Source organism: Haloferula sp. BvORR071, from assembly GCF_000739615.1.
In the GTDB taxonomy this organism is placed as follows: domain Bacteria; phylum Verrucomicrobiota; class Verrucomicrobiia; order Verrucomicrobiales; family Akkermansiaceae; genus Haloferula.
This window is the reverse complement of record NZ_BATP01000027.1, coordinates 1-57,671: the sequence shown is the minus strand read 5'-3', so window position 1 is coordinate 57,671 and position 57,671 is coordinate 1. Positions and strand designations below refer to the sequence as shown.

Below are 57,671 nucleotides of genomic sequence, written 5' to 3'. Positions count from 1 at the left end.
AGGCGAGCAGCCAGGTGAAGGGCTTGAGGGTCGAGCCGGGTGAGCGCGGGGCGAGTGCTCCGTTGATCTGGCCGCCGTTCGGATCGCGCCAATTGCCGGAGGAGACCAGGGCCAGGATCTCGCGATTGCGGTTGTCGAGGACGACGACCGCTGCGTGCTTGAGATTGGAAGTTGTCAGCTTCGCGAGTTCTTCGTGGACGATGGTCTCCACATCCGCCTGCAGGTCGCGGTCGATCGTGCAGCGGGGTACTTCGCCATTACCCCAGGTCGCCAAAGCATTTGGCAACCAGGGCGCGACTGGATTCTCCGGCAGCGGGCGGAGCTGGAGTGGTTCCTGAACCGCTGCGGAGATGGTCTTCGGATCTTGGCTCTCCAGCTTGGCGAGACGTCCCAGCACGACATCCCGGCGGGAGATCGCACGCTGTGGATACTTGATCGGGTTCAGGAAGCTGGGGCGTTGCGGCAGGCCGGCAAGCAAGGCGCTTTCCGCCAGCGAGAGATCGGACAAGGGCTTCTGGAAATAGAAGCGCGCTGCCTCCGCCGGGCCGCTACGATGGTTGCCGTAGGGGAGACGGTTCAGGTAGGCGACCAGGATCTGGTCTTTGCTCCACTTCATCTCCAGATGCCGTGCCAGCAGCGCTTCCCGGATTTTCGTGCGGAGCCCGCGCTCGGCAGGAGGCGAGGACAGCTTGATGAGTTGCTGAGTGATGGTCGATGCGCCGGAGACGGCGCGGCGATGCAACAGGGCATCCTTCCCCGCGCGTGCCGTGGCGAGCAGGTCCACGCCGCCATGCGAGCGAAAGCGCCGGTCCTCCGCCGCCAAGGTGCAAGCGATCAGGTCAGGCGGAATCTCCTCCAGTGCGACCGGCGAGCTGCGGGTAAAATCGGGCAGCACCAGCCGGTGAAGCGGCTGCCCGTTCCGGTCTAACAGAACGGGCGAGGCCATTGGGTTCTCCGACAGCGAAGCGGGCAGGGGAATGCAGAGCGGCAACAGGAACCAGCAAAACAAGCCCGCCGCCAGCGCCATCCCCGGGAGGAGAAGGCGCTTGCGGAGGAACCAGCGGCGGGGTTTGCGGGACACGGGCGAAGCGATAAGGAGCAGCGACCTTGCTGTCGCTGGCACCGGTAGGCGGGCAGCTCTTGGGGACCGTTCCGGGGACAGTAAGGTCCTCGCTCCTTGTAGTTAGAACGCGCGGGAGGCCGAGAGTGCGGTGTTGTCCGGATCATACATCGACTCCACCTTCGCCGGCGGCGCTACCGCCTTGCCCTGCATGGTGCAGCGCGCGAGGTAGACAATCTTCTGGCGGCCGCCGCTCCAGCTGCGGTCGTAGAAGAACAGTGCGCGGTCGGAGCGGAGTTCGCTGTGCGAGATCGCCCAGTTGTTCTCCGAGGTGCGGCCGGCATTGCCATTCGCGGCTTGGCTGGCGAAGTCGTTGTTCACTGCCTCGAAGATCGCGGGCAGGCGATCCTCAATCACGAGATAGCGCGCGTCGCGCTGTGGCATCAGGACTTCCAGTGTCACCCGCACCAAGTCGCCGAGCTTCGCCTCGCCGAGCGGTTCGCTGGTGCCATCGGGCTTCACGCGCTCATAGAAGCGGGTGATCTCCATGCCGTTCTTGGCAACCGGGATTTGCGGGGTCAGCTCAGGCTTGGAAGAGAGCTTGATCCGGACATGCGCCGTTTGATCGGAGCTGGCCGCGAGCTTCAGTCCGCCGCTGAGCGGGAAGTCCATCGCCACCGCGGGCTCTCCCGACTTCAGCGTGATCGTCTTCGGTCCCTCGGCGGTTGCGAGCGTCACCGTGGCGGCCTGCTTCTCATCGTGGTTCTGCGCGTAGCTCGCCAAGCCCAGCAGCGACCAGGCATTCGCCCAAGTGGTGTTCCAGTTGCCGTAGGGATTGCGGTCGCGGATCAATTGCTCCAGCGCGGCGGTCGCTTGCGTCGACTCGGGATCGATGGTCGACCAGGCCAGCAGTTCGAAGGCTTGGTCAGCATCCCACGGCATCCACGAATCGTCCTGGATGCGCAGCTTGGTCTTGTCGCGCAGGATTGCGCCCGGATCAGCCATGCCCGCTGTCTTCGTGGCGATCGCGAGCAGGCAGCGCGCGCGCGGCGTGAGATCCGCCATGCGGCCCTTCAGCGTATTGATATAGGCATCCGGTTTGCGGCCCGCGAGCGAGAGCACCCAGGTGGCGCGGCATGCCGTCTCCAGCTCGGAGGCCGACTGCAGTGTGCCCGCTCCGCGGAGTGCGGTCTCAAGGTGGGTGCACAGCGAATTGATCGACGATGCCGGCACATCCGCTCCGGCCTTGTCCGCCATGACCAAACCGAGGCCGGCGTAGGCGGAGGCCCAGGGCACTACATCGCGGCCACCCGGCCAGTAGCTGAAGCCGCCGTCCTGCATCTGCATCGTCAGCAGGCGGTTCACGCCGCCTTGCAGCGCGGCCTTCACCTTTGCGGGTGGATATTTCGAGAAGGCCGGCACCGCATCGCGCAGTTGATTCACGGCGAACCACGGCATCATCGAGGAGGTCGTCTGCTCCACGCAGCCGTAAGGATAGTGCAGCAGGTAATCCACCGAGCCCGCAGCCTCGCCCAAGAGCGAACGCGAGAACTCCAGTTCCACCTGGCCGCGGCCATTGAGCAGCTTGGGATCGAAGTCCTTGAGCAGATCCATGTCCGCCTTCGCGAGCTTCACCGACTTCGCCTGGCGCAGCAGCGGCACCGGGTAGGTCACTTGGAAGCGTGCGTCCACCTGATCGCGAAGCTTGCTTGCCAGCACGGTCGTCAGCTCCGTGCCTTCCAGCGAAACCGGTTCCGCCTTCCAGGTGAAGACAGCCTCACCGGTATTCGTGAAGCTCACCGGGAAGATCACGGGTGCCGATCCGCCCGGGGCAAGCGTGATCGTCTTCTCCGTCTCCGCGCCGGCCAGCTTGGCGATCGGCTCTGAAGCCGCCGGGCTCGGGCTGAAAGTGATCTTCCAAGTGCCCTTGAAGTCGGAGCCATTCTGCACGAGTGCCCGGATGTCGAGCTGGTCGCCCTCGTTCGCGAAGCGCGGGGCCTGGGGTTCGATCATCAGCGGCTTGTTCACCACCACATCCGCCGTCGCATTGCCGAAGCGGCTCTCGCCGTGGTGCACCACCGCGATCACCCGATAGCGGGTTAGCGAGTCCGGCATCGTGAAGCTGGCCGTGAACTTGCCGTTCGCGTCCGTGGTCAAAGCGGGTTGCCAGCCAGCGCAGGGATTGAAGTCCTTGCGCGCCTTCTGGGCGAGGGCGGACAGGTCGCCATCACCGCCGCCGACGAAGAAGCCCTTGTTGAAGAAGCTCTGCTCTTCGGGCGACTCCGCCAAGAAACGATCGAGCGTGGTGCCGCAGTTCACGCGCAGCTCGCGCGGATCGTAGAACCAGCCCATCGGGTCCGGGGTGTCGTAACCCATCACCGCGAGGGTGCCTTCATCCTCAGCGTAGAGCGTGACCTCGGCATTCGCCGCGGGCTTGCCATCAGCCACGGTTACCGTGCCGCCGATCTCCACCTTCTGGCCGGGCAACACACTGTCCTTCGGCACATCGAGCTTCACCGCCAGTTTGTCGCGCTGGTCCTCGACCATCAGTTCGCAATAGCCGAGCCGCAGCTGTGGCTCCTTGAACTGCCGGGAGCTATCCTGCGCCCCCTTGATCACCAGCACGGAGACGAAGGCATTCGGCGCATCGTCATCGCCTACCGGGATTTCCAGCACCGGCTTGTCGGCCTTCAGCTCGGTCATGAAGGTGCGCAGCACCTTCTCGCGCTCGACAGTGACCAGTGCGGTGCCTTCGATCGGAGACATCACCAGCACGCGTGCCGTATCACCGGGTTTGTAGAGCTTCTTCTCGGACACCAGCTTGATCCGCATCCCGTCCTCATAAGCCCAGGGATACTCATCGCCACCATAGACGTGGATGGAGGCCACGGTGGCGAAGGCCCGGCCCTGCGCATCCTTGCCGCGCAATTCGATCTGGTGCAGGCCGGCCTGCTGCGGTGCGAACAGGAACTCGGTGCCCTTGCCGCCGGAGAGGTTGAGCGTGGTGGTCGAGAGTTCTTCACGCCGCGCTTCATTCCGCACCGCGCTGCCACCGTTGCCATCGGAGAGACGGACTTGGTCATTCACCTCGCGCGAGAGCTTGGCCTCGACACTCAGTTCACCGGCGAAGCTCTCGCCTTCCGGTGTCACCGCCACGATGCCCAGTGGTACGCGGTCGCCCGCGCGCACCAACTTGTCGATCCGCGCGACACCGATATACACCGAAGCGGGGTGCACCGTGGTCTCCGCGGTCTTGCTCAGGGTCTGGCGATTCGCATCGGTGACTTCGGTCTGGATACTCACCTCGCGGGTCATCGGGAACTCGCCGTCGGGAAGCTTCGCGGTGATAGTCGCTGTGCCGTCCTCCGCGAGCTCGGCCTTGCCGGACTCATTGTTCGAGCGGCGCGAACCGTAGTCATCGTCCCAGCGGTAGCCGAAGTAGTGGTACCAATAACCGAAGTCCTGGGTGCGATGGTCGCCGAAGAGGAAGTCGCGGAATTTCTCCGGATAGAAGTTGGTGTCGGAAACGTGGGTGAAGGTCTCCACGCCACCCTTTGCCACCGGCTGGCCTTGGTAGTAAGCGGCCTTGAGCTGCAGCGTGACCTCCTTCGCGCCCGGCGCCACTTGATCGAGCTTCTGGGTCAGTTCAAAGGCATTGCGGCGGAACTCCTCGACCCGCAGCGGCAGCTCGAAGCTAGCGGTGGTCTCGATCTTCTCGCGCTCGGACCAGTTTTCGAGGCCTTCAAGCTTGGCCAGCTCATCCGGGTATTCGAGTCGGATCCGGTGAGGGCCGGTCTTCTCCGGCGGCAGCTCGATATCCGCATCGAAGCCACCGGTGGCGGCCACCGTCAGCGGGCGGCGCACAATTTCCTTGTTGGTCGGATCCAGCACCACCAGCTCGGCTTTGGCCTGCGGCTGGGCGGTGATCGCATTGCCATTCTGGCGGCGCACGATGCCCTTCAAGTGCACCGTTTCACCGGGGCGGTAGAGCGAACGATCCGTGAAGAGGAGAACCTTGCGGAATTCCACCGGGGTCTGCTCCCAAGAGTAGCGGACCGGGAAACGCCACAGGCCCACGGTCGGTAGTGAAGTATCGTAAGCGATCGAGTAACGGTCATTGCCCAGCACCGCTTGCAAGTGGCGCGCTGCGGCTTCGCGCGGCAGGCTGGCCATGCCATCGGCACCGGTCTTCGCCTGCTGGAGCTGCTTGGCGTCTTCGCCATAGGTCGTGAGATTCACGTCGGGCAGTGGCTTGCCGCTAAGGCAGGAGAAGGCAAAGACCCGTGCTTCGCCATCGATCACCTTCCAGGCCAGCCCGATGTCGGTGAGCTGGATCAGCGCTTGCACCACCGGCGACTTCGCCTTGGCGCTTTCGCCATCCTCCTCTTCGTGGGTCGCCCGGGCTTGTTCTTCACCATCCGCGGCCTCTTCTTCGTCGCCTTGATCCGGCGGTCCGGCACCTTCCTTCGGGGTGCCGGCAATTTCCAGGAAGAGCGCGGCGGGAGCCTTGGCGGCCGGGGTCACGGCCTCCGGGTCTTCGGGGAAGCCCAAGGTCCAAGGCTGCTTGTCGCCATTGAGCACCTTGTCCCAGTCGAGCACCAGCGGCTGGGTCGTATCCAGAGCGTTCTCAAAAGGGATTTCAAAGTCGGCCACGGTTTCCCCGGCGATCATCTCATAAGGCAGGAGCTGGGTAGGCGAGATGCTCTCACCATTCGGGCCGGTGCCGGTGTAGTGGCGGTAGCCTTGCTGGGCACGGATCAATTGCTGGGCGTCCAGCTTCTTCACCCGCACGTGGACCTTCTGTAGGTTCACCGTCTGCACGCGGTACTTGCGCGTGCCGGCTGCGAGCTGGCTTTCGTCCTGGCTCGCCAGCGCGAGCTCCGCGGACAGCGCCTTGAAGGCAAGGTGCTTCGACACCGGCTCGCCAAGCGCCCGGCCGTCCTGCGAGGCCATTCCCCCGGCGATCTCGACATTCCATTCGGTGTCTTCCGAAAAATCGCCGAGCAGATGGACCTGGTCGTTCTGGACCTCGATCCGGAAGTTCTTTGGCTGCGGATCCACCGAGATCAGCCCGGCGGGAAGATCCACCGGCATCTTCATGTTGAAGTCCGCCACGATCCGCCGCGGTTCATCCGCCGTCACCACTGCCTGCAGGCTCTCTACCTTGAGAGGATCGATGTTCCCGATCTGCCGCACCGAGTCGGCGGGGAACTTCACCTTGCCCTCCTCATCCGGCAGGCCCGCCCGCATCGCCAGGCGCCAGTTCACGCCGACCGGTAGCGGCTGCGAGGGCGTGACCACCAGCCCATTCGGTAGCGCCAGATCCGGCTTCAGCTCACGCTGCGGTGGCTGGGCTTGGCCGCGGTTGGCAAAACGCTCGCTCCACGAGTAGCCGAGGAAGCCCGGCTGCTTCAGCCGCCCGAAGGTAGCGCGCTCGATCTTCGCCGCGACCCGTTTGCCGCCGTCCGCCTCGTAGAACATGAAGGGCGCGGCCTTCTCCGGCGCGACATCGGCGTTGAAGCGCAGGAAATACGCTGCGGTGCGCGGGCTCCAGTTGTCCTCGTAGCGCTCTAACAGGGAAGCGTAGTCGACCTGGAAGGGGTCGCTCGTGAAGCGGCCGAGATCATCGTTCGGGATCGCCGTGCCATCCACGTGGTTGTGCTTGCCCTTGAGCTTGAAGCTGTAGCTTGTCCCCAGCAGCGGCGGCGTCGCGGGCCGGAACTCGAGGACGTTCGCCTCCTTCCAGAACAAGCTGCCGTTCCAAGCCGGCTGGATCTCGAGCCAAGGGTTCTTGGCTTCCTTGCCAACCCGGTCCGGCTCGCAGGCGGCCCGATCGAGGACGAGTTCAATCGTGCTCTCGGGCGTCAGGGACGCCGTGGACACGTGGAGACGAGGTGCGGCGGTGGCACCAGTGGTAACGCAGAGGCCCGCCAACAAGACGGCAATGGGGCGCATGGTCGTGAGGATGATGTTACGCGGTGGCAGGCAAAAACCGACACCGCGGGTCATCTCATCTCATGCCCTCACACATTTCAACTTTCTCCGTGTGAAAATGGCGTGCGATGGAACGAAAGGTGCAAAGCGCCCGCTCCCCTATTCCTTCGGCTCTTCCAGCGAGAGCGTCAGCTTTTCCTCTCCCTGCTGCCAGAGGACGACCTTCTTGCCCGCCTCGACCTTGACCTTGGTGCTCAGCCGGAACTCGCGGAACTCGATCTGGCCCGGGCCGGTGTTGATCGGCACCTGGCTGCCCAGCGACAAGGCGATTTGCCACGGGCTGCCGGGAGTCAGCGTGGCTTGGAGATTGACCGTGGCCGGACCATTCGAGCCGCCGAGAAGCGGCAGGCTGCTATTGAGCGAAGGTCCTCCAGCCAAGAGCGCGAAATCCACCGGCATGGCTCCGAAAAGCGAGCCTTGCACCCGGACCGTCACGTTTTTCTCGAATTCTCCGGCCGCGCTTTCGGGATTCATCCCCTGCAATTGCGGTTGAGGAACCACAACCCGGCGCGGCTGGGGCTGCCTCACAGGCGGCGGGCTCGGCGCAGTGGGAACAGCCTGAGGCGGTGGCACGACTGAAGGCTGATCCTGAGCCAGGGCGGCAGGGGCAAGGACGAGAACGGCGGAATAGAGGAATGCGACGGGAAGTTTCATGGCAGGGGAAATGACGGGGTTCCGGAGCAGACGATTCAAAGATAAGAAAGCGTCGCGGGGGGATTTTGTCTGAAGTTAGGGAATTCCGGGTTCCAGCTCAGGGAATCTTTTCCAGCAAGATCTCACTCTCCTTCTTGGCCCCCAGCGCTCCCTCCGCCCGGCCACCGTTGATCACGATCCCGAGCCAGCCTTCCGGCGTGACGTAGATGCAGCCCTTGCCTTCCGGAGCCTCGCTCCAGTAGCGCGTCACGAGTAAATCCAGCGTCTTCTCCCCGCAGCGGGCGCGGGCCTTGTCGCCCGGCTTCAGGCCCAGCGCCTGCAGATCGGCGGCTACGAAGTTCGTGGAGAGGTTGCCGAAGCCTTCGGACACGGCGGTCACCTTTGCCACCAGGCTCTCGCCCTCCTTCCGGGCCGTGCTCTCGCGGGTGGGCGGCAGGACGGTGCCGTCGCGCTCCCTGACCATCTCCTTGCCTTCGATCCAGTCATTGAGGGCCAGCACCCCGGCCAGCCGTTCGCGCTCGGAAACGTTGCAATGACCCGGCCGCTTGATTTCCCAAAGGGCGGTTTTGTCCGGTCCCGCCTGCTGGCGATAGCGGCGCGGATAATCGAGCTCGGTCTCGTTGGTCAGGTAAAGGATCGGGATCCGCGGCTTGTAGTTCAGCGTCTTGTAGAAGGCGTTTTGCTCGCGGCCGCTATCGCCAAGGTAGGCACCGATCAACACCGCCCCGTCCACCCCATTCATCGCCCCCTCGGCGCTCAGCGTGCCGATCAGGCCACCCATTGAGCTGCCGATCAGGAGGCAACGCTCGACCTTCCCCTGCTCCTTCACCACCTGCTCGCGCAGCGCCTTCAGGTCGGCGATGGCGTCCTCAATGATCCAGCCGTTGCGGCGGTAGCTGGTCTGGGCGATGCCCCATCCTTGATCGATCAGCTCCTTGCGGAAGCCGCGCGTCTCGTCGAAGTCCGCTTCGAGCTTGTCACCCTCGGGGTAGTATCCGTGCGCGATCAGGATCAGCTTGCCCTGCCACTTCTCCGGTGTGGCGATCATGAACTTCGCCCCGCCGATCTCCCCACGGCTCACGGCGGCATGGAGGGGGAGCAGGAGGAGCGAAAAGAGAATCCCAGCCAGTAGCCTCATGCTGCCAAGCTAGGCGGCCGCCCTTGGCCGGGGAAAGCGAAACTGCTGCCCGCCCCGGACTTGGATATGAATCGTTGCGCTACTTGGCCAAGACCGCCTTGGGGATCTTCTTCTTCTGCTCGCGCAGCGCGCGGGCGATTTTCGGCGCCGCGGTGATCGAGAGCTCGATGCGGTCGCTGGGATCGCGGGACCAGCGCAAGTGCAGGTCGCTGCGCTTGCCGGAGACTTCGATCGGGAAGACGGCCTGCCGTACCTCGTGGGGGCGGTGGATCTCGATCCGTCCGAGCAGGGAGAGCATCTGCTTGTCGTCGAAGCCGTTCTCGGTGATTTCGCGGATGCTCTCGAAGACGAAGGGCAGGTACTCCACCTGGGTGTGGATGCGCACGGTCTGCCGCGGCGCGTAGGCGCTCTCCAGCTCGCCGAGCATTTCCTCGGAGCTGGCTTGGCCGAGCTTCTCGTAGTCTTCCACGATCCGCCTGCGCACGAGGTAGAAGAGCAGCAGCACCAGCCCCCATGCCGCGAGTGCGGCTAGGGCGACGTAAACTGCGAGTGCGATCGGGGAGCCCGTCATGAAACCGCGCAAGTATAGCGCAGTTCCCGGGAAGGGAAAGGATACAGTCTCGGAATGCTCAGTGATCCTTCTCCGAGGCCGGATGCAGCAGGAAAGTCATGAGATCTTTCACCTCCTGCTCGCTCAGCGCGCCGAGCAGACCGGGGGCATCAGTGAGCCGGGCAGCACCGTGGTGGCCTTGATGTCCGACTTATTCACAAGCGAGACATTCCCGCCGGGCATCGCGAGTTTAAGGGTGCTGGCGGTCTCCCCGATTCGCACCCCGGCCACGGCGCTGCCGTCCTTCAGCTCAATCTGGTAGGCGACGGCATCGGGATTGATCGTGGCGGAGGGATCCTGGATGTCGCGCAGGACGACGGCGTAGTCGCGGTGAACAGTATTGCTCAGATCGGGGCCTACGGCGTGGCCTTCGCCATTGAACTGGTGGCAGGTGAAGCAGGCGGCCTTGCCGAGGAAGAGCTGGCGACCGCGCTCGCGGTCGCCGCCAGCGATTTCGGGGACGACTGTCTGCTTGATCTGGATCTCCTCCGGGGCCTTTGCGAAGGGCATCAGGAAACGGCCGGTGCCGAGCGCGCGTGGCCGCGGATCGATGGCGGTGTGGAAGTTCACTTCCAGCTTCGTCGCGGGAGTCGGCAAGCTGATGCTGAGATCCTGCCGAGGATCACCCGAAATGGTCCTCGTGAAGCTGGTCTCGGTAGTGCCATTGCCACGGACCTCGAGGCCGGGACCTGCGAGCTCAAGCGGGACATCGCTTTTCAAGGTGATGGTGATCACCTCCGGTGCGGGCGTGTAGTCGAGCTTCGAGCCCGGTTGGGTGGCGGGCTGGAGCATGTGGGAAAGATCGAGGCGGGTGCGGAGCTTCAACATCCCTTGTTCCGCGAGATGGCTGAGCCCCTCGGCCTGCGAGGCGCTGCCGCGGCTGAGTTCGCGGACCACGCCGAAGTCCGGGTGGGGCAAGCGTCCGCCCCATGCGCTGCCCTTGGCTCCCTCCCAGGCGGCATCCAAGCCGTTCAGGGTGTAGGCGAGATCGATGGCGTCCACTTGTTTGAGGCCCGGCTCGCGGCGCGGGGTATCAAGCGTGAGCGCATAGCCGAAGGCCTTGCTGCGTGGCGCGGTGGTGATGACGAGGCTGCGGAGATCCGGGGCCAGCTTGGCCGAGACGATCGGCACATTGTAGCGTGCCTGGCCCATCTGCGCGCGGACCACGGCATAGCCGGGGCGGATGGCCTCAAAGCGATCCGCGGCCGACACACAGGGTCCGCACTCCATGTGCAGGCGGGCGGTGAGATCGCGGGCGGTCTCCGGCGGCAGCGGCCTATCGAATTCGACCACCGTGGTCCTTTCATCGCTGGCCCAGGTTAGCACCGGCTGCGCGGCGGCGGGATCGACGTAGCGGATCTTGAAGAGCTTGCCTTCGCTCGCAGGCCCCTTGCCCCAATCAGGCGGACCGGAGTGGCAGCAGATGACCAGGTCACCCTGCGGCGAGATTGCGCAATCGGTGATCAGCAGGCCCACGGCGGCGAAGAGCTGGGTATTTGCCACATAGCCCGCGGCGGTAGGTGCCAAGGAAGTGCGCCACAGCTTGCCGCGGGACTCGCCGGTGACGATCGCATCGTGCGCCCAGAACTCCGGGCCGAAGCGCGGGCGGTCCTTGGCCGGACCATTGAAGCGGAAGCCGCAGGTGCTCTGGTGCTGCGGCGCGAAATTCCAGACGCTGGGTTCATCGACGACATCCGGCAGCAGCTTGGGATGGCGCGGCGGGAAGCCATAGTGGCGGCCGGTCTGGAGGTGGAGCAATTCGTCGAAGGGATTGCCATTCGGCAGCCAGGTTGCGCCCTCTTGATCCGTGCCGAAGAGCTCGCCGCGCTGATCCCACTGCAGGGACATGATGTAGCGCAGGCCGCTGGCCAGTTGCTCGACCTTGCCATCCTTGCTAATGTGGAGGAGGCAGCCGCGGCGCTTGGCGGGAGAATATAGGGGCGCACCGGTCTTCACGGCATCGGGTGCCCAGACATCGCCCTCGGCCTTTTGCCAGTAGCCGTTGCCGGGATTGGCGCTGCCCATGGTGATATACCAGCTATCGTCAGGGCCGGTGGTGATGGCCATGGCGCTATCGACACGGCGGTGCATCAGCAGCGGGTCGTTTTGCAGAGTGGGATCGTCCCAGCCCTTTGCCACGGTCTCGCGCTTGTCGGGGATGCCGTCGCCGTTGGTGTCGCGGAAGCGCACGATCTCATCGGCGAGCAGGGCGTGGGGCATGCCGTCCTTCACGACCATGCCCACCGGATAGTTGTCAGAGCTGTCGGGTGCGAAAGTATCGAGCTTGTCTTCGAGCCCATCGCCATTGGTGTCGCGCAGGAGATGGAAGCGGCCATCGTAGCCACCGGCGAAGAGACGGCCATCCGGGGCATACTCGATGTTGTTGAGATTGGTGACCTTGATCGGCAACTCATCGACGCGGAAGCCGGGGACCAGCATCTGGACCTCGGGTGCATTCTTGTCCGGCACCAGGGTGGACTCGTGCGGTGCGGCGGGGTCCAGGAAGGCGGCGTGCTTCGCTGAGAGCCATGCTTCGATGCGGGTGAGCTCCGGGTCCTCAAGCTTGCGGTCGAAGACGAGAATCTCGGCGATCGCGCCGTGGAAGAAGTGGCGCATCTCCGGCTCTACGAAACGGGCGCCGACGGCGAGGCGGTCTGCGAGGAAGGCGACATCGCCACGATCGCGGCGGCCCTGGTCCTTGCCATCGGCGCGAACCCGGGTGCCGCCCGGCGCTGAGGTGACGGAGAAGAGATGCCCGTGTTCGATGGAGAGCGGGGCAACGAGGAGATTGGTCTCCTTGAACTGGCCTGCGCCTTCGACATTCAGGTAGTGCATCGTTCCCTGCGGCGAGGCCTCGCGGCCGAGGTCGATGCAGAAGCCGCTGGTGTAATCGTTTTCATCCCGGCGGGCGGTGCTAAGGAAGGCGGGGAAATCGCCCGCGGCGCGGTCGGGGGCTGCTACGATGAAGATCGTAGCATTCTTCGCCTGGATGCCGGGCGTAAGCAGCGCGGCGAGATAGTCATCACCGTCGAAGAACACCGCGCCGTGCCGCCATTCGGGCCGCGCAGAGGAAGACCACTGCGCCAGATGCCGCGAGTGCCCGGAGGAATCGTGCCACAACTCCATGTGCTGGCCCTCGGCGAGACGGTTCATGTAGTGGGCCTCGCGGGCTTCGTTTTCACGGGAGGCGTCGAACCAAAGTTCGAGGCCGTCCTTGATGGGGAGCGAGGAATCTGCCCAGCGGGCGGTTTCAGCATGTGCCGAAGACGCGAGGAAGAGGAAGAGGAGGAATGCCGGGTTCTTCATCGTGGTGCTTGTTCAGCGCGTGGGGATCTCGAGTGGGCCCGCTCCTTCAACGAGGATCTTGCCGGTGGGATCGAGAATGCGACGCTTCCCGGATTCCTGCACGAAGCTCAGCTCACGGCCACCGGCAGGCACGTTGCGGAGCGTGAAGTCCTCCTTGGTGAAGGGATCGAAGGTGACCTTGTCGCTCTTGTCGGAAACGCGGATGCCAGCCCAGTAGCTGAAGGTGGAATCCAGCCACGCGCTGTGGAAGTAGTCGACGACCTGGCGGCGGAAGTTCGATCCATCGGTCGGCCGGAGGTGCTCCATGGCGCAGGGCACCGAGCGGTCGCCATAGACAAAGTGGCTGTCCGACCAGCGGCGGTGGAACTCGAGCCAGCCCTCGCGGAAGCGCTCGCCGCCGGGTGAGGAAGCGACCGAGCCGAGGGCCTCGCACATCGCGCTGTTGTTGTAATTCCACATTGGGCCATTCCAGCAGCAGGGGTAGATGTGCGGCTCGCCAACGCTGGATGCGGTGGGGCCGGCGATCGCATTGCCGCTCCAGTACATCGGGTTGTTCTTTGCCACCGTGGTGATCGGGTAGTCTGACCAGAACCAGGCGGGATCGAAAAACTTGTCGAAGGCCCCAAAGTACTGCGGGTCCCGTACCATGCCGAAGAGGAAGGGCAGGAAGCCGTCATAGCAGGCGGCCTTGTCGGCCAGGGCATAGGTGTCCGGATCCGCGGCGTAGAAGAAGCCGTCCTTCCAATGCTTGTCTTCGATGGTCTTCAGCATGCGGTCCGCCTGATTGCGGGAATCGGTGAAGCTCTTGGTATTGCCCAGCTCCTCCATGAAGTTCGCCGCACCATAGAGATTGGCGATGGTGAAGGCCGCCTTGTCGAGGCGCACCGACTTGGCATAGGGGAAGCCCTCTTTGGCACCCTGCACATCGTGACGCCAGTCCCAGGCATCGGGCTTGGTGAACTGATAGAAATTCGGCTGGTACTCCGCGCCGGTAGGCCAGCTGCCTTCCTGCACCGGCAGCTGTGGCTGGCCGTGGACCGGCACATCCTTCCACGCATAGTCCGTCGCAGGCTGGGCCACCGCGGCGCGGATCTCCGGGTCCGGGTGGATCTTGTAGAAGTTCCACAGCGCGGCCGGAGTGAACTGGAGATAGTCGCGGTACTGGTGGTGGACATTCTCCGCCCAGTTCAGGATCTGGTTCTTGCCGGGCGTGATGTCGCGCAGCCAGCGGGTCTCCTGGATCTGCACCGGGATCGGCAGGCCGATCACCGCGCAGAACCAATCACCGATCGGGCTCTCGTAGATCGAAGGCCGCTTGTAGGGATGCCCGGCGATGAAGCGCTTGGGATCATGGATCGCCCGCTTCACCAGGAACCAGCGGTAGTAGTAGAGCTTGAGGATGTCCGGATCGCTGGTCTGGAAGGCCGGCACGTTCTTGGTGAACCACTCGTTGTAAGCCGCCTCACTGCGCTGGAAGGGATCGGCCTCGGCAAGCACCGCCGCCACGCGCTCGCGTGAGTCATTGGTCTCCACGTGATCGATCGCGAAGGCATAACGAATCTTGAGGATCTTCTGTGGCGGGATGACCACGGATTTGCCGAAGGCGAGGTTGCCCTTGGTGCCCAGCCATCCGCTGCCATTGACGTCCCAGCCACGGCCACCCTGCTTGGCGATGCCGCCGACGTTGGTGGTGGCGCTGAAGGTCACGTGACCTTCCTCCCCATCCTTCGTGAGCTGCGGATGGAAGAGCTCCAGACCGAAGGTCCCCGCCTCGCGCTGGTCATTGAGGATCTCCAATTCGCCGACGAAGACATCCTCCGGCGTGATGCACTTGGTCTCCTTCAGCGAGAGAAAGCCGGCCAACGGCGAACTGCCAGGCGTCGAATTCGGCAGCGAGCGGTAGCGCGTCTGGGACCAGGCCGGCGTCCACTGGTGGCGGGTGACTACGAGCTGTTCCGAGCAGTTCAGCGAAATGATGTCCTGCAGCGGGGTCTGGTGACCGGCGCAGAAGACTCCCTGCATCCCGGGATGCGGGCGGCCCCAGTTTTCCTCCGGCACCTGCGGCAGCCCGGACTCCACCAGGTCAGGCTTGCCGACCCGGTCATCGCCCATCTCCTTGAGGGTGGTCCACATGTCCTGCCCGATCAGGTCGGTGCGGGCGGAATTCGAGAGATAGCGGTTAATGTTGCCGACCGGGTGGCCGTTTTGCGCAGCACAAGGCAGCGCCAGCGCCACGAAGGCGGAGGAGAGCAGGAGCTTCATGGGTTCACGCAGGTATTCCACAAATCAAACGCGATTGGCTTGTAAAATTTCGACATTGGCCCGGGAAAAGCGAGAGTTTCCCTCTGCGTGACAGACCGCCCCGGAAAGTGCGAGCTACGCCTCCCCTAGAAAAACAGCCGCCACCGCGCGAAGCGATGACGGCTGACCTAGCCCCGAGTCCCTTGACCTCGACCTCGAACCCGAGCTAGTAAGTTTTTCGCCTCAGCGAGCCGGGAGGCGGTCTGAACCACCGGCACGCCGCCGAGGAATTGGCTCAGTTGGGTGTCACCTTGAGACGGACGAACTGTTTGCGTTGTCCGGTGGGCACCGTGTATTCGACGGTATTGCCCACGACTGTGGAGGAAACGTCGGTCCAGGTGACGAGGTCAGGCGAGGTCTGGACGGTATAGGTCCCGCTGAACGCCGGATCTTTTGGCCAAGTGACCTTGCCGTTCACGATGCCGGGATTGGCAGTGAACGTGGAACCGGTCGCCCCCATGAAGTACTCGACCCCGTTTTGGACGCCGTCCTTGTCGAAGTCCAGATGCGAAGCTTGGCCACCTGCGTTGGTCGCGGCCCAAGTCGCGTAGCTCACGCTACCGAAGACGGTCAGCTCAAGGTTATTGCCATTCACTGCAACCGCTCCCGAAATACCGTTGTAGTTGATCGTGGCGGGAGTGCCCACAATGCCGCCGTTCGCAGTGGCGAGGACATAGACCCCGGCCGCGGGGGTGGCGGCTGCGCTCAGGTTCAGGACACTGCCGGTCTGGGTCAGCGAACCGGTGATGGTCCGGGTCATCTGGGCGCCGGGAGTGGCGGCCACGGCAAGCGAATGGATGCCGCCGGTAGCAATGGTGACGTTGCCGCCGAGATTGCCATTGCCGGCAAGGGTCGCGTCCGCGGCCACCGTCACGTCTCCGGATGCCGCGGAATTGTTGCCGCTCATGACGAGCGTTCCCGCACTCACGGTGGTCGGACCGGAGTAGGTGTTCGTGCCGTTGATCGTCCAGGTGCCGGGTCCGTTCTTGATGATGCCGGTGACCGAGGTGACGCTGAGGTCGGAAACCACGCCGCTGACCGTGTTCGCGCCGGTGGAGAGCCCTTGCAGGACGAAATTGCGCGAGCCCTGCCCGGGGGCGATGCTCATGTTGCCCGCCAGCGTCAGCGAGCCGCTATCGGACTGGATGATTGAATTCCCGCCACCGGTCGTCAGGCTGATGGCACCTCCGATCGTATTGTCTCCGCCGAGGTTGCCGATCGCGTAGGGTACCGTGGCAGCCACACCGTCGTTGCTGATGACAAAGCTGACGGTGCTTGGCAATGTTATGCCGCCCTGCAACTGGATGCCGGAGTTGCGATTGATGGAGCTCACCACGCTGGTTCCGAGCGCGGTGCTGCTCCGAAGGTCGAGAACGGCAGGGGTGGCGGCCGAGCCGTTGACGCTCACCGCACCACCACCCAAGTTCGTCCCGCTGAGGCTGAGCGTGCCACCGGTGACCGTGGTCTGGCCCGAGTAGTTGCTGGTGCCCGAGAGCGTCTGTGTGCTCGCGCCGGACTTGTTGATGCCGAGCGCACCGGCGGCTCCGTGGGAAAGGGAGCCGGAAAAGTTGAAGCTGCCGGTCGCGGCATTGGAATAGACCGCGCGTTCCGTGGCGGCACCATTGGTGATGCTACCGCTGCCGCTGATGCCCGCTGCGACAAAATCGCCGGAGGTGCCAGTGGTGCCGTTCATCTGCAGGGTGCCCGCCGCGACGTTCAGGACGCCGTTGACGACGCTGCCCGCGGTGTTGGCGCCATTGCTGTTCGCCACCAGCGTACCGGTGCCCTGCTTGATGAAGCCTTGGCTGGCGGCCGTCTTCAGTTCGCCCACGGTGAGACTGTTCGCCGACACCGTAACGGTGCGATCTCCGCTGCCGCCGCCCGTCACAGCGCCCGTGCCCATGTCGAGCGCGTTGCTACCGGTGAAGGTGAAGTCGCCGTTCCAAGTCTGGGCGTTGTTGCTCGCGAGAGCGACCGGCCCGCCGCTGGTGTTGTCGAGCGTTCCGCCGTTGATGAGCACCGCGCCCGTGCCAAGGGCGCTGGCGGAGTTCACGCGGATCGTGCCGGCGTTGAGCGTCGTGCCGCCGCTGTAGGTGTTGTTGGTGTTGAGCGTCACGCTGCCCGTGCCGTTCTTGGTGAGCGTTCCGCCGCTGATGCCGAAGCTGCCGCTGCTCGAAAAGGTATAGTTGACCGTCGAGTTGTTAAACGTCGTCGTGGTGGTGAAGACGTCGCCATCATTGATTTGAACCGTCTGATTGGCTCCCGGCGTGTCGTCGAACACCACTTGGTCCGCATCCAGGAAGTCGGTCGCTGTGTTGTCCGAGGTCTGCTTCCAATTTTTCGAACCGCCCACCGCGCTCAGGGTCCATTGGTTGCTCTGGAGCCCTGTCCAGTAGATCGAGGTGCCGTTGACTTGGAGTGCGATATTGTTGCCGTTGAGGACGAGGGCTCCGAGTGACTGGCGAGCGCCCAAGGCAGGGCCGCTGGCGATGTTGAAGTCGAAGTCACTGATATCGGCCGCGGGGAAGGAGGTGAAGCTGATGAGGTTGTTCGCCCCGTTGCTCCAGACTTCCGTCCGGGTGATATCGATGAAGATCGCGCCGTTGGTGCCCGAGGTGGTCAAGGTCCCGGCCGCGATGCCAGGCCCCGTGCTGCTGCTGGCCAGTTTCACCGTCGCAGGGCCGGCGAAGCTGAGGTTGCCTGTCGTCAGCGTCGCCGTGCCTCCATTGCCATGGGCCAGAATGGCCGTGCCTGAGGCTCCCACATTCACCGCGCCGACCGTGCCCGTTGCATCCAGCGTGCCTTGGGTCAGGGTGATCGGGGGTGTTGATGCGACGCTGCTCGTGAACAAAAGCTTTGCGTCGCTGCCGTTGATCGTGATGCCGCTGCTGCTGTTGATCGTGCCGGTGCCGTTCACTCGCAGGAGGCCGCCATTGACGGTCATTGGGCCGGAGAACGTGCTGGTGCCGGTGAGAACCATAGTGCCCGCGCCAGCCTTCGTGAGACCGCCGTTGGAAATCACGCCGGAGATGGTCACATCGGGATTCATGGTAGTGTCGAACACTGTGATGGTGCGCGTGCCACCGCCCAAGCTCATCGTTCCCGAAAAGTTGAGCTGATTGTTGACGCCCGTGGCGCCGAGGGTGAAGTCGCTGCCGACCGTCACCGCGTTGGCGAGCGTGCGTGAGGCGAGGCGTGGCACGATCAGGCTGCCGTTGAACGTCAACGGACCGGTTCCCAAGGCCGCATTGTTAGCGACATGCAGCGCACCCGAATTGACCGTCAAGCCCCCGGTAAAGGTGTTGGTGCCATCGAGTCGTAATCCTCCCGTACCCGACTTGATGATGCTGTTCGCGGTTGTGCCGTTGGAGATGACTCCCGCGACCGTCAGCAGCGCCCCTCCGTTGGTGGTGATCGTCCGGCTCGTGCCCGCCGCGGTGCCGAGAGAGACCGCCCCAGCGCCGAGGCTGAGGTCATTCAAGTTCGTGCCAGCTCCGGTGCCATAGGCGAAATCGCCATTCCAGGTTTGGGCTGTGTTGGTCAGCGTCAGCGCGGCACCGCTCGTGTTGTCGAGCGTGCCGGCATTGATCGTGAAGGCCGCATTGCCGAGGGAATTGACGGTGCCGAGGTTCATCGTGCCCGCGCCGTCCTTGATCACGTTGATAGTGCCCGAGGCATTCCTGATCAGGCTGGTGTTCACATTCCAATTACCCGTGCCGGTCAGGGTTAACGCATGGGCCCCATTACCGCCGGCACCGAATTGGACATCGGAGCTGAAGGTGACCGGGTTCGACGAGTTGTTCGTCCACATATGGCTTAGAACGGCGGTGGAACCCAAGGTCAGGACGTCGGTTCCCGCAGTGCTGCCAAAGGTCAGAGCGCCCGCGCCGCTGGCGACGGTGAGATCCCGAAGACGCAAGCCCGTCGTGCCACTGAATTCATTGATCGTCAGCGAGCCCGTTTGAGTGCCGAGGATGTTAAGGAAAACGCCATCGCCTGCGGAGAGGTTTGCTCCGGTTCCTGCGGCGGTGTAGCTCAGCGAGAGATTCCCGGCGACGGTGCCATCCCATTGCGCGGTATCCCCGGGAGCGGTGCCGGTCGGGACGGTGTCGCCACTCCAGTTGGTGGCGATGTCCATGTTGGTGGCAGGAACGCCGCCGCCATCCCAGGTGCGCGTGGTCTGTGAACAGGCGATGTCGGCAAATCCGCCGAGGGCGAGGAGGGAAGGGATGCTTGTGCTGAGGAATCGGGAATGGTGCTTTGGGTTCATGGTATTCTGGCGTGGGGGGCGGGCTTGGGTTGTGTGGGGCAAGCCGCCTCGGTCACGGGTTTGGAGTTCGATGGGGCCAGGCGGCCTAGAGCGCACTGGAGCACTCCGGAATTGCCTATCCCTCCTGAAGGCGCTTTCACCCCGTCCGAACCCGACAGGAATTTTCCGGAATCCGGAGAATTCGTGCCAGTGAGCCTATTTTCCCATCATGGCCTCCGCCTCACGGATCAGGATCCGCACCACCGACCACGCGAACCAATTGCCGATCGAGGGGAAGCCGGACTCGCCGATCTGGGACTCCACCCGATGGAGTTCCGATTTCGCCAGATCCATCTGGCTGCGGGCTTCCTCGGCCTCGCCGAGCTTGAAGCGCGCCATCGCAAGCACGCAGCGGGCGGCGGATACCCGGCTGCCGACCTTGTCCTCGACGGCGAGAGAATTCTCCGCCTCGTGGATCGCCTCCTGAAACTCGCCCTTCCGGTAATGGAAGAGCGATAGCGAAAATGCATTCCACCCCGGATATCTCGACCGGGCATTCTTGGCGGGGGGATCCCCCCGGCACACCTGTGCGGTGCTTTCCAGTCGCTCCAGGGTCCGCGAGTCCGCCGGCAGCAGCAGGCATAGTTTCAAGAGCCGTTCGGCGTGGACGCCGTTTGCCACAGGCGTGTAGCGGTCGATCATTTCAGCGCGCAGACTTTCGTAGGCCTTCAGGTCTCCGGCTTCCAAATAAGTCGGCGCGGTCATCAGCAGATCGTTGGTCCCCAGCATCGTGGCGCGGTTGCCCAAGCGGTTGGCCTCGTTCATCAAGCGGAAACAATCCGCCGCCTGCCGCCAGCGGCCGAAGGTCGCATTCCAGCGCCCGAGTGAACGGAACACTTCCGCCGCTTCCGGCGAAACCTCGATCGACTGCAGCGGATTCTCCCGCAACAGGCGGTCCGCTTCCGCGGTGTTGCCCTCGCCCAGCAGCAGTACCGCCCGCGAGACATTCGCCCGGGCTTGGGCCTGACGCTTGAGGCGGGCTTGCTCGGCGAGCGCGTCGTTCTTGCGGAGATAGAGCAAGGTCGTCGTGCCAAGGCCAGCCAGCAGCGACAGCAGCACCGCCACGCCGAGCAGGCACGCCGCGCGGTTGCGCTGGAAGAACTTCCAGATGAAATAGCCGCGGCTCGGCTTGTGCGCGGTTACCGGCTCGTTCTTCAAGTAGCGCCGGAGGTCCGTGGCCAGGCCGGACGCCGTCTGGTAGCGGCGGTTCCGCTCCTTCTCCATCGCCTTGAAGACGATCCAGTCGAGATCGCCGCGCAGCGTGTGGGCCCATTTTTCCCGCGAGCCCGGCAGGGCGTTTCCTTTTTCTTCCTCCGCCGGAGTCCGGGCCGCCTCCGAGGGCAGCGGCGGATTCACCTCGATCAAGATGCGGCGCATTTCCGTCACGCCCTTCTCTAACAGCTTCTCCGTGTCGAAGGGCGGCCGCCCCGCGAGCAGCTCGTAGAGCAAGGCCCCGAGGCTGTAGATGTCCGCGCGGGTGTCGATGTCCATCGCGCCCATGTCGACCTGCTCGGGACTCATGTAGGCCGGGGTGCCGATGAATTGCCCGACTTGGGTGATCCCGCCCTGTCCGCGCGACGGACCTTGGAGCGCCTTCGCGATGCCGAAGTCGATGACCTTCGGCACGGGGATTCCGTCCACGTTCTCGACCAGGACGTTCGACGGCTTGATGTCGCGATGGACGACGCCCTTCTGGTGCGCGTGCTGGATCGCGTGACAAACGAGCAGGAAAAGCTCGAGCCGCGCGTGGATGTCGAGCTGCCGGGTCTCGCAAAAGGTCGTGATGCGGGCGCCGCGCACGAGTTCCATTACGAAGTAAGGCCGGCCGCGGAAGGTCCGGCCACCATCCAGTACCCGTGCGATGTTCGGGTGCTCCATGATTTCCAGCGTCTGCCGCTCGGCCTCGAAGCGTGACACCACCGAACCCGTGTCCATGCCGCTGCGGATGATCTTGAGTGCCACCGTGCGCACCATGCCCTCCTGACGTGCCTCGAAGATCTCGCCGACACCGCCCTCGCCGATTTTCCGCAGCAGCGTGTAGCGGTCGATGGTGGCGCCTTCCCTTTCGCCGCTCGAGGCCTGAGCATCATCGGCGGGCAATTCGCTCTCGGGCAGTTCGTCGATCAGCTCCTGCGCCAGTTCTGCGGCATCCAGCCGGCTTTCGATAAAGAAGGCGGAGGAGGTCCCCGCCATCTCGACAAGTTCTTCCATGTCTCTCCGGCCTTCGGGATCGCCGTGAAAGGTCCGGTCGAGAAACTCCCGCCGCTGCAGTGGGTCCGTGATCTGCAGGGCGGTTTCGAAAATCGCATTCTCGATGGCAAGCGGGTCCGTTCCGTGCTCGGCGAGATCATCGATTGCTTCCTTCATGAACCAAAAATTCGCCGATATAGCTTCAATCGTTTCCCATGGTGCGACAATCGCGGTGAAAACCCGACAAAAATCAGCGCTGGCCCCGGATTTCCCGAAATAGCCAAGTCCTCGCGTAGGCCCAGTAGCGCTCCACCGTCCGTTCCGTGATGCCCATCTCCCCGGCCACTTCCTGGTTCGTCAGCCCGCCGAAGAATTTCAATAGCACCACCTGCGCCCGCGGCGGATTGACCTTCTTCAATTTCTCCAAGGCCGCGTTGACCTGCAGTGTCGGCTCGTCCTCGTCCAGCCCCTCATTTTCAGCCTCGGACATTGGCACTCGTTCCAGGTCGCCGGCATGTTTGACGCGCTTCCGGCGCCGCGCCCGGTCGATCAGGATCCGGCGCATCGTCTCCGCGGCGGCGGTGAAAAAATGGGCGGTGTTTTTCCAGTTCGGATCACCGCTGGAGCGCATCCGCAGCCAGGCCTCGTGAGCGAGCGCGGTCGGCTGGAGGGTATTCCCCGGCCGTTCGAAGGCCATCCGCTCCCCGGCCATCGCGCGCAGGATCGGATAAAGGCGACGTACGTCGTCCTCCGAATAATGGGAGAATTCCTCGTCTCCGGCCACCGGGGAAAAATAGCGATGACCGTACCAGCAGCAAGCCTATGTGCCGGTGCCCGGGAATGATCCGCTGCAAGTAGACCTTGTTTTGGCTGGGGGAGGGAATTGAGCGGGGAGCTAGGATTGGAGAGCAGAGCGCCCGGCCTTCTCCGTGACAGCGGCGGCCGCCGGTTGTTTCCGGGTGTGTTTAAACCTATGGTGTGGGAGCGACATTCCGTTCTTGCCCCCAAGGCGGCGGACACACGTGCCCCCGGCTTGGCCTTCGAAACCCACGATGAACCCTCTGTCCCGACTCGCCGGCCTGGCCGGAGCGCTTTACCTGCTCGCCACGCCCGCCGCCCACGGCGAGGCGATGCTGCAGTATTTCAACACCAGCTGGGCCGAGATCACTCGCAAGATGCCCGAGTTGGCGGAGGCAGGCTATGACTCGCTCTGGCTGCCGCCGCCCACCAAGGGTTCCGGCGGCCTCTCGGTGGGCTACGATTGCTGGGACCGCTTTGACCTCGGCTCGAAGGACCAGCGCGGGACGGTTCGGACGCGCTACGGGACGGAGGCGGAACTCCTCGAAATGGTGCGGGTCGCGCACCGCTTCGGGATCCGCATCTACTTCGACAATATCATGAACCACAATGCGTTCGAGACGCCGAAGTACAACGACTCGGTGCCGGAGAACGTCTACACCGGATTCCTGCCGGCGGACTTCCACCTCCGCAAGACCGCCGATGGCTTCTACCGGAAGTGGGATAACACCCGGGACTGGAACAGCGAGTGGCAGGTGCAGAACCTCGGGCTCTCCGATCTCATCGACATTGCCACCGAGCCGGGCTCGACCAATCGCAACCACGGCACCAACGAAGGCGACACCGCCACTAAGCCGAACTTCGTCCGCCATCCGGACAATCCGGAATTCTACTGCTACGTCCCGACCGCTCCCGGGCAGAAGCACTCCGCGGGGCAAGGCAACTATGTTGGCTTCGGTCCCGGCAACGGCATCACCGCGGCGTTGATTGCGGCAAACAGCTCATTCTACAGCGAGCGGGTGGAAGAATTCCTCAACCGCTCAGCGCGCTGGGAGCTCGATCGCACCAAGGCCGACGGCTTCCGCCTGGATGCGGTAAAGCACACGCCCGCGGATTTCTTCGGCGCCACCTTCGGAGCCGACAAGGACTCGTCGAACTACGGCTACACCGGCCAGATCCAGCAGCAGTTCAATCTGAGCCGCGGCTTCTCCGACTGGGGCAATCACCGCGACAGCGTCTTCGACACCGAGCAAGGCCGTGACGACGCGATGCTCTTCGGCGAGCACCTCGGCCAGCCGCCGGGCTACGGATCCTACATCGATGCCGGCATGCGTCTCATCGACAACGACCTGCGGAACAACCTGAACAACGTGTTGGGCAATCCCTCGTCGGGCCTCCAGGGCTACGATCAGCCGGGCTATGGCGGTTTTTCCGCTGGCGTGTCGGTGATGCACGCGCAGAGCCACGACAATGACTACGCGTCGCGCCGCGAACTCCAGCATGCCCTCTACCTCACCCGCGCCGGCATGGGACTCATCTACACCGATGGCAACTACCACGCCGACGTGCTGGGTGCCAGCGGCGGTGCCTTCCCGCGGCATGCGAATACCGCCTTTCTCGGCCAGTGGGGCGATGCGCGGATTCCCAACCTGCTGAAGATCCACAACGACTTCGCGCGTGGCTGGCAGCGCGGCCGCTACAGCGATGCGGACCTCGTGAGCTACGAGCGGATCGATGACCGGGAATTCAGCGAGAACGACCAGGCGCTCAAGGAGCGCAAGGGTGCGACCATGCTGATCGCGGTGAACGACAACTACGCCTCCGGCAAGGCGATCCTCGGTGGAACCTCCTTCCCCTCACAGGGTGGCGGCGGCTCGGAAAACAACGCCGACACCAACGATGAGTATCTCTTCCAGTATGCGCGCGGCTACGGCAGTCAGACCGGCTTCTACACTTATGCCTCCTCGCTGAATTCCGTGGTTGTGGCGCCCGGCAGCTACTTCGTCTTCGCGCCGCGCACGCCGGAAGAATCCGACGTTTGGAAAAACGCGGGTGGCTCGCCGATCACGATCTATCAGGGCACGGAGAAGGCCGGGACTTTCGAGGTCGAGCGCAAGGACGGCACGGACGGTGATCCGGGCTTCAATCCCTACGGCCTGCCCGATGCGGTGACGAACGACTACACCTATCGTATGCCGGTGCCGCGGGTGACCAGCGCCAGCGATTTGCGCTTCGTGGTCCGGGCGGATGGCTCGGCACAAAACATCCTGCTCAAGCTGGACGGTGGGATCGACCTGAATGGCACCCGGCCGGCGGGCAATACCGATCCTCTCTACCGCGATCTCCCGCCCGCGCTCAGCACGGACGTCTTCATGGGCTACGAGCAGCCCACCTTCGCGCACCGGCAGTTCGCGGAGAAGTTCGCTGCCAAGAACTCGGCGCGCAACCAGATCGGCTCATCCGGGGCGGAGACCTATCAACGCGTGATCGGCGGCACCGGCTTCACCATCGCGAACGGGCCGGACAACGCGAATGACTTCAGCACCCAGGGCGGTGAGGTGGCCTCCTTCCTCTACCATGATCCGGCGGCGGATGCGGCGGGCACGCCCGCGGGTGGCTGGCCCGGCGGCGTGCCACCGAAGCAGTACACCGAGAACGCTTCCACGATCACCGTGTGGGCGAAGCCGAATGGCGTCGGCACCGGCTTCAACATGTATTTCTACTACACCACCGATGGCAGCAATCCGGAGGGCGCGGGCGGCACTGGCACCGGGGCCACCCAAGTGGTGGAGATGCATTACTCCCACAACCAGGGCACCGATGACTGGTGGTCCTCGGCCAGCATTCCGAAGCCCGCGGCGGGCGTAACGCTGAAATACAAGCTCGGCATCTACAAGGAAGGCGCAGCCAGCGTCTATCCATCCGGGCCGGATACGGTGGCGAAAAAGAAGAAGATGATGACCATCTTCAATATCACCGGCTTCAACGCCGGCACGGTCAGCTACGCGCCGCACAATGACTACGGCACTCCGGAGACCGGTCTCGCGGAGGGCTTCCACGTGCTGCGCGCGCGGCCCTTCCTGAAGCGCGGCGGCAAGGCCTCGCTCTACAATACCTTCACGCAGACCTTCTACTACGATGCTGCGACCCCGACCGGGCAGATCATGTTCCCCTCTGCGGATGGCGCGACGGTCGGCGGCAGCGAATATGGATCCGTGGTGCGCGCGGACGCCTTCACCACCGAGGTCTGGTACAAGATTGATGACGGCGATGCCAGCAACGACGACTCCGCCACCGGCGCGAACAGCGGCAACGGTGCATGGGTGAAGGCAAGCGAAGTCACACCCAATGCCAGCATCACTCCGGCAAATCCGGCGCATGCCCGTGAGTTCCGCTTTAACTACGTGAACATCCCGGCGACCGGCAATGCCACCATCCAGGTGCGGCTCAAGGAGCTGACCTCTTCCTCGGACAGCAGCCTCGGTGATGTCGCCGGGCACTTCACCACGCTGACCCGCACGGTGAGCACCTCGGGTCCGGACCGGAAGATGTTCGTCGCCTTCCCGCAGAGCGACGGTGCTTCGATTGGCAGCACCTACGTCCTGAAGACCTACTTCTCGAAGTCGCTGGCCGATGGCTTGAACGACGCGCAGCTCAAGGCCCGCTTCACCGTCCGCTACGGTGTGGATGATACTTGGCCGGCGGGGGTGCAGACCCTCGATGCCGCGGCGCTCTCAATCAATTACAACGCGACAGCCGACTACCACGCCTTGGCCTTCTCACTGCCGAATCTCTACGACGGCAGGCCCGGCTTCTTGTATCGCGTCGAGATCTTCCAGAACCGGCCCGATCCGCTGGTCGACCTAACGGCCACTCGTCGCTTGGCGGCACTCGCAGGCTCCGGCCCGAGGGTGAGCATCCTGCGCCCGCTGGAGGTGGATGCCACCGGCCGACCGGTCGAGATCATCCTGCCGGATGAACCGGGAGCACCGCCCATGGACTACACCGTGCGGGTGGAAACCGATACGACCACCACCGCCGTGGATCTCGCCTTCGTGATCGGCAGCGGTGCACTGACGCCGGTGGACTTCGATCCGGCAACGGCGGGCGTCCAGCCGGAGGTTCAGGGCTCGAGCGCCTTCTGGGACTTCACTTGGCGCATCGCCGCCCCCGGCTCCTACCGCCTGATCGCCACCGGCACCTCGCCGCAGGCGGTGAAGACGGAAACGCGTAATGCCACCGTGCTCAGCCGTCAGGCCGTGCTGGCGGGCGAGGCTTCGCAAGAGCCGGTAATCAGCACGATCAGCGGCGGCTATCGCCTGAATTTCCCGACCCTGCCCGACCGGATCTATCAGCTCCAGGTGTCGACCAATCTGGTGGGCTGGAGCAATTCGGGCACGCCGCTGAATACGGCGGATGCCGATGGCCCGGGCACCTTTCAAGTGGATGACACCAGCGGCGGCCCCATGCGTTTCTACCGGGTGCTGATCCAAGCCGCACCATGAGGCTTGAGTCCCCGGAAGCGGTGACGGAAGGGTGATTCCGTGTCATCTGAAACCCCTGCTTGTCAGATAGCGTATGCTGGGCGCAATGCGCACTGCCGCCCTTCAAACCCTAGCCCTTGCCCTGCCTCTCGTTTCCTCCGCCGCGGAGATCGAAAGCACCTTCTTCGCCCCGACCCTCAAGGACCCGATCGAGCTGGCGCCCGCTCCGGATGGCGACATCTACATCGTCGAGCGCGAGGGCCGGGTGTTGCGCCTGCGCCCCGCGACCGGCGGCCTGTTCGAGATCGGCCATCTGGAAGTCACTGCCCTGCGCAGCAATGACCGCGACAGCAATTGGGCCCGTGAGGACGGCATCCTTGGTTTGACCCTTGATCCCGGTTTCGCCAAGAACCAGCGGCTCTACATCTACTACAGCCACCCCAAGGAGCTGCTGAATCGCCTCTCGCGCTTTGAACTCAAGGACGGCAAGCTCGACCTCACTTCGGAGAAGGTCCTCTTCGACGTGAAGACCGACCGCCGCGACCGCGTCTGCCATCACGGCGGCTCGCTGGCCTTCGGCCCGGATGGCCTGCTCTACCTGAGCACCGGTGACAACACCAACCCCTTCGAGAGCGATGGCTTCGCGCCGCAGGACGACCGCGATGGCCACGACAACGCGAACTCGATGCGCAGTGCGGGCAATACCAACGACCTCCGCGGCAAGGTCCTCCGCATCCGCCCGACGGAGAGTGGCGGCTACGAGATTCCCCCGGGCAACCTCTTCCCGCCCGGCACCGCCAAGACCCGCCCGGAGATCTACACGATGGGCCTGCGCAACCCCTACCGCCTCTCGATCGACCAGAAGGCCAATATCCTCTACTGGGGCGAGGTCGGCCCTGATGCCAGCAACAATGGCCCGAAGGGTCCGCGTGGCCACGACGAGGTGAACCAGGCCAAGAAGGCCGGCAACTTCGGCTGGCCCTTCGTCATCGCCAACAACAAACCCTACGCGATCACCGACTTCGCCACTGGCAAGGTCGGGCCGATGACCGATCCCGCCGCGCCCAAGAACCCGAGCAAGCTCAACACCGGCCTGGTGGACCTTCCCCCGGCAAATCCGGCCTTCATCTGGTATCCCTACGCGAAGAGCGAGGAGTTCCCCGCCGTCGGCGAGGGCGGCCGCAATGCCATGGCTGGTCCGGTCTTCTACTATGATTCTAGTAGAAAATACAACCTGCTCGGCAAGGGCGACGACCACACCCTGCTGACCTACGACTGGATCCGCAACAAGATGTGGAAGGCCAAGCTCGGCCCCAATGAGGAGCTCGTCTCGCTGACCACGCTGATGGACGGCTTCACGCATCCGATGGACCTTGAGATGGCCGCCGATGGCACCTTGTGGATGCTCGAATACGGCACCGAGTGGTACTTCAACAACGACGGCCGGGTCCGCCGCCTGCGCCCTGCCGATGGCAACAAGCCGCCGGAGATCACGGCCAAGCGTGAAGGCGAGACCTTCACCGCCACTGCCAAGGATCCGGATGGCGACACCCCGCAGGTGGACTGGTGGCTGACCGAAGGTGTCAACGAGCGCAAGATCGGCACCGGCCCGGCTCTCGCGGTTTCCACCGCCGGTGGCTCAGAGCTCCGTGCCGTGGCCACCGATGCCAAAGGCGCCACCGCCATCGCCCGCATCCCGCTTGTCGAAGAAGCCGCCGCCCCCGCCCTCGAACTCGAGGTCGCCACGGGCGATGCCAAGCAAGGCTTCGGCGAGGAGCTGGCCTTCAAGGTCACCGGCCAAGCCGATCCCGCGAAAACAGTCGTCCGCGCCCGCTACATCCCGCCGACCGGCCACGATGCCGGCGGCCCGCAATTCCCCGGGGACATCGAAAAGCTGGTGGTGGCCAAGGCCTGCTTCGCCTGCCACCAGATCGAGAAGACCTCGGTGGGACCGGCCTATTTGGACGTTGCTATGAAATATCGCAGCGATTCCGGCGCGCTCTCCCGCTTGCAGGCGAAGGTCAAGACCGGCGGCGCAGGCGTTTGGGGCGAGATCCCCATGCCCCCGCAGGTGGCAGCGAGCGATGCCGAGGCGGAACAGATCATCAAGGCGATCCTCAATCTCTCCACCGGCATCGCCGAAACTCGCGGCACAGCCCAAGGCAATCTCAAGCTGGCCGCCCAACCGGCCGGCGTGGATGGCGGCGGCGCCTGGGAGATCACCGCAGAGTCCCCGGGTTACCGCGCCGCGCGGAAAAGAATCCCCGCGAAGTAAGGGCCACGGCTGGTCACCTCAAAAAAGGCGGGCGCTCCACTCACGGGTGGAAGCGCTCGACAGCCATTCGGATCCCCGCGGCCTTGTGCAGGGTCTCCTCATACTCCTTCACCGGTTCGGAATCCGCCACGATCCCTGCGCCCACATGGTAGCTCAGGGCATCTCCCTCACGCACCAGGGTCCGGATCGCGATGCTGAACTGGCTCTCCCCGTGGTAGCCGAAATACCCGATCGCCCCGCAATAGATCCCGCGCGGCGTGCTCTCCAGCTCGCGGATGATTTCCATCGCCCGCTTCTTCGGCGCGCCGGTGATGCTGCCACCGGGGAAGCACGCGGCCACCGCATCCACATGGCCGATCTCTTCGCGCAGGCTGCCCGTCACCGTGGAGACTAGGTGATGCACCTGTCCCAGCGTCTCGAGCTGCAGCATCTCGGCCACATGCACACTCCCAAATTCGCAGACCTGCCCCAGATCATTCCGCAGCAGGTCCGTGATCATCACCAGCTCCGCGATCTCCTTGGGACTGGTTTGAAGCTCGTAGGCCGAGCGCCGGTCTTCGTCCGGATCTGCATGCCGCGGTCGCGTCCCCTTGATCGGTCGCGTCTCGATCCCGCGCCCCGACATCCGGAAAAAGGTCTCCGGGGATGAGGACAGGATCTCCCGTCCCGCCAGGTCGAGGTAGGCCGCCAGCGGGGCAGGGGAGCATTCCCGCAGGGTCTCGTAGAGCTCGAAAAGATCCCCGCCCTTTACCTCTGCGCGAAAGCCTTGCGTGAGGTTGACCTGATAAATGTCGCCCGCCGCGATCCACTCGTGGATCCGCTCGACGCCTTCCAAAAATCTCTCCCGCTCCATCAGCGCCTGGAAGGGGCCGATCACCGGCCGCTCCACCCCGGGTCTCCGGCGGATCTCCCCGGAAAGCTCGCCCTTCTCGTGCCAAGCCCCGCTCCGGTGGTCGTAGACCAGCATCTCCGGGTAGTCCCCGAAGACGAATTCTCCCTTGTAACCCACCCAGCCGCACAGCCCGCCCTGCGGGAAACCCCGGTCGGGTGCCGGGGTCGCCGCCCCCTGCTTTACCGCCGCTGCCAGCCTGGCGCGGTCCGCCGCCGAGAAAATCGATCCCCCGTAAATCTCCCGGGGGCGCGCCGCGATGATCGAAACCGGCGCCCCGTAGCTGGCAGGCAGGTTTCCCGCGGTGTCGAAAAACACCAGCCCGGGCAGGTGCCGCAGCGCCGCAGCGACCTCCACCGGCGACATGCCTTCCAGCCGTCGCCCGGTCTCATCGCGGATTCCGCCCTCGCGCTGCACGGCGGGAAAGAACGACGCGGCGGCTCCGGATTCCAAGTCCGAAGTTCCGCGTAGGAGCCATCGTCCCTTCTTGCCTCCCCGCGTACGAATCCCTAGTTTGCCGTCCATGTCCGGCAAGTCGTGTCATTCTGACCTCGTTTTCCGCCTCTCCTGCTGGGGGCTGGGAGTGATTGCTTTCGGCCAGTTGCTGGTCGGTGGCGTGGCCTTGGCAGTCCGGACGGAGAAGGCCCGCGAGGTCCGCGTGGAGGAGAGAATCGTCACCAAAGTGGTGACCATCGCTGCCGCCACCCCGCCCGTGGTCGCGGCCGCGCCGCCGGCACCGCGCCCTCTTCTTCCGCCCATCGCCGCCGCTCCGGAGCCCGTCTCCCTGCCCCGCGCTAACCCGCTGGCCGCTCCTCGCATTGCCGATCCCGAAGTCGAGCGGCTGGTGGTGGAAGCCCGCAAGGCCCGTCTCGCCTCTGACAATGCCTCCGCCATCATCAAGTTGGAGTCCGCTAAGGAAAAGGCACCGGAAGATCCCAACGTTCTCTACGAACTGGGTCTCCTTTATGAAGACATGGCGGCCTACGACGTCCGCCTCGCCGAGCAGGCCTCGGACGCCTATCAGGCGGTCTTCAACCTCGGCACCACCGGTGCCGGCTCCCTTTACGAATTGGCTGCCAAGAAGCTCGAAATGGGCGTCGATCTGCCCGATGCCAAGCGTGATGAACTGAGACTGGGTCGCGCCCGGATTTTCCGCGACGACAAGTTCGTGAATGGCGAGCGCACCGTGGTAACCGTCCCGGTCCAAGCCGAGCCCGGCACCCAGGTGGGCAACGATCTCGATGTGCAGGTAGAGTTCTTCGACTCCACCGTGGTCAACGGCAAGAAGCAGATCGTCCCCTGCAGCCCCGACTGCAAGACCATCCCGGAGTGGGTGAGCGGCGAGTTCAACTTCGACGGCGGCGAGGAATCGCTCCGCGTCACCTACATTCTGCCCTCGGAGGACCTCCAGCAGCAGCAGCTCTTTGGCAAGCGCACCTACTACGGCCAGGTCGTGAAACTCTTCTATAAGGGCGAGCTCATCGATACGCAGGCATGGCCGCGTCACCTCTCCGCCCAAGGACCGGTGGCCGCAGGCAAGCCGCAGGAAGAGGTGTATCCCGAGTTCCTCCAGACCGAGGACATCGTCGATCCTTCGCAGATCCTTTTGGGACCCAAGTCCGAGCCCCCTCCGATTTCTCCTTCGGAGGCGAAGCGGCTCCCGGCTGGAGTTCCTCCCCTGCCACGCTGACTCCATGGATGATCCCCGCTCCCGCGCCGACACCATGCTCGGCGATTATCGACTTGATACCCTGATTGGCGAAAGCCCGGTGACCCTCACGTGGCAGGCAGAGCAGGCCTCCATCCATCGTCCCGTCCTTCTTTTCGAACTGAAGCCGACGGCCTTCGACCGCCGGGACAAGTTCCTGGCTGACATGCAGGTGAAGGCTGCGGTCGATCATCCGCTCGTCGGCTCGGTCTATGAGGCCGTTTCGAACGCCCAGCACTGCTACGCCACCCTCGAGCGCCTGCCGGGGAACTCGCTGGAGGCCCGCATGAATGCCCGGCAATCGCTGAAGCCGGCGCAGGTCGCGCAAATCCTTCGCCGCGTTTCAGAGGCCTCCATGACCTTGGAAGCCGCAGGCATCTCGACCGCGCCCCTCGGGCCGGATGATGTTTTTCTCGATGACCACGGTGTGGTCCGCATCGCCAATCTCGCCCGCGCGGGCGAGCGTCCGCCCGGCCGTTCGGCCGATGACATCCTGACCTTGGGCCGGACCCTGCCGCCCTTGGTGGCCGATGGCCGCCCCGGGGCCTCGCGGATGGTCACCCTGCTGGCATGGATGCGTGGCGAAAATCTGGGCCGCACCATGACTTGGATGGAGGTCCATTCCTACGCCGAGCAGATCGAGCAGCAACTGGCGGAGCCTCACGCGCCCCATGTCGCGGCCCCGCCTACCGCCCGCGCGGTGTCGGCGAAATCACCCCTGCCGCTCATCCTCGGAATCGTCGCGCTGGGCTTCTTGGCTTGCCTCGGCCTGCTGGCGATGAAGGGGAAGGGCAATGGCAAGCCTCCCTCGGGCCAGCTCCCACCGCCGGTGATCGTGCTGGCTGGCAGCCATCCCCTGCCGGATGGCGGGACCGCCCGTCTCAGTGCCTTCTCGCTCTCCGGCCATGAGGTTACCATCGGCGAGTATGCCGAGTTCCTCGCGGCCCTGAATGCGGCCCCCGCCGAGCGCCGCAATGGCTACAATCACGCGGAGCAGCCAGCGGAGAAAACCCACCACGAACCGGAGGGCTGGACTGCGATGCACTCCGCAGCCAAGGCCGGCGGCCAGTGGGAAGGCCGCGCCATGTCCCGCGACTGCCCGGTGGTGAATGTCGATTGGTGGGACGCCTACGCTTACTGCAAGTGGAAGAATTCCCGCCTGCCCACGCAGGAAGAATGGTTCGCCGCCATGCGCGTCGACCTCGCCGATCCCGGCTCGCTCCGCCCGGCAGGCTGGGGACCGGTCCAAGAGGCGCCGCCTACCGACCGCACGCCCTCCGGCTTGGTCGGCATGGCCGGTTCGGTCACGGAGTGGACTGCCAGCTTGGCCAAGAACCCGGCCAATCCCTTGGGGGAACAAGGCTGGGTCCTTATCGGTGGCTCCTTCATGAAGCCGTCCACCGGTGCCTTGGCCCGCCAGTGGGTCGACAAGCGGGACATCCGCCACCCCGACCTCGGCTTCCGGGTGATCGAGCAGTAATGGGCGCTCCGCCAGTACAAGGGAAGGCCGCCAAGGTCCCACCCCTGGCGGCCCGAATCATTTCCCTTTAAGCGTCCACACCCATGGACAAGGAAGCTGATTTTGTGCTGTTCACCCTTACATGAAAACTCACGCAACGCGCGGTCTTCATGGTCATAGACCTTCCGGGTTGGAGGATGTTCAAAGTTTCCGAAAATTATTTTCACGGATTTCCCCCGCCCCTTTGAAGCCGCCTCATGGGACCAGGCTTTTCGGCGGTCTTTGGGCGCGGGCGGCTCAGTGACCGAAATAATCCGGGGCCGTACCGGTGATTATCGTCCCGTCCACTTGGCGGATCCGGTAGTTCGCCATTTTCCTGGTCCCATGTCCGCCGGTGATGGCGACGTGGAAAGTCACCACCTGCCCGGAGGGGAGTCTGATCCCGGCGAAGCCTTCGTCATTCCAATCCAGTCGGCCAGAGACCGTGACCACATCCCCGCCCGAGCCGCTAGGGACCGTGGCGTGGAGGTTGCCACTGGGCTTGATCAAAATTGTCAGGGGGCGGCGTCCTGCGAGAAGCCCCTCATCCCGGTAGTTGCCGGGAGCTCCGCGGAGCAGGATAACCCCGGTGGCGACTTGGGATTGTTTGTCGATCACATGATAGGTGCCGATGGAGCTGGTCTTGCCGTTGTCCATGATGAAGCAGCTGACCAGATTGCTATCCGAGCTGGGGCTGAGATGACCGTGGGTGGGCTCCGGCACATCGAGAATACGCAGTCCATGGTGTTCGGGATCCCGGTCATTGCGGAGCGGTCGGACGATGACGACTCCCGAATAGGGGACTTTCCCAAAGTCGGCGTTCACCACCGGCGGGGCGTTCAGCAGCGCGGGATCACCCAAGGCGACTTGGAAGTGGAAGCCGCCTTTCTTGGTGGTCTTGGAGATCGTGTAGTTGGCCGCATTCGCCGGGCTTATCCATTCCTCCTGATAACCAGCTTGGTTTTTCGGGACATAGACCTCTTTGCCATAGGTCGCGCCGTAGAGGGATCCGGCCATCTCCACCACGTTGAACATGGGTGCATCGCCGAAGCCACAGATGGTGCGAAAGCTGCCATCCGGCTTTAGCTCGACCAGAGTGCGGCCGTCCTGCACCGCGATGCTGTCGGAGCGCTGGCTACTGGTGGAATAGTAGATGCTGCCGTCGGTGGTGGCGTGGATGAACTTGTGCATCTTCGGCGGCAAGGCGGGATTGTCCGGCCAGCCGAAGGTGGCAAGCTGTATCATGGCTCCCGAGTCTTCCAAGCGGTAGAGTCGGCTGCTCACCGTGGTTGAGCTGCCGTCGGCCACCGAGACCAGCAGGCCGGAGTCCGATGGCAGCGCGCTCACCAGGTTGGGATTCGCGCTGAAATCCGCGCTGCTGACTTCCTTGAGGATCGCGCCATCGCTGAGGCGGATCTGCAGGAGATGGATGCGATTGGACCCGCTGCCAGTGAGATTGGAGGAGACCGAGTAGATGCGATCGCTGGATAGCGGGTCGGCGAAGTTGAGCAAGGCGGTGCCCGGATGCGCGATGTCGGCGACCTTCGTGATCACTCCGTCGCGGCCGATCCGGATTAGCGCACCAGCCAGATGGTAGCTGTAGAAGGCGCGGTCCGGGCCTTCGAAAAGGCCGCTCAGCGAGTCCACGAAGGTGCTGCCGGCGATGGGCAGGTCGGGAAGGAGTTGGGAGGGATCGAGGTCGATCGCCGCGTAGTCTCGGTCCGGCCTGATTTGGAAGATCACCCCGTGGCCAAAAAGACCGCCGTGTTTGGCGAAGCCGTAAGTGCAGCCATCCCTGCCGAGGAGCGGAATTTGGTCGGGGATGCTGCCGCCGCGGGTAAAGTTCGGAACATTTCCCGAAGCCGGGAACTGGTGAGTCAGCTCGAATTTGCCTTTGTCAGAGGCGACCCGGTAGGTGGCACCTGAGCGGTTCGGGTCGGTGGCGGAGATTCCGTAGAGGTAACCGTCCGCTCCCGTGACGATGCTGCAGGGGCTGACATCGGCCGGGAAGGTCCCGAAAGCGCGGACAAACTCCGCCGCCTGCAAGGGCAGCGGGAGCGAGGACAGGGCAAGCAGAGGGAGCAAGCGGGGCAGCAGCACGCTGAATTTTTATGAAAATTCAGGAGGCGCCACAAGTTCGGGCGGCTGAAATACCTAAGCGGCTGATGTACAAGGGAAGGCCGCCAAGGTCCCACCCCTGGCGGCCCGAATCATTTCCCTTTAGGCGTCCACACCCATGGACAAGGAAGCTGATTTTGTGCTGTTCACCCTTACATGAAAACTGCGGCAAGCGCGGTCTTCATGATCATAGACCCTTCATGGGTCCGGATGTTCAATGTTTTCAAAAAATTCTTCAGGAAGGTTTTCGGCCTACACTTCGGACATCCTTTTCCGGAGCCGGCGGCTCCAGCGAAGGATCAGCCAGAGGCCTGCGGCGACTGCCGCGAAATAGGCGAGAAGACCGAGGTCCGCCTTCCGCCGCTCGCGGAGCCAAGGGCGCTCGGGCTCATGGTCGGGGACTGGCAGGGCGCGGCCTGCCGCGGACCACATCGCCTGGATATCAGGCTCGAGAAACCACCCGGAGGTGAACTTCCCATCGGGCCCCCTGAAGATCATGTAGCGGCCCGGGTCACTGATTTTGGTTCCGGCGCGTGCACCAAGGAGGCGGACCGGTTCTCTCATCGGCTTGCGGGTCACCGCGACCACCAGCAGTTTTCCGCGGGTGGGTTCCGCCACTTCCAGCGGCGGAAAGATCAGCTCATAGCGGACGGAGGGCAGGGACTGGGGGGCGAGTTGATCGACGGAGAAGCTTCCGCCGTGCGCTGCCATGAGCTCCTGCCAGTCTCGCGGCGTCCGCTGCTCGCTGCCTTCGAAGCGTGTGAAAGCGCTGGCGACCAGCTCCATGGCGTCGGTCTCCGGGGTATCGGGAGGCAGCTCCCTGCTTCCCGAGCACGCGGCGAACAACAGGAGGGCGAGCGCAGTCAGGATTCGGGGAAGGCTCACGGGGCGTCCGGCTTGAGGAGAACTAGCATCCCCTTGGGATCCCACAAGGCCCGCCCGCCGGTACAAGGGAAGGCCGCCAAGGTCCCACCCCTGGCGGCCCGAATCATTTCCCTTAAGCGTCCACACCCATGGACAAGGAAGCTGATTTTGTGCTGTTCACCCTTACATGAGGACCACGCAGTGCGCGGTCTTCATGATCATAGACCCTTCAGGATTGTGGACGTTCAAAAGTTCTGTGATTTTTTTAAGAAAAACGTTCAGGCCCCCGGCAAGCGGACGCTCTGGGCGTGCCGGATCCGGTCATCTGGGTCCAGTCGGGCCTTGAGCGCCTGTAGCCGCGCGTAGCCGTTTCCGAAATAGGCATCGCCCCAATTCGACAGCCGGGAATCGGGATAATTGCGGTAATGGTTGCGGATGCCTGCATCTGCCAGCGCTTGGCGCACCGTCGCATGACCGGCGGCAAGTTTCGCGGGCATGGTGCCCTTCTCCCAGTAAGCCTGCAGCTCGCCCAAGAAACCGAAGGCGCGGTGCGGATAGGCGGACTCAGATTCACGGGCAATCGCGCCGCCCAGCGTATTCACTTGGAAGATCAGGCCGGGTGTCCCGCGGACCGTGGCACAAATGCCAGCCACAGCTGGCTTCAGCTCGTCCCAACCCCGGTAGAAGCCGGCCGAGACATTGTCGAAGGGTAGCGGCCCGGGCTCCCCCTCATAGCGCTTGAGCGAGTCCGCGAGTGGCTTGGTGAGGGAGCCTTTCGACGCGAAGCCCGCTTGGTGCAGTGCCTTGGTCGCGGCAACGAAGGATGACCCTTCCGCTGATTTCGTGGAGGTGAGAAGTACCGTGGCCTGGTTCCAATTCAGGATCACGGCGGAGAAGCAGGGCTCCGGCAGCGCGGAAGCGATCTCGAACCAGCGTTCGAGGTGCTTCGCCAGGCCTCCGGCATCCAGACCCTTGGCGGTGAACTTTCTGGTCGAAAGCGTGGGCGGTGCGGGCCGCGTCTCGAAGGTGAAGGAGGTCACCACACCGAAGTTGCCATTGCCTCCACCGCGACATGCCCAGAGCAGCTCCGGCTCGTCGCGTGAATCGTGGATCTCGCCATTGCCATCGACCATGCGCACCTGCAGCAGGTGATCGCAGGTCAGGCCGAATTCGCGGGCGAACAGCCCGTAGCCGCCTCCGAGGGTCAGGCCAGCCAAGCCGACTCCACCGCAGGATCCCGCCGGGAGCAGGCGGCCTTTCTTGAGGAGCCAAGAGTAACAATCGCGAAGCTTCAGGCCCGGCCCCGCCGTGAACCGGAAACTCCCCGCTTCTAACAAGCGGTTTGCCATCCCCGATAGCTCCACCACCAGCCCGCCATCGTTCAAGCTATCGCCGATGAAGCCGTGCCCGCCGCTCTTTACCGCCACCGGCATGCCCGCCTCCTTGGCGTGCTTCACGGCTGCCACTACATCGGCCTCCGTCCGGCAGCAGGCGATCAACGCGGGCTTCAGCTGGATCGTCGAATTGAAGGGCCGCCGCGCCGCCTCGTAGCCGGCATCCGCGGGCTGAAGGTAGCGGAGTTCCGTCTGCTTTTCCTGGGACCATGCCGGCAGTGCCGTGAGTGAGAGACCGATGAAATTCCGGCGCGTGAAGAGTGACACGGCGGCATGCTCCCATGCTTCTTGGCAAAGACAATCACCCGCGCGTGGCAAGCGTCAGGGGGCGATATAAACTGCCCGGAAGTAGCGGTTCGTGCCGATTCTGGGGACGGTGATCTCGTGGTTGTTTTCGTCTGCCGAGACCGGCACCGGAGTGCTGGTCCACGGGCCATTCGGATCCTCCGCAGCCTGCAGGGTGAAGCTGCCCACGGTCACCACGCGGTTCAGGCTGAGAGTCGCCTCAGTGGGGGACAAATCCTTCACCGAGAGAACCAGGCGCGAGTTGCGCCAGGTGGGATCGAAGCCAAGCAGCATCTCCTCTCGGTTGCCTACCCCGTCCTGATCCGGATCAGCGGCCGGTAGTGCGTCGTTGCCGGTCAGGCCGAAACCTGCGACCCAGGCAGGAAATGGATCCGCCGGGGCGAAGGTGACTGTCAGCAGCGAGTTGGCACCCGTGCCCGGTTGCACGCTCATCGAGAGGCCGGTTCCGGCGGGACCGACGAAGGTGACGGTGGGCGGGCTCGCCATGCTGCCCTGATAGGCCACGAGCGGATAGGCCACCCCGGTTGCTGGGACCGAGTTACTTCTCACCACGATGCCACCGGCGCTGCGGCTGTAGTTCCCGGTCACCGTCAGGGGCGCTACCGAGGTGGATCCGAGATCCAGCAGCAGGTTCCCGCCACTTTGATTCAGGGAAGCCACGCTGAGTGGCGTGGCGGCGAGGTCCAGATCTCCTGCTTGGAGGACGAGCTGCACGGCGGGTGCGATCGCGCCGCCCAAGCGCAGCGCTGCGGCACCGCCCTTGGTGAATTTGAGCGGGCTTCCTAGTGCGCCACTGAAGACCCCGGCAGTGGTCTGCTGGACGGTAAGCGCGGAGGATGAGCCTGTGCCGTAGATGCTGCCCTTGCTGCCGGACAGGTTGCCGATGATCGATTCCGCGTTGCCCAGCTTTACTTCGGGGCTGCCTCCGGCGAGCGCCAGAGAGGCGCTTGGCTGGTTCCAGCGCTGGTTGAGATCCAAGCGCGATTGCAAGCCATCCATCACGACGCCCGAGAGCGAGTCCAGGCCGCCGCTGGCGTCATTGACCAAGCGGGCGCGGGTCCCGAGCCTTACACTGCCACTGCCCAAGGCACGGCTCGCTCCGGCACGGAGGACCACGAAATCATCTCCATCCGCCGTGTGGGTCACGGTCCAATCCCCGGTGAAGGCATTGTTTACGGAGTTCACGGAAAGCTGCCGCAAGTCTCCCGAGACCGAGCCGCTGTTGGTATCGGAGATCAGATCCAGGCGGCCGCTGCCGGAGAACGCGCCGGTGAGAATCGCCGCGTTCGCATAGCTGCCGCCGTTGATCCGGAAGGTGCCGATGCCCTTGTTAGTGATCGACGCGGGAATGGTATGGGTCGAGCTGCCGACCGAGGCCCGCACTTGGATCGCGCCGCCGCTCTCAAGCGTAACCGGGGGAAGGCTGTAGGAGACATTCTGGTTGGTGGTCGCGTGCAAGCGGGCAAGGTCGAGGATCCCGCCATTCTCGATCCGCAGAGTGCGCCCGATCAAAGCCTGGCTGTTGGAGGCGTTGTTGTTCGAGCTGACCACGTGTCTCACCGCGTAGTCCTCGCCGCTGTTCTGCGTGCCGGTGACGGGGGCTGCCACGCCGGTTGTCCACGTGGTGGCCAGGTTCCAGGCACCAGCCATAATCGAGGTTGGATGGTCGTCGATGGTCAGGGTCGCGCTTGCCGGTGCGCCGGTCGTGAAGTCGGCGGTGCCAGTTAGGCCGAGCACCACGGTCTTGGTCGCCTGGGGGGCGGCCGCGATGGGTGTGAGCGTGACCGTCTTGGTGAGGGTGCCGTCCGGGAAGCTGACATTCGCCGGGAGAGCCTGATAGTCGGTTCCGGAAACGGCGGTGCCGGAGATCGTGAAGGGCACCGTCACGTCGCCGAGGGGATGGCTGCGCGTGATCACGAAATCCGCGGCGATGGGCCCGGAGCGCGAGGGGACCCCGAGGCTGCTCACGCTGACGACGGGAAGCGGTGGTGGCAGCACGGTGAAAGCCACAGGTGCCGAGCTGATCGAATAGCCCCAGTCGCCGAAGCTTGCCCGCGCGGTCACTGAGTGCAGGCCTGCATGGATCGCCGGGATTGTAAGCGAGTAGGGCGGAGCGATCGCCGTTCCGAAGAGTTCGCTGCCTTCGGAGAAGTCCACGCCTTCGATTTGATATCCGGCCGCGTTGTTGAGCTGTGCGCTCAGGCCGAGATCGAGTGCTGGCACGGAAGCTCCCGCCAGTGGGGCGCTTACCGAGATCTCCGGCGGATGTTCTGCTTGCTGATAGAGCGACTCGATCTGTTCTGCCGTCAGCGTCGCGGCGTAGGTCCGCACGTCATCCATCCAGCCTTTGTAGTGGCGGCTGGTGTTGAGCGAGTCCCGGCCCAGGTAGAAGGTGGAGTTGAAGGCTTCCGAGGTGATCGGGGTGCTATGGGTGGCGCTCTGGAGGCCAGCCGGCGTCCGCAGGAAGAGGCTCACGCCGGTGGGCGATACGGCCATCGATACCAGACACCATTTCCCATCGGGGACAGTAAGAGCGGGCGAAGGCGTGAAAGTGCTGCCGCTGTCATTCCATTGGTAGCGGAGCTCGTTGGCATCCCCGAAGCCGAAACCCGCCACGGAGGAGCCACCGCGGGTGAAGACTACCGGGGCCCACGGGTTTTGGGTTCCGTCGCGCTTGATCCATGCCGTGAAGCTCAGGGTGGCGGTGTTGTAATTCGGCGCAGAGATCGAAGTGCGATCATTCGAGCCGTCATAGTAAACGCCGCGGCCGGTCACCGCATTTGATCCTGGCTCGCCAACGACGGCTCCATTCTGGTGAGTCCCATTCAGGGAGCGGATGGCATTCACTGCCGTGGTTCCGGATGTCTCGTCCAGCTTCCACTGGTCCACCGGCAAGAGGGCATCCGCCACCGGGCGGACGACGGCGTAGCCGGTGGCCGTCTTGCCGCCCGCGTCCGCGATCTGATAGCTGAAGTAGTCGGTCTCGCCCGTGATGTCGGCCGGGCCGGGAGTGTAGAGGATCTGGTCCCGACCGGCCGGGCCGGTTCCGACCGAGCGCGTGAGCTTGCCGCCCAAGGCAGAGGTCGTGGGGAAGCTCGCCAGGCTGATCGCGTCGCCATTCGAGTCCGAGTCGTTCGCCAGCACATCGATCGGCACTGAGCCACCGTTCAGGAATACCGCCCGGTCCATGTTGGCCCGCGGGGGCAGGGGGAAAGTGTAGGCTCCCAAGCTGTCCAGGACCGAGGTCTTGGTGTTGCGGTGGGCGATGATCTTGGAAAGCTCCGCACTGGAGAAGCGTGAGAGCGAATTGTCCGACATGATGGTCGGGCCCTCCGGCTTGCCGCCGCCCTCGTAGTGATTCGATCCCCAGTTGTGTCCGGCCTCGTGGCGCCAGATTACGGTGAAGTCGCCATTGGCATCCGTTCCATCGGCAGAGTAGCGGCTGGAGGTGCCGATCGTGCCGACGTAGGCCAAGCCTCCGCCAGCGCCGGGGCGCGCGACTAGTGCCAGGTCGTGCGTCGTGCCGATGGGGGCACCGGCGTTCCAGATCGTCCGGATGTGGGGCAGCAGCAATCCCGTGTCCCCGCCGTCCGGTTCGTAGGGATCGGCAGTCGCGTCGGTCCGCACCAGCACTTGGCCGATGCGGTGGAGAAGGGCCGCATCCCGCAAGTAGATCATGTCCGTGGCCATCAGGCAGAACTCGGCCATCTCCACGGTGGCATCGATATTCGAGCCGCAGGCCACGTATTCCCGGTAGGTGGCATCCACGCCGACTTCGGCGGCACGGACGACGGCACCGGCACCGCCGGGATCGACCATGGCGGTCGGCCAAGCGGGGATCCAATCGGTGGATCCACGGATCGTGGCGGTGCCACCGGTGCTGCTCCACTCCACCCCGCTCTCAAAGCTGATGCGGCACAGGAAGCTGCCATCGGCGCGGATCAGCCCGGCGGCGATCGCCCCCGGCTTACCTTGGACGGTGCCCAAGTAGGTCCGGGCCTCCAAGGGCGTGCGGGCGGTGAAAGCGCCGGTGGAGTCTTGGACCAGCACCGAAAAATTGGTGCTGCGGATGGGGTGGTAGGCGAAATCGACGGTGACGGACTCGGTCCCGGTGGAGATGGTCCGCGTGAGGGCCGCCGGGGCTTCCGCGTGGCAGGGGGCCAGGCTCAGGAGGTAGAGACCCGCGATGTGGAGGCAGCGGGATTGGAGCAGCTTCGCCATCATTTACTCGACCCTTTAGTCGATCAAAAATGGTCTGATAAGACAAAAATTAGCCGTTAATATGAGCTAAAGTGTATCGAAGGCTCCTCCGCAAACCCGAGCAGGGTACAAGGGAAGGCCGCCAAGGTCCCACCCCTGGCGGCCCGAATCATTTCCCTTTAAGCGTCCACACCCATGGACAAGGAAGCTGACTTTGTGCTGTTCACCCTTACATGAAGTCCGACGCAGTGCGCGGTCTTCACGGTCATAGACCCTTCGTGAATCCGGATGTTCAAAAATTCTAAAAAGAATTTCAATCGGGCAGGGTTGCGAAGCCCGCGAAGGCTCCGCCGGTAGAGATACTCAGCACGTAGCTGAACATCGGCGGGGCGTCTTCCGGGGTGACGAGCGAGATTCGCAAGGTGAGGACCTGATTCGTTCCGCCCGGGATGCTGACAGTCGCCGAGTCTGACCAATCCAAGGCTCCGCTGAAGGTGAGTGGCCGGCCTTCTCCGGCAATGGTCGCGGTGAAGGTCCCGCGGGGGGTCACCTTGAGCTTGAGATCGTCGCCCGAGATAGCCCCGGCAGCTTGATAGGTGCCCGCGGCGTTGCCTTGGAACCAGATGGTGCCCTTGGACTGCCGCTCCGATTCGTCTTCCACCACATACGGGATGATCGCGCTGCGGCGCCCGCCCTCAGCCGGAGTATAGAGCACCCGGTCCTTCAGCTTCGGATCGGCAGGGATCGAGGCGCTCCCTTGGCTCGCTTGTCCCACCGAAACCAAGCGGAGCTTTTCGCGGGCGGGATCGCGGTCGTTCTTGAGCGGGGAGATCAGCAGTTCCTTGTTGCCCTTCGAGTTCACGACATCCATCTGGGCGAGGGGGAAGTAGTCGCCCTTGCGGCTGTCGTCGCCCGCTACTTGGAAGAACATCCCGCCGCCCTTCACCTCTTGGACCAACTTTGAGTCGCCGCCGCGCTTCATCCAGTTCTCGTAATAGAGGAACCCGAATCCGCTTGGCGCGAATAACGAGGTGCCGAGCGTCGCGCCATAGATCATGTCAGGTGCCACCTGGCAGAATCCGAACATCGAATAGTCCCCGAAGCCGCAGACCATCCGGTGCGTTCCATTCGGCTTGTATTCGATCAGGCTGTCCCCTCCGGAGACAATTCCCTTGGTCGAATAGCCGGCGAGGTAGTGGATGGTGCCATCATCCCCCGCGTGCACGAAGCTCTGTATGAAGGGAGGGTGGCTCGGTGCGGGCGACCAGCGGAAGTCATCGACGAAATCCACCGAGCCGTCGGCATTCATCCAGTGTAGGCGGCTGCCGCCGGTTGTTCCTTGCGCCCATTCAGCATCCAGCAGGAGTCCGCGGCTGGAGTAGGCAAGGGCTTTTACGCCGGTCGTGGGACTTGGGAAAGTCGGGCAGGTAACGTCGGAGAGGACTGCGCCGTCGGTGATGCGCACGCGGCGCATTCTCATGTTGTTCGGACCTAGGCCCGGCTTGTAGGCCACGATGGCGTGGGTGGGCTCGGCGGGATCGGTGAAGACCCGGGTGAGGGGGCCGACGTTTGCAACCACCGACATGCTGCCGTCCAGACCCAAGCGCACGCAGTGGCCGGCCGCTGAGAAGGTGTAAAACGCGTTGTCCGGGCCCTCGATCAATTGATGGGCCCCATACGCAAAGTTGGTCGCCTCCAGCGGCGGGGTGATCAAGCCGTCGGGCTGCAGGTCCATGACCACGGAGAACTCACCATCCGGCCGCACGCGATAGAGCACGCCGCGGGCGAAGCGGCCGCCCGATCGGGTCAGGCCGTAGAAGCAGCCGTCCTTGCCCATCGTGAAGACGTGGGTGGGCGTGGAGCCGCCGTCATTGCTGCCGGGAAAGGTGCGAAGCTGTCCGAAGCGGTGCAGGACCTTCAGCTTGCCGTCCGGCTCCATGCGGAAGACCTCGCCGTTGCCTCCGGGGAATGTCTCCATGTTCACGCCATACAAGTAGCCGTCGGGCCCCGCGATCATGCCGGCGGGATTGCTCTTCCGTGGATAATGCGGAAAGCCCCGCACGGTTTCCGCCGCAGCAGGAAGACAGGATGCTAGGGCGAGACACGAAAGGACGATCCGGTAGGGCGGGTTCACTCACTTCTCCCTATCTGTCATCTTATCTCCGGCAAGCGCGAAGCGGGTCGGCCGACCAATCTCCCTAACAAGATGAAATGGCGGTGAAAAAGCACCGGGGAAACCAAGAAAGAGGCCGCCCCCGGTGCAGGAGCGGCCTCTCTTGAAGGCGATTGCTAGGAAAGGTTCAGCCCTCCAGGATCTGATCCAGCACGTAGGGCAGGATGCCGCCGGCGAGGTAGTAGTCCACTTCAGCCGGGGTATCGAGGCGCACCTTCAGCGGGAACTCCATGCGGGAGTGATCCGGCAGGTGGGCGATGAGCAGGGCGTCTTGCATCGGCTTCAGTTCGCCGCCGATGCCGGTGATATCGAAGCGGGCTTCGGCGAGGGACTTCACGCGGTCGTAGTCGGCGGCGTGGATGAAGTTCAGGGGCAGCACGCCCATGCCGATCAGGTTGGAGCGGTGGATGCGCTCGAAGGACTTGGTGACCACGGCGGAGACGCCAAGCAGGCGGGTGCCCTTGGCGGCCCAGTCGCGGGAGGATCCCATGCCGTAGTCTTCACCGCCGATGATGATCAGTTTGGTGCCATCCGCCTGATAGGCCATGGAGGCATCGTAGATGAAGGTCGGCTTGGCACCGTCCACGGGATCGATCTTCTGGTCCGGCTCGGAGACCATGGCCGGGCCGAAGTACTGGGTGTAGCCACCTTCCACGCCGGGGCACATCAGGTTCTTGATGCGGACATTGGCGAAGGTGCCGCGGGTCATGACGCGGTCATTGCCGCGGCGCGCGCCGTAGGAGTTGAACTCGGCCTTCTCCACGCCGTGATCGAGCAGATACTTGCCCGCGGGCGAGGTCGCCTTGATCGAGCCGGCCGGGGAGATGTGGTCGGTGGTGACGGAGTCGCCGAAGATGCCGAGCGGGCGGGCATTGAGGATATCGCCTGTCACCGTTGCGCCGCCATCGAAGAAGGGTGGGCTCTGGATGTAGGTGGACTTCTCGTCCCAGCCGTAGGTCGCGCCGGCCGTGCCGGAGATCTCCGCCCACTTCGGGTTCGCGGAGGCGAGGTCCCCGTAGAGCTTCTGATAGACCGCGGGCTTCAGCGCGGCGGCGAGCTGCTCCTTCACCTCGGTGTGGGTCGGCCAGAGGTCTTTCAGGAAGACCGGATTGCCGTCCTTGTCATTGCCCAGCGGCTCGGTGGTCAGGTCGAGATCGACGCGGCCTGCCAGCGCATACGCCACGACCAGCGGCGGGCTCATCAGGAAGTTCGCCTTGATTGAGCCATGCACGCGGGCCTCGAAGTTGCGGTTGCCGGAGAGCACGGAGGCGCAGACCAGGCTGCCTTCCGAAATGGCACCTTCAATCGAAGGGTGCAGCGGGCCGGAGTTGCCGATGCAGGTGGTGCAGCCGTAGCCGACGGTCTGGAAGCCGAGTTGATCGAGTTCCTTCTGCAAGCCGGTGGCCTCGAAGTAGTCGGTAACGACGCGCGAGCCGGGAGCCAGCGAGGTCTTCACGTAAGGTGCCACGGTCAGGCCAAGCGCGTTCGCCTTCTTCGCCACCAGGCCCGCGGCGATCATCACGCTCGGGTTGCTGGTGTTGGTGCAAGAGGTGATCGCGGCGATCAGGATCGAGCCGTGGGCCAGCTCCATGTCCTGCGGGCCGCCGGCGAAGAGATCCTCGTTGACCTGATCGGGAGTCGGGCGGTTCGAGACCATCTCAACTTCGTTGCGCTCGCCGCCTTCGAAGGGCTGGTGATTGCTATCGGTGGAGAGCAGCGAGTCCACGGACACGCCGGCCTTCTCGCGCATGGTCAGGCGTACGCGCTTCTCGCGATCGCTGGCAGGCAGGCCGAAGCCGCCGTTCGCGACCGGAGCGGTGAAGAGCGTGTCGAAGGTCTCGCGCAGCGCGGTCACATCGATGCGGTCCTGCGGGCGCTTCGGACCGGCGACGGCGGGAACGATGCTGGCGAGGTCGAGCTCGAGCAGGTCGGTGTATTCGCACTCGCCCTTGTCCGGGATGCCGAAGAGGCCTTGGGCCTTGTAGTAGTTCTCGACCGTGGTGCAGAGCTCCTCGGTGCGGCCGGTGCCACGCAGGTAGTTGATCGTTTCCTCATCCACCGGGAAGAAGCCCATGGTCGCACCGTACTCGGGAGCCATGTTGGCGATGGTGGCGCGGTCCGGCAGGGAGAGCGCCTTGGCACCCGGGCCGTGGAATTCCACGAACTTGCCGACCACGCCGTGCTTCCGCAGCAGCTGGGTGATGCGCAGGGTCAGGTCGGTGGCGGTCACGCCTTCCTTCAGCTCACCGTGGAGGTAAACGCCCACCACTTCCGGGACTAGGAAGGTCACCGGCTGGCCGAGCATGCCGGCTTCCGCCTCGATGCCGCCCACGCCCCAGCCGACGACGCCGAGGCCGTTGATCATGGTCGTGTGGGAGTCGGTGCCGACGAGGGTGTCCGGGTAATAGACGCCGTCCTTGGACAGCACGCCCTTTGCCAGGAACTCCAGGTTCACCTGGTGGACGATGCCGATGCCGGGAGGCACGACGGAAAAGGTTTCGAAGGCCTGCTGGCCCCACTTCAGGAACTCGTAGCGCTCGCGGTTGCGGATGAACTCGATCGCCATGTTGCGGTCGAGGGCGAGTTGGGAGCCGGCGAAGTCGACCTGCACCGAGTGGTCGACGACGAGGTCGACGGGCACCAACGGCTCGATCTTGGCCGGCTGGGCACCGCGCTTCACCGCGGCGTCACGCATCGCCGCCACGTCCACGAGCAGCGGCACCCCGGTGAAGTCCTGCAGGACGATCCGGGCGACGGTGAAGGGGATCTCGTATTCGCCCGGGGTCTTCGCGTTGTAGTTGGCCAGGTTGGCCACGTCCTTCTCCGTTACCTTCCGGCCATCCACACAGCGCAGCACCGATTCCAGCACGATCCGGATGGACACCGGCAGCTTGGAGAGATTCGGGAAGCCTTGTTCGGCGAGTGCGGGCAGGGAGTAGAATTTGCCGTCGGCGCCGGAGCCGGTCTTGAACGTGCGGAGCGTGTCCATAGGAAATTATTCATACAACAGCGCCCGGAAAGTTCCAGAGGCATCCCAAAGTACGCAATGCGGCTCTTGAGCCTCAAGGACCCAAGAGCCGGCAAAGTGAGGACGGGCTGATGGCCCGCGGTCCGCTGCGTCAGGAGGCGGCCACCAGCTCCTTCACCGGTGGGGCGAAGGCGGTGAGGTCGATGCCTTCGACCGCGGCCTTGTATTCGTTCAAGCTCGGGGTGCGGCCGAGGACAGCGGAAAGGACGACGACGGGGGTGGATGAGAGGAGGGACTCGCCCTTCTTCCGGTCGGAGTCTTCCACCACGCGGCCTTGGAAGAGGCGCGTGGAGGTGGCCATGACCGTGTCACCTTTCTCGGCCTTCTCCTGGTTGCCCATGCAGAGGTTGCAGCCGGGGCGCTCGAGATACATCATGTTCTGATACTCGGTGCGGGCGGCGGTCTTCGGTGCGTTGTCGTCGAACTCGAAGCCGGAATACTTCTCAAGGATGGCCCAGTCGCCTTCGGCCTTGAGCTCATCGATGATGTTGTAAGTCGGCGCGGCGACTACGAGCGGCGCGTTGAACTCGACCTTGCCCTGAGTCTCCTCAAGGTTCTTGAGCATCTTGGCGACGATCTTGAGGTCGCCCTTGTGAACCATGCAGGAGCCGACGAAGCCGAGGTCCACGGACTTACTGCCTTCGTAGTAGGAGAGTCCGCGGATGACGTCGTGCGTGTAGCGCTTGGAGACATCGTCGTTGTTGACGTCGGGGTCCGCGATCATCGGCTCGTCGATGATGTCGAGGTCCACGACCATCTCGGCGTGATACTTGGCAGTGGCATCGGGAGCGAGCGGCGGTTTTTCCCCGGAGCGGATTTCAGCAATGCGCTTGTCGGCCTTGTCGATCAGGCCCTGCAGGACTTGGCTCTCATTGTCCATGCCCTTCCCGATCATGATCTGGATGCGGTCCTTCGCAATTTCCAGGGATTCGATGAGGGTCTCAGGCTGTGAAATGCAGATGGACGCCTTGGCCTTCATTTCGGCGGTCCAGTCGGTGAAGGTGAATGCCTGGTCGGCAGGAAGGGTGCCAATGTGCACCTCGATCACGCGGCCTTGGAAGACGTTCTCGCCGAACTTCTTCAGCATCTGCGCCTGGGTGGAGTGAACGACGTCGCGGAAGTCCATGTAGGGCTTGAGCGTGCCCTTGAATGTGACCTTCACGGACTGAGGGATGGGCATGGTCGCTTCGCCGGTGGCGAGAGCAAGGGCGACGGTGCCGGAGTCCGCGCCAAAGGCGACGCCCTTCGACATGCGGGTGTGGGAGTCGCCGCCGATGATGATGTCCCAGTCGTCCACGGTGATGTCATTGAGCACCTTGTGGATGACGTCGGTCATGGCGTGATAGCCGTCCTTCGGATCGCGGGCGGTGATGAGCCCGAAACGCTGCATGAAGGACATCAGCTTCGGAATATTGGCCTGGGCCTTCTTGTCCCAAACGGAAGCGGTGTGGCAGCCGGACTGGTAGGCGGCATCGACCGTCGGCGAAATGACGGTGGCGGCCATGGCCTCCAACTCCTGCGAGGTCATCAGACCGGTGGTGTCCTGCGAGCCGACGATATTGACCTCGACGCGGACATCGGAGCCGGCATGCAAGGTCAGGCCGGGAGTAACGCCGACGGCGTTGCGGTTGAAGATTTTCTCGACGGCGGTGAGGCCCTGTCCCTGATGGGAAACTTCCTTGGCGGGAGCGAAGACGACGGGGGCTTCGACTCCCAGTGTTTCAGCCGCAAAGGTCTGGAGCTTCTTGCCGAAGACAATGGCGTAGGAGCCGCCCGCCTTGATGAACTCGAGCTTCTGCGGGGTGAATGCGGAAGAGACGTCTGCCAGCACCTTGCCATCACCGTAGAGCTTCTTCTCCTTGGTGTTGATGGTGAGGACGGTTCCGGTTTCGACCGAGTAGGCCTGTTCCAGGATCGGTTCGCCATTGGCGTCTTTGACCACTTTGCCTTCGGCGTCGGTCTTCTTGACCCAGTTCTTGAGATCGAGGCCGATGCCGCCGGTGACGCTGACGGTGGTGAGGAAAATCGGGGAGATGCCGTTGGTGCCTGCGACGACCGGGAAGATATTGACGAAGGGCACATACTTGCTGGCCTGACGGCCGGTCCAGAGAGCGACATTGTTGACGCCGGACATGCGGGAGGAACCGACGCCCATGGTGCCTTTCTCCGCGATGAGCATGACGCTCTTGTCGGGGTGAAGCTTTTGGAGAGCCTTGATGGTTTCCTGAGCCTCCGCGTTGATCAGGCACTTGCCGTGCAGCTCGCGGTCGGAGCGGGAGTGAGCCTGATTGCCGGGGGAAAGAAGGTCGGTCGAGATGTCGCCCTCGGCGGCGATGTAGGTGACGACCTGGACTTCCTCCGGGACCTCCGGGAGCTTGGTGAAGAACTCGGCGGCGGCGTAGCTTTCCAGAATGCCCTTCGCGACCGGGTTACCGGCCTCGTAGGCGGCCTTGAGGCGCGAGGTATCGGCGTCGTAGAGGTAGACTTGGGTCTTCAGCACCTCGGCAGCCTGGCGGGCGATGTCGGCATCGTCGCCGAGCGCGAGGTTGAGCAGGGTCTGGATGGATGCCCCGCCCTTCATGTGGGAGAGCAGTTCGAAGGCGAAGGTGGGGGAGATTTCCTCCACGACCGACTTGCCGAGAATGATTTCCTCCAGGAAGGCAGCCTTCTCGCCGGCCGCGCTGGTGGTGCCGGGAAGGGTGTTGTAGATCAGGAAATCGAGGGACTGCTTCCGGTGCTCGTTGGAGGGGTCTTTGATCTGGGCGATGATCTCGGCCAGAAGTTCGGCGCCATCGATGGGCTTGGGATGCAAACCTGCGGCTTTGCGTTCCTCAATTTCCGCCAAGTAGTCCTGATAAAGGTGCATGTTCTTAAAGTCGATCGATTGGAAGTGGGAGAGATCTAGCGGCGCCGGGTTTTAAATGACTGATGGCTAGGAACAAAGGTTCGCGGGGTAGACATTCCTCCCGCTCGCGGCGCGGAGGTTAGGAGCGGGGAAAAAAATGTCAAAAAGCTTCCCCGGCCATGGAAAAAGCGGCGTTTGGGACGGGATTGCGGGTTGAGCAGTGGCGGTGCCATGTCCTAGCCTCCCCATATGCGAAATTGGTGTGCGCTGCTGGGGATGACATGGATTTTGGCCTCTTGCGGCGGCACCGGGATCCCGGCGAGCGGGAACATGGCCAGCGGCGGCGACCCGGAGGAGGGCGGGATTTCCGAGGTCCCGAACCCGAATCCTGACATGGCGGCCAAGAGCGGCACCCCGCTCTCGACCCTCCAGCGCGGCCATGAGACCTACATGCTCCAGTGCGGCCAGTGCCACCACTACATGCTCCCAGCCAAGGTGGACACCGACAAGTGGGAGAAGACGATGCCCAAGATGATCCGCCACGCCGGCCTCGCACCGGAGGATGAGAAGGCGGTGCTGGCCTACGTGCTGGCGGTGAAGAAGGTGGGCTCAGGGAGCTGATCTACCTCCGCGCTGAAGCGGCCCTATTTCTTCCCGTAATTCTCGGTCAGGTAGTCGATTAGCGGCTGCACTGCGTCCTCGGGCAGTGGTGCGGCGTATTTGTCCCGCATCTTCAGGACCGTGGCTTCCCAGAATTTCCGCGGCATCACGGGCTGCGTGGCGATGTATTCGACCGAGTGGCAGGTAAAGCAGTGAGCTTGGGCAAGTTCCGCGCCCTTGCCTTCCTTGAACTTCGCAGGTTCGAGTGGCAGCTCGATTTTCTTCACTTCGGCCCGGGACAGGAGCGCCGGGACCACGAGCAGTGGCAGGAATAAGATCGTGCGCTTCATGGCTCAGGCGATTTCGACTTTCACGGCTTCCACCACGTTGCGCATGTAGCCGGCGGGGTTCCACAGCGCTTCCGTCGGCTGGCTTTCACCCACGCTGTTGAAGGCCCGGACTTTCCACTCGGCGCTGCCCTTGGCACCTGGCTGGTAGGCAAGGGTCCACTCGCGGAAGGAGAAGCGCCCGAGATCCTCGCCCAAGGTGGCGGATTGCCAGCTCTTCCCGCCATCGCCGGAGAATTGGACCTCCTTGATGCCCGCGCCGCCGTCGAAGGCGATGCCGCGCAGCGCGACTTTCTCGCCGACCTTCACCTTTGCTCCGTTCTCGTGGCTGGTGATGAAGGAGCGGACATTGAGGCGATTGATCGGCACGGTATTGGCTGGGGCGGTGCCGGGTGGGACGCAGGCTCCCGGGGTATCCGGGATGCGATAGGCGGTCTTCACCCAGAAGCCGTCGAAGTCCTTGTCGAGCACGCTGATCTCGGTGAGGTGCTTCACCCAGTAGGTGGAGTAGTAGCCCGGCACCACCAGGCGGATAGGGAAGCCGTTGAGCATCGGCAGGTCCTCGCCATTCATGGCATAGGCGATCAGGATCTCGCCATTCAGCGCATGGGGGAGGCCGAGGGATTTCACGAAGTCCGGCGTGTTGGGCATCACCGCGGTGTCCAGACCGTCGAAGGAAACTTGCTTGGCGCTGGCCTTCACGCCGGCTTTTTCCAGCACGTCCTTGAGGCGCACGCCCTTCCAGCGGGCATTGCCCATGGCACCATTGGCGAGCTGGCCACCACCGACGCGCGGTTGGCTGAAGCCGCGGCTGTTCCCGGAGCACTGCGCCACCGCGACAGTCTCCACTGCCTCGAAGTTCTTGCGCAGATCGTCGAGGGTCAGCGTGAGCGGCGTGTTGACCTCGCCTTTGATCGTGAGGCGGAAGGTCTCCGTGTCGATCGCGGTGGGGATGTTCGCGAGGTGGTAGCGGACGAAGAAGGCGTCGTTCGGAGTGAGGATGCCCTCGTTGAAGACCGAGAAGGGAGTTTCCAACTGCGGTGGGCGCGAGGTCAGGACTATCAGCGGCCGCTTGCCGGGGTAGGCGACGAGCGCGCGCGTGCCATTCTCGAAGGGCAGGGTGATGGTTTCACCCGCTCCCCATAGATCGCTCGCGGCGAATGCTCCCACGCTGCCAGCGAGCAGCTTGAGAAGGTCGCGCCGTGAGCTGCGGCCGTGATCGAATGAAATCATGGAAAGAGACTAGCGTCCGTGCCGGCGACAGGGGCAAACCCTCATTTTATAAAGGCAAAGGTGCCAGTGTTTGAATCGTCCGCGGCGCAAGGGGGCAGCTTCGCGCTCGTCAGGGAGCGGTCTCCGGCGCAGGCTCCGGCCGCGGTCCATGTTCGGTATCCAATACTTCGGCGTCTTTCTGCTCAGCGGCTTCCTGCTCAATCTGACGCCCGGGCCGGACAACTTCTACATCCTCGGGCGCAGCATGGCGCAGGGCCGCGGTGCGGGGGTGGCGTCCGCGCTGGGAATTGGCGCTGGCGCGCTGGTCCACACCTCGGCGGCAGCGCTCGGCTTGTCGGCGATCATCGCAGCCTCGGCGACGGCCTTCTTTTTGGTGAAGTTGGCCGGTGCCGCCTATCTGATCTATCTGGGCATCCGGATGATGCGCAGCCGCGCTTCCAGCGATCCGCTGCCTGCCAGCTTCAGCACTTCCGGCTTCTGGCCGGTCTTCCGGCAAGGGCTGCTGACGAACGTTCTCAATCCGAAGGTGGCGCTCTTCTTCCTCGCCTTCATGCCGCAGTTCATCCGGCAGGATAGTCCCTCGAAGTTCGCAGCCTTCCTGGTGCTTGGCCTGTGCTTTGTTTTCACCGGCACGCTGTGGTGCCTCTTCCTCGCGTGGTCCTCGGCATGGGTGGGAGAAAGGCTGCGGAAGAGCCCCGGCTTCTCGACGCTGCTGAATCGCGTGGCGGGTGGACTGTTTGTGTTTTTGGGCGTCCGGCTGGTGGCGACGCGGTAGGTGCATGGCCTTCCGTTCAGGGCTGAACGCCGTCCTTCTTCTTGATGAAGGCTTTCAGGCTCGTGGGGCTGGCGAGGTCGGGTGCGAGGATCTCGACTTCGCAGCAGAAATAGCCCCCCATGAAGATGCGCTCGCCATTGTCCAGGAGGAACCAAGTGCCTCCCGGGTCCTTGGTCATGTGATGGGACCGGAACCAATATTTGGCCTGCGAGCCGTCGCCGAGGGTGAGGATGCCGATCTCGGTGCTGCCGGCGAGGGTAGTCTTGCGCTGTCCGCCACCGATGTCTTCCAAGGTGGCGGTAGCTGGATCATGGGTCCTCATCACGTGTCCGAGATCGGCCTTGGTGGAGCTTCTCGAACAGGAAGAGAGGGCAAGCGGGGTCGCCAAGCAGAGGATTTTGATGGCGAGACCGGACGGGCGCATGGGTGGGTGTCTTGGAAGACACTTTAGCACGATGCAGCGCTACGGTGTAAATGGGCTTCCCGAGCTTGTGTCCAACGACTGGGTGACTCTTCGCCGGTGGCTCCGCGCACCCGGCAGGAGCCGTCCGTGGTTGGCAGCTTCGGGACGTAATTCACACGCCTTCCAGCCCGAGGAACTTGATCACCTCATCCGGCACACCGGGATAAGGCCCTGCGATCGGCACGTTGCCGACGTAGCCGAGGGCCTTCCAGGTGGCGGGGTGGGTGTAGTAACCCCCGAGGGCAAGCATGCGCAGCTTCTTGAAGAAGCGCGCACCGTAGGCGAGCTCGGGCGGGGCCTTTGCGGGATCGCAGATGCTGTCGAGAATGGCGGTCTGCTGCGCGACCGTGGCTTCCGTGAAGGCCTTGCCGTGGAGGGTCCAAGTGTGGGTATTGATCCAGGAGACGCCACCGCGGATGGTATCGTGGTCCTCGCGGTTCTCCGCGTAGGGAGCGCCGACCCATTCGTTGAGGAAATCATGCACCCCGATCTTCGAAGCGGCGGGCGAGCTTTCATCCTCGGGAAGGATGAGGTCAACCAAGACGGCGAGGGTGGCGAGTTCAGAGGCTTCCAAGGGCAGGTCCCAAGGAATCTGCTTGGTGCTGTAGTCCGGGTCGCTGAGCGGATTCTTGAAGTGACGGGTGAGCGGCTTCGGCGGCGCGGCACCGACTGGGGCCAGGGAACCCGCGGCGCTCACGGCGGCCACCAGCTTGAAGATGCTGCGGCGGGAAATGTTGGATTCGTGCATGGCAGTGCGGCGGTTCTGGTTAGATGGTGCCCTGCTTGAGTTCGCCCAGCAGGTAGTCGGAGGAGCGCCAGGCGAGGGCCAGCACGGTGAGGGTGAGGTTCTTGTCGGGATTCGAGGGCAGGATCGAGGCATCCATCAGGAAGAGGTTCTTCACGTCCCAGGTCTGGCCGAAGGAATTCACGACGGAGCTCTTGGCATCGCTGCCCATCATGGCGGTGCCGGCTTCGTGGATGATCTCGCCGGGTTTGTTCAGCGCCTCACGGCCGGGGACTGGGGTGGCCTTGCCGCCCATCGTGGTGATGAGTTCGGCGAAGGTGTTCTGCATGTGGGTGGCCTGGTTGATCTCGTGGTCCGACCACTTCCAGTGGAAGCGCAGGGTCGGGATACCCCATTGGTCCACACGCTCGGGATCGATCTCGCAGTAGCAGTTCTCGTTCGGGATCATCTCGCCGCGACCAGCGAAACCGATGGTGGCTCCGAAGTAGCGGCGCGCGTCCTCCTTGAGCTTCTTGCCGTAAACACCTGGCGAAGTGGTATCCAGAAGTCCCAGCGAGCCCATGCCCGGCATGTAGCGGCCGCCGCCCATCTCGATGTGGTAGCCGCGGGCGAAGCCGAGCTTCTCCTGGCTCTTGTAATTCCACCACGGGGTGTAGACGTGCTCGCCGCCCGCGCCGTCCTCGTTGTGCGGCGGGACGTTTTCCATTTTCGGAATGTGTCCGGACATCGAGGAGCCGACGCTATCGGTGAGGTTCTTGCCGACTTGGCCGCTGCCATTGGCGAGGCCGTTCGGGAAGAGAGCGCTCTTCGAGTTCAGGAGAATACGGGCGGTTTCGCAGGTGCTGGCGCTGAGCACCACCACCCGGGCCTTGGCGATCGAGTCGACCCGCGTGAGCTTGTCGACGTAGTGGACGCCGGTGACCTTGCCGCTCGAGTCCACCATGACCTCGCGCACCATGGCGTCGGTGATGATGTCCAGATTGCCGGTGGCGAGGGCGGGCGGCAGCAGCACCGTGGTGCTCTGGAAGTTCGCTCGGATCGAGCAACCGCGTCCACAGGCCGTGGCCCAGAAGCAGGCGGCGCGGTTCGACATGTCCGCGCCGACGATGCGCTGGGCGAGCGGGTTGTTAGGGAAGAGTTTGGCGGCAAGCACGTCGCCCTTCATCGGCTCGGTGAGCACGGCGCGGTGAATCGGGATCACCGGGATGCCGAGCGGCTTGCCGTACTTCTTGATGAGGAGCTCGGAGGCGCGGGGCTTGGGTGCCGGCTGGAGGACACCCGGCGAGGAGTCCGGCGTGTTTTCCATGCCCTCGTTGGTGCCATGGACGCCGACCAGCATCTCGGTCTTGTCGTAGTAGGGGGCGAGGTCCTCGTAGGAAATCGGCCAGTCGAAGCCGAGGCCGTCGCGGGACTTCGGCTTGAAATCGTAATGGCCGAAGCGCAGCGAAATGCGGCCCCAGTGGTTGGTGCGGCCGCCAAGCATGCGCGGGCGCCACCACCAGAATTCCTCCTGGGTGCCTTCCTTGTCGCGATAGGGCTCGCCCGGGACCTGCCAGCCGCCGCCGACCGTGGCATCGTAGTGGCCGAAGAAACGGTCCGCCGTGCCTGTGCCGCGCAGGGGCGCTTTGTCGGGCGTGTTGAACATCGGCGTCTCCTTGACCGGGTCGTAGTTCCGGCCGGCCTCGATCATGAGGACCTTCACGCCATTGAGCGCGAGATGCATCCCCATCATGCCGCCGCCCGCTCCCGAGCCGACGACAATGACATCATATTCACGCAGCGATTTCCGGTCGGTCAGGATGGCCATGGATTCAGTCGAAGGCTACAGGTGGAACTCGGGTTTTGTTTCAGCGCAGGACGCGGAGGCCGCGCTGGCATGCATGCAAGCGTCGCGACCCCTTGGCATCTATCTAACGTGTACTGTCAGGACGGGGGTTTACTCGATTCGTCGCCGAAGGGAAGAAATCGGGCTGTCCCCATTTTAGAGCGGGCTGTGAGCTTGCCGGGTTTCGGGATTCCGGAAGGATGGCGGGCTACCGTCTCCGGCGTCTTCTCGCAGGCGCGCGGGCGGGAGCTTCTTCTTCCGGTTCTTGTTCTTCCTGAGGCTTCGCGCGGACCTGCACGTGCTGGTCCTTGCGCACCACTTCAAACAGGTCGGTGGCCTTGATCAGGTCGCTTAGACGGGCGTAGCCGTAATTGCGCGAGTCGAAGTCGGGCATGCGCTTGGAAAGGGTCGAGCCGACACCACCGAGCGAGGCCCATTCGCTTTCGTCGCCGGTGACGGCATCGATGGCCTTGCGAATGCTCGCGATCAATTCCTTGTCCTTGCGGAGTTGGGCACCGGTCCTCTTCGGTTCCGGTGTGAGATCGCCACTCTCTGCGGCAGTGGTGGAAATGGCCGCGATGACGTCGGTATAAACGAACTTGTCACAGGCTCGGACGAAGGGTTGCGGGGTCTTCTTTTCACCGAAACCGTAAACGGTGAGGCCCTGCTCGCGGATGCGCGCGGCGAGGCGGGTGAAATCGCTATCACTCGTAACCAGGCAGAAGCCGGAGAAGCGCCCGGTGTAGAGCAGGTCCATGGCGTCGATGATCATCGCGCTGTCGGTGGCGTTCTTGCCAGTGGTGTAGCCGAATTGCTGGATCGGCTGGATCGAGTGATCGAGGAGCTCCTTCTTCCAGCTGCCGAGGTTCGGCTTGGTCCAATCACCGTAGATGCGCTTTACGCTGGCGGTGCCGTAGGTGGCGATTTCCGAGAGCACATGGGCGATCTTCGACGCGGAGGCGTTGTCCGCATCGATGAGCACGGCAAGAGGTTTGAGGGACGGGTCCGACGAGGGATCTGGCATTGTTCGATTCTTCCCCGATTCCGCAGGGGTCGGCAAATCCGATTGTGGGCCTGCGGCAACTATTTCCCCCGGGTGGCATTCGCGCCAGCAAGGCTTGACCGCTATTGCCCGGAGGCGCGGGTCCGTGTTAGGAAAACCGGCCATGAATAAAGCGCTTCCGCTCATGGCTGTGGTCTTGATTCCGGCTTGCGCGCCCACGCCGGCCAGGCCGTCCGCGTCATCGTCGGCGCCAGTGCCGGATACCGCGATGTCCACCCGCTCGAAAGTAAAGCTGGAGACCCTACAGCGAGGCCATGGCGTCTATCTGGCCCACTGCGGCCGCTGTCATGAGTACATCCTGCCGAAGGACATCAGCCGCAGCGATTGGCACGTGGTGGTGCCCGGGATGGCGTGGAATGCCGGGATTTCGAAGCAGGATGAGAAGGTCCTGACCGCCTACATCATGGCGGCCAAGAAGTGAACGACTGGCTGGAATTGGCGCGCTTCGCCCTGATCATGGCGCTCGGGCAGTTCAGCC

At 63.8% G+C, this 57,671-nt stretch carries 31 protein-coding genes (1 of these 31 running past the window's edge); 7 read left to right on the top strand and 24 right to left on the bottom strand.

The window, feature by feature from the left end; all coding sequences use genetic code 11:
• The 10 genes from pbpC to BV071_RS14850 form a co-directional block, all read right to left on the bottom strand.
• A protein-coding gene (pbpC, locus tag BV071_RS14895; protein WP_265594461.1) for a penicillin-binding protein 1C crosses the window boundary here: on the bottom strand, positions 1-1,081 show its 5' portion. It extends 1,175 nt beyond the left edge of the window; only the first 1,081 of its 2,256 coding nucleotides appear in the window; the start codon lies at positions 1,079-1,081; the stop codon falls past the left edge of the window.
• A 102-nt stretch (positions 1,082-1,183) separates the two neighbouring features.
• Positions 1,184-7,015, bottom strand: coding sequence for an MG2 domain-containing protein (locus BV071_RS14890; RefSeq protein WP_265594460.1), 5,832 nt, complete (start codon positions 7,013-7,015; stop codon positions 1,184-1,186).
• Between the two features lie 138 nt (positions 7,016-7,153).
• Positions 7,154-7,708 carry a hypothetical protein gene (locus BV071_RS14885; RefSeq protein WP_265594459.1) on the bottom strand — a complete coding sequence of 185 codons (555 nt, stop codon included), beginning with the start codon at positions 7,706-7,708 and terminating at the stop codon, positions 7,154-7,156.
• 97 nt (positions 7,709-7,805) lie between these two features.
• The gene (locus BV071_RS14880; RefSeq protein ID WP_035608621.1) at positions 7,806-8,846 is read right to left on the bottom strand and encodes an SAM hydroxide adenosyltransferase; all 1,041 of its coding nucleotides are present in this window, start codon (positions 8,844-8,846) and stop codon (positions 7,806-7,808) included.
• Between the two features lie 79 nt (positions 8,847-8,925).
• Positions 8,926-9,417 (bottom strand): hypothetical protein, encoded by a 492-nt coding sequence (locus BV071_RS14875; RefSeq protein WP_035608619.1) that lies wholly within the window; start codon positions 9,415-9,417, stop codon positions 8,926-8,928.
• A gap of 123 nt (positions 9,418-9,540) precedes the next feature.
• On the bottom strand, positions 9,541-12,762 hold the full coding sequence (locus tag BV071_RS14870) for a c-type cytochrome (protein ID WP_035608617.1): 3,222 nt from the start codon (positions 12,760-12,762) through the stop codon (positions 9,541-9,543).
• 12 nt (positions 12,763-12,774) lie between these two features.
• Positions 12,775-15,024: a hypothetical protein gene (locus tag BV071_RS14865; protein WP_035608614.1), complete on the bottom strand. Its 2,250-nt coding sequence runs from the start codon at positions 15,022-15,024 to the stop codon at positions 12,775-12,777.
• Positions 15,025-15,298: 274 nt separating this feature from the next.
• The gene (locus tag BV071_RS14860) at positions 15,299-19,333 is read right to left on the bottom strand and encodes an autotransporter-associated beta strand repeat-containing protein (RefSeq protein ID WP_035608611.1); all 4,035 of its coding nucleotides are present in this window, start codon (positions 19,331-19,333) and stop codon (positions 15,299-15,301) included.
• A gap of 195 nt (positions 19,334-19,528) precedes the next feature.
• On the bottom strand, positions 19,529-21,739 hold the full coding sequence (locus BV071_RS14855) for a serine/threonine-protein kinase (RefSeq protein WP_052573377.1): 2,211 nt from the start codon (positions 21,737-21,739) through the stop codon (positions 19,529-19,531).
• Between the two features lie 73 nt (positions 21,740-21,812).
• Entirely contained in the window at positions 21,813-22,346 is a 534-nt protein-coding gene (locus BV071_RS14850; protein WP_035608610.1) for an ECF-type sigma factor, read from the bottom strand.
• Between the two features lie 268 nt (positions 22,347-22,614).
• Here BV071_RS14850 and BV071_RS14845 point away from each other — a divergent pair, with 268 nt between their 5' ends.
• A complete protein-coding gene (locus BV071_RS14845) occupies positions 22,615-26,865 on the top strand; it encodes an alpha-amylase family glycosyl hydrolase (protein ID WP_035608609.1) in 4,251 nt (1,416 codons plus the stop codon).
• Between the two features lie 85 nt (positions 26,866-26,950).
• Positions 26,951-29,119, top strand: a complete 2,169-nt coding sequence (locus BV071_RS14840; RefSeq protein WP_265594458.1) for a PQQ-dependent sugar dehydrogenase — start codon at positions 26,951-26,953, stop codon at positions 29,117-29,119.
• Positions 29,120-29,159: 40 nt separating this feature from the next.
• Here BV071_RS14840 and pabB read toward each other — a convergent pair whose 3' ends face one another.
• A complete protein-coding gene (gene pabB, locus BV071_RS14835; RefSeq protein WP_265594457.1) occupies positions 29,160-30,461 on the bottom strand; it encodes an aminodeoxychorismate synthase component I in 1,302 nt (433 codons plus the stop codon).
• A gap of 70 nt (positions 30,462-30,531) precedes the next feature.
• Here pabB and BV071_RS14830 point away from each other — a divergent pair, with 70 nt between their 5' ends.
• Together BV071_RS14830 and BV071_RS14825 are read left to right on the top strand one after the other, a co-directional pair.
• A complete protein-coding gene (locus BV071_RS14830; RefSeq protein ID WP_035608607.1) occupies positions 30,532-31,698 on the top strand; it encodes a hypothetical protein in 1,167 nt (388 codons plus the stop codon).
• Between the two features lie 4 nt (positions 31,699-31,702).
• The gene (locus tag BV071_RS14825) at positions 31,703-33,196 is read left to right on the top strand and encodes an SUMF1/EgtB/PvdO family nonheme iron enzyme (RefSeq protein WP_035608605.1); all 1,494 of its coding nucleotides are present in this window, start codon (positions 31,703-31,705) and stop codon (positions 33,194-33,196) included.
• A 276-nt stretch (positions 33,197-33,472) separates the two neighbouring features.
• On the opposite strand, the gene BV071_RS14820 is transcribed toward BV071_RS14825, so the two are convergent.
• The 7 genes from BV071_RS14820 to BV071_RS14790 form a co-directional block, all read right to left on the bottom strand.
• Entirely contained in the window at positions 33,473-35,314 is a 1,842-nt protein-coding gene (locus BV071_RS14820; protein WP_035608602.1) for a choice-of-anchor tandem repeat GloVer-containing protein, read from the bottom strand.
• A gap of 270 nt (positions 35,315-35,584) precedes the next feature.
• The gene (locus BV071_RS14815) at positions 35,585-36,217 is read right to left on the bottom strand and encodes a hypothetical protein (RefSeq protein ID WP_265594456.1); all 633 of its coding nucleotides are present in this window, start codon (positions 36,215-36,217) and stop codon (positions 35,585-35,587) included.
• Between the two features lie 257 nt (positions 36,218-36,474).
• Positions 36,475-37,857, bottom strand: coding sequence for an FAD-binding oxidoreductase (locus BV071_RS14810; RefSeq protein ID WP_052573374.1), 1,383 nt, complete (start codon positions 37,855-37,857; stop codon positions 36,475-36,477).
• 54 nt (positions 37,858-37,911) lie between these two features.
• On the bottom strand, positions 37,912-42,120 hold the full coding sequence (locus tag BV071_RS14805; protein ID WP_035608596.1) for a LamG-like jellyroll fold domain-containing protein: 4,209 nt from the start codon (positions 42,118-42,120) through the stop codon (positions 37,912-37,914).
• A 289-nt stretch (positions 42,121-42,409) separates the two neighbouring features.
• Complete coding sequence (locus BV071_RS14800) at positions 42,410-44,113, bottom strand: choice-of-anchor tandem repeat GloVer-containing protein (protein ID WP_035608593.1); 1,704 nt, start codon at positions 44,111-44,113, stop codon at positions 42,410-42,412.
• 283 nt (positions 44,114-44,396) lie between these two features.
• Entirely contained in the window at positions 44,397-47,258 is a 2,862-nt protein-coding gene (locus BV071_RS14795) for an aconitate hydratase (protein WP_035608588.1), read from the bottom strand.
• 130 nt (positions 47,259-47,388) lie between these two features.
• Positions 47,389-50,163: a bifunctional aconitate hydratase 2/2-methylisocitrate dehydratase gene (locus tag BV071_RS14790; RefSeq protein ID WP_035608585.1), complete on the bottom strand. Its 2,775-nt coding sequence runs from the start codon at positions 50,161-50,163 to the stop codon at positions 47,389-47,391.
• Between the two features lie 228 nt (positions 50,164-50,391).
• On the opposite strand from BV071_RS14790, the gene BV071_RS14785 reads away from it, so the two are divergent.
• Positions 50,392-50,763: a hypothetical protein gene (locus BV071_RS14785; RefSeq protein WP_265594455.1), complete on the top strand. Its 372-nt coding sequence runs from the start codon at positions 50,392-50,394 to the stop codon at positions 50,761-50,763.
• Positions 50,764-50,786: 23 nt separating this feature from the next.
• Here the strand turns inward: BV071_RS14785 and BV071_RS14780 are convergent, their stop codons facing one another.
• Together BV071_RS14780 and BV071_RS14775 are read right to left on the bottom strand one after the other, a co-directional pair.
• Positions 50,787-51,092, bottom strand: coding sequence for a sulfite:cytochrome C oxidoreductase subunit B (locus tag BV071_RS14780; RefSeq protein ID WP_035608580.1), 306 nt, complete (start codon positions 51,090-51,092; stop codon positions 50,787-50,789).
• A gap of 3 nt (positions 51,093-51,095) precedes the next feature.
• Positions 51,096-52,322, bottom strand: a complete 1,227-nt coding sequence (locus BV071_RS14775; RefSeq protein ID WP_035608577.1) for a molybdopterin-dependent oxidoreductase — start codon at positions 52,320-52,322, stop codon at positions 51,096-51,098.
• 148 nt (positions 52,323-52,470) lie between these two features.
• Here BV071_RS14775 and BV071_RS14770 point away from each other — a divergent pair, with 148 nt between their 5' ends.
• A complete protein-coding gene (locus BV071_RS14770) occupies positions 52,471-53,097 on the top strand; it encodes a LysE family translocator (RefSeq protein WP_035608571.1) in 627 nt (208 codons plus the stop codon).
• 16 nt (positions 53,098-53,113) lie between these two features.
• Here the strand turns inward: BV071_RS14770 and BV071_RS14765 are convergent, their stop codons facing one another.
• From BV071_RS14765 to BV071_RS14750, 4 genes are all read right to left on the bottom strand, one after another.
• Positions 53,114-53,521 carry a hypothetical protein gene (locus BV071_RS14765; protein ID WP_035608569.1) on the bottom strand — a complete coding sequence of 136 codons (408 nt, stop codon included), beginning with the start codon at positions 53,519-53,521 and terminating at the stop codon, positions 53,114-53,116.
• A gap of 151 nt (positions 53,522-53,672) precedes the next feature.
• On the bottom strand, positions 53,673-54,308 hold the full coding sequence (locus tag BV071_RS14760) for a gluconate 2-dehydrogenase subunit 3 family protein (RefSeq protein WP_052573373.1): 636 nt from the start codon (positions 54,306-54,308) through the stop codon (positions 53,673-53,675).
• A gap of 19 nt (positions 54,309-54,327) precedes the next feature.
• Positions 54,328-56,112: a GMC family oxidoreductase gene (locus BV071_RS14755; protein WP_035608561.1), complete on the bottom strand. Its 1,785-nt coding sequence runs from the start codon at positions 56,110-56,112 to the stop codon at positions 54,328-54,330.
• A 226-nt stretch (positions 56,113-56,338) separates the two neighbouring features.
• A complete protein-coding gene (locus BV071_RS14750; protein ID WP_052573372.1) occupies positions 56,339-57,154 on the bottom strand; it encodes an NYN domain-containing protein in 816 nt (271 codons plus the stop codon).
• A 142-nt stretch (positions 57,155-57,296) separates the two neighbouring features.
• Between BV071_RS14750 and BV071_RS14745 the strand changes: the two genes are divergently transcribed.
• The gene (locus BV071_RS14745; RefSeq protein ID WP_265594454.1) at positions 57,297-57,614 is read left to right on the top strand and encodes a hypothetical protein; all 318 of its coding nucleotides are present in this window, start codon (positions 57,297-57,299) and stop codon (positions 57,612-57,614) included.
• The last annotated feature ends 57 nt before the right edge of the window (positions 57,615-57,671 follow it).

Coding starts and splice junctions, on each gene's coding strand:
- BV071_RS14890 (WP_265594460.1), bottom strand. CDS start 7,015: ATGCGCCCCATTGCCGTCTTGTTGGCGGGCCTCTGCGTTACCACTGGT.
- BV071_RS14755 (WP_035608561.1), bottom strand. CDS start 56,112: ATGGCCATCCTGACCGACCGGAAATCGCTGCGTGAATATGATGTCATT.
- BV071_RS14780 (WP_035608580.1), bottom strand. CDS start 51,092: ATGAAGCGCACGATCTTATTCCTGCCACTGCTCGTGGTCCCGGCGCTC.
- BV071_RS14870 (WP_035608617.1), bottom strand. CDS start 12,762: ATGAAGAACCCGGCATTCCTCCTCTTCCTCTTCCTCGCGTCTTCGGCA.
- BV071_RS14825 (WP_035608605.1), top strand. CDS start 31,703: ATGGATGATCCCCGCTCCCGCGCCGACACCATGCTCGGCGATTATCGA.
- BV071_RS14795 (WP_035608588.1), bottom strand. CDS start 47,258: ATGGACACGCTCCGCACGTTCAAGACCGGCTCCGGCGCCGACGGCAAA.
- BV071_RS14855 (WP_052573377.1), bottom strand. CDS start 21,739: ATGAAGGAAGCAATCGATGATCTCGCCGAGCACGGAACGGACCCGCTT.
- BV071_RS14805 (WP_035608596.1), bottom strand. CDS start 42,120: ATGATGGCGAAGCTGCTCCAATCCCGCTGCCTCCACATCGCGGGTCTC.
- BV071_RS14830 (WP_035608607.1), top strand. CDS start 30,532: ATGTCCGGCAAGTCGTGTCATTCTGACCTCGTTTTCCGCCTCTCCTGC.
- BV071_RS14785 (WP_265594455.1), top strand. CDS start 50,392: ATGCGAAATTGGTGTGCGCTGCTGGGGATGACATGGATTTTGGCCTCT.
- BV071_RS14880 (WP_035608621.1), bottom strand. CDS start 8,846: ATGAGGCTACTGGCTGGGATTCTCTTTTCGCTCCTCCTGCTCCCCCTC.
- BV071_RS14865 (WP_035608614.1), bottom strand. CDS start 15,024: ATGAAGCTCCTGCTCTCCTCCGCCTTCGTGGCGCTGGCGCTGCCTTGT.
- BV071_RS14800 (WP_035608593.1), bottom strand. CDS start 44,113: ATGATCGCGGGGCCCGACGGCTACTTGTATGGCGTGAACATGGAGACA.
- BV071_RS14760 (WP_052573373.1), bottom strand. CDS start 54,308: ATGCACGAATCCAACATTTCCCGCCGCAGCATCTTCAAGCTGGTGGCC.
- BV071_RS14765 (WP_035608569.1), bottom strand. CDS start 53,521: ATGCGCCCGTCCGGTCTCGCCATCAAAATCCTCTGCTTGGCGACCCCG.
- BV071_RS14875 (WP_035608619.1), bottom strand. CDS start 9,417: ATGACGGGCTCCCCGATCGCACTCGCAGTTTACGTCGCCCTAGCCGCA.
- BV071_RS14885 (WP_265594459.1), bottom strand. CDS start 7,708: ATGAAACTTCCCGTCGCATTCCTCTATTCCGCCGTTCTCGTCCTTGCC.
- BV071_RS14840 (WP_265594458.1), top strand. CDS start 26,951: ATGCGCACTGCCGCCCTTCAAACCCTAGCCCTTGCCCTGCCTCTCGTT.
- BV071_RS14860 (WP_035608611.1), bottom strand. CDS start 19,333: ATGAACCCAAAGCACCATTCCCGATTCCTCAGCACAAGCATCCCTTCC.
- BV071_RS14845 (WP_035608609.1), top strand. CDS start 22,615: ATGAACCCTCTGTCCCGACTCGCCGGCCTGGCCGGAGCGCTTTACCTG.
- BV071_RS14775 (WP_035608577.1), bottom strand. CDS start 52,322: ATGATTTCATTCGATCACGGCCGCAGCTCACGGCGCGACCTTCTCAAG.
- BV071_RS14750 (WP_052573372.1), bottom strand. CDS start 57,154: ATGCCAGATCCCTCGTCGGACCCGTCCCTCAAACCTCTTGCCGTGCTC.
- BV071_RS14770 (WP_035608571.1), top strand. CDS start 52,471: ATGTTCGGTATCCAATACTTCGGCGTCTTTCTGCTCAGCGGCTTCCTG.
- BV071_RS14745 (WP_265594454.1), top strand. CDS start 57,297: ATGAATAAAGCGCTTCCGCTCATGGCTGTGGTCTTGATTCCGGCTTGC.
- BV071_RS14790 (WP_035608585.1), bottom strand. CDS start 50,163: ATGCACCTTTATCAGGACTACTTGGCGGAAATTGAGGAACGCAAAGCC.